Below are 56372 nucleotides of genomic sequence, written 5' to 3'. Positions count from 1 at the left end.
CATCCGGGCAATTTGTACCAGCCGGATATTGCAATTCTGCACATCAAAGAACGCGCGGCCCGGGCGAGCCGACTCCAGAGAGCTTGCCATAATAGCGTGCACGGCGCGAGACTGTCAACGACAGATCCGCTCGGGCGTACCGTGGCGGGCACACCGGCGGGCCGACTAGAATGGCGCGTCGCCACCAGCAGCCGGCCCGCTCCATGCCTCGAACCAAGAAAGACGCCCCCGCTCCGCGCGGCGCCGGCCGGCCGGTCGACAGCCAGTCGGTAGGCCGGGATCGTATCATCGACTGCACCGTGGACCTGCTCGGGCGCCGCACCCCGGAAGAACTCACCATCCTCGAGATCGCCGCCGAAGCGGGCGTGAACCGGGCGCTGGTGCGCTACTACTTCGGCGATCTGCGGGGTTTGCTGCACGAGGTGACCGAATTCCTGATGCGCCAGCTGCAGGACCGCATGGAGCGGGCGCTGCGGCAGCCGGGCTCCCTGCGGGAGCAACTCAAGGCGCGCCTGACGCTGCGTCTCGAGTTCATGCGGCAGCATCCCCATTTCGAGCGGCTGGCGCTGGCCGAGATCTACCATGCGCCCAGGACCGGGAACGAGGCCGGCGCGCCCACCCCCATCCAGCGCGTGACCGCGCGGGGGCTGGAGATCACCGCCATGCTCTTTCCGGAGGGCGTGCCGCCCGCCGTCGATCCGCGCTTCGTGCATCTAATATTGATAGGCGTGCCGGCCTTCGTCTCGACGGCGCAGCCGCTCATCGAGACGTTGTTCGGCACCGGCCCCCAGGCCGAGACGATGATGGACGCCTACGTCGACTTCGTCGCCCGCATGCTGGAGGACCAGATCCGGCCGGACGGCGGCGGACGCCTCCCCTCGCCCACCTAGGGATTCCCCTGTCCGGTCCGGCGTTGACGCGCCCTCCCGGCCGTCTTATCCTGACTTTAATTACCACTTATGGTAATTATTGCCGGGCCGAAGCGATGCATGCCCGGGGAGACAGCCTTGGAATATCTGCGCAATGCCTGGTATGCCGCCGCGGCCGAGGCCGAAATCACCCGGACGCCCCTGCGCCGGATGCTCCTGGACACGCCCGTCGTGCTGTTCCGCAGCCTGGACGGCAACCCCGTCGCCCTGCAGGATCGCTGCGCGCACCGCTTCGCGCCGCTGTCCCGGGGCACCCTGCTCGGCGACGAACTGCAGTGCGGCTACCACGGCCTGCGCTATGACCCCGGCGGCCGTTGCGTGCACAACCCGCACGGCCCCCGGATCCCCGCCCATGCCGACATACGCGCCTATCCTCTCGCATCGCGCTACGGCTTCATCTGGCTGTGGCCGGGCGATCCGGCGCTCGCCGACGCCGCGTTGCTGCCGGACCTTTCCCCGTTCGACCCGCGTCCGGGATATCGGACCCAATGGGGCTACCTGCGCATCGACGCGCATTACCAGCTCGTCATCGACAACCTGCTGGACCTCAGCCACGTCGAGTACCTGCACCCCGCCTTTGCCAGCGGCGGCGCCATCGGCAACACCCGCCACGAAGTCATCGAGGCGGACGGCGTGGTGCACGCGAATCGCTGGAAACCGGGCTGCACCGTGAGCCCGCTGCTGGGCCGGTGCTGGGGCAGGCCCGATGCCATCGGCGACGCGCGGTCGTGCATACGCTGGCACCCTCCCTGCACCCTGTTCCTGGACGTCGGCGCCACCGAGACCGGCGCCGACCCCGGCGACGGAGTGACCTTGTCGTTCCTGCATCTGCCGACACCGGAAAGCGGCACCCGGACACACTACTTCTGGGCGGCGACGCGCAGCCACTCCCCGGACGACGACGAACTGACCGGCTGGATACAGGCGACCACCGAGCGCGCCTTCATGCTGGAAGACGAGCCGATGATCGAAGCGCAGCAGGACAACCTCGGGCCGGGCGCCGACATGGCGTCGCTGCATCCCGTCTACCTTGCTCCCGACCTGGCGCCGGTCAAGGCGCGCCGGATTCTCGCGCGTCTGATCGAAGCCGAACGCGGCGCCCAGCCGGCAGGCATCCGGTAGCGCCGCGCCACCCCTGGTAACCATGTGAAGGAGTACCCGTCATGCTTCGTCCTCGCTCATCGATGCTGCGCGCCGCCGGGGCACTGGCCTGTTGCTGGGCGCTGGCCGGGACCGGCGCCCAGGCAGCGGCCACGCCCGAAGAGATCACGGTGCTGACGCCCGCTCCCCCCACCCTGCCCGGGTTCGCTCCCTGGATATTGGCGCAGGCCCGCGGCTACTACCGGGACCGGGGCCTGAAGGTCAACCTGATGGCGGCCAACGGCGGCGGGGTCCAGGTGGCCAAGCAGGTGGGCGCGGGCATCGCGCTGGCCGGCAGCTCGGTGGGCGACGCGCCGCTGTTTCTGCGGCCCAACGGCATTCCCATCAAGGTGGTGGCCGTGCTGGGCGGCCACTCCCTGATGCAGGTCGTGGTCCACGACGACGACGCCCGCATCAAGACGCCGGCGGACCTGCGCGGCAAGACGGTCACGGTCGGCTCGTATACCGACTCGATCTATTACAGCTTCCTGGGCATGCTCAAGCACTATGGCGTGGACAAGAAGGCCGTGAACATCCAGGCCGCCGGCCCGACCGGCGTCTGGAAACTGTTCGCCACCCGCGAGGCCGACGCCATGGTCGCCACGCCCGACTGGGCCCTGGCGGCGGTCAACGCGGGCGCCAAGGTGCGCGTGTTCTACGGCGACCAGGTATTCCCCGGCCTTCCCCAGGCCATCGTGGCCTCGGACGAAACGATACGCACCCGGCCCGACCTGGTCGAGAAAGTGGTCGGCGCCACCCTGCGCGCCATGCGCGAGATCATGCAGGACCCCGCCGCCGCCGTGGGCGACTTCGTCGCCGCCGTACCCGCCTACCAGGACAAGCGCGACTATGTCGCGCAGATCATCGGCGCCTATGCCCGCGACGTCTATCCCGGGCAGGCCGTGCCCGGCAAGATGGACCCCGCCCTGCTGCAGCGGCTGCAGGACTTCTATGTCAAGGAAGGCTTGCTGGCCAGGCGCGCACCGCTGGAAGACTTCTATACCGACCGCTTCGTCGGCAAGGCGCCCTAGCGCCGCATCGTCCGGAGACATCATGCTGATCCGCCCCCTTACGCCGGCCATAGGTTCGGAAGTGCTGGACATAGACCTTGCCGACGCGACCCAGGTCACCCGCCATGCCGACCGGCTGCGCGCCCTCCTGGCCGAGCGCCAGGTCATCTTCTTCCGCGAGCAGCGTCTCTCGCCCGATGCCCAGGTGTTCTTCTCGCAGGTGTTCGGCGACGTCGAACCGGTGTCATCGACCTTTCCGTCGCACCCCGCCAATCCCTACGTGGAAATGCTCGTCACCCGCGGCAAGGAGACCGGCACCGATATCTGGCACGCCGATCTGACCTGGCAGCCTCGCCCGCCGGTGGCCGCCTGCCTGTATGCGGTCGAGGTGCCCGAGGTGGGCGGAGACACCATGTGGGCCAGCATGACGGCCGCGCACGATTCCCTGGACGAAGGACTGCGGCGCTACCTGGCCGGCATGACCGCCGTCCACCATTGGGAAGCTCCCGCCCTGGTGAACAACCTCAAGCGCCAGCCCGACGGCGACGAGAAGTACCACGCCATGCGCCGCCGCTACCCCCCTGTGGACCAGCCCGTCTTCCTGCCCCATCCCGCCACGGGCAAGCGCGTGGTTTTCGTCAACAGCCTGTACACGACGCGAATCAACCAGATGGGGCACGACGACGGCGCGCACATGCTGTCCTTCCTGGCCGGCCTGGCCCGCGTGCCGGAATGGCAGGTGCGGTTCAACTGGCGCAAGGGCTCGGTGGCCGTGTGGGACAACCTGGCCACCCAGCACTATGCGATCAACGACTACTACCCCTCGCCGCGGACCATGCACCGCGTGTCCATCCGCTAGCATCCCGCGGCCCGGCATGCGCAGGCTCAGTTCCGACCCCGCACTTCCGGCGGCTCCTGCACCTCGGGAGTGGCCGCGGCCAGGATCTCCGAGCGGTTTCCGCTTCGGGGCGGATAGATGCGCTCGCGATTGATGGTCCGTTTGGTCGCCTTGGCCGCATCCTTCGTCGAGATGACCCGGCGGTCCCAGCCTCCGGTATAGACGGCGCCCCACTCGCCCAGGTCCAGCACGGTCACGTACCAGTCGATGTGCAAGGGCAACATGGGTTCGCCAAGCAGATCCGCCGCAACGTTGTAGCCCGCGTAGCGGCCCATCGGCCGGCCATGCTGGCAGGACATGACCGAGGCATGTTCGCCGTCCAGCACCGCCCGGGCCGCATCGCCTGCGGCGAAGACGTGCGGCATTCCCCGCACGCGCATGAACTCGTCCACCTCCAGGCGACCGAGCCTGTCCCTTGCCGCCGGCAAAGCGCCGCCCAGGTCGCTGGCGCGCATACCGGCGCACCAGACGACAGTCGACGCCTCGATCCGCTGCCCACCGGCCAGCGTCGCGCCATGCGCATCCAGCGAGGCGATGGATACGCTCGTGTGCATCTCCACGCCCAGGGAGGCCAGCGCCTCGACGATGACAGGCCGCGCCTCGTCGCCCATGTCCGGGCCGATGAGCGGGCTGGCATCGGCCAAGACGACCCGAGGTGCCGGCCGGTCGTGCGCCAGGGCCGACAGTTTCGCCAGCCTGGCCGGCAATTCGGATGCCAGTTCGATTCCGGTCAGCCCCGCCCCCACGACCAGCACATGCAGCCGGTCCGCGTCGCGGCCGTCCTGCGCCAGCGCGCGTAGGTGCGCATCGAGCCGCTTGGCGCCATGGTAGGTATCGATATCGAAGGAATGCTCAACCAGGCCGGGAATAGATGGCCGCTGCACGCTGCTGCCCAACGCGTAGACGAGGCGGTCGTAGCGAACCGTGAAGACACCTGCGCTCGTGCGCACATCGACCACACGGCGCTCGGTATCGACGCCTGTGACCACGCCCCGGAGGTGCTCCACGCCTATCGGATCCAGTACCAGGGAGAACGGCACGATGGTGGCATCGAGGTCCTCTTCGTAATTGCGGACGCGAATACTGTGAAAATCGTGCTGGTCGATCAGAGTCACGCGCACGGCATCCGGGCCGACGCCGTGCTCCTCCAGTTTCCTGGCGGCTCCAATCGCACTCCACAGGCCGGCGAAGCCGCCGCCCAATACCACGATGCGTTTCATCTAGACAGCTCCTTTGCTTCAAACATGACAGTCCGGCGCGCTACATGCCGATGTAGTCGCGCACCAGTTCGGGGCGGTCCCGCAAGGCTTGTGAGGAGCCTCGCCACACGACGGCGCCCTTCTCGAGGATGTAATGGCGGTCCGCCACCCGCATCAGCGGCCCCAGGTTCTTGTCGATCACCAGCAGCGCCAGCCCGCGCCGCTTGAGCAGTTCGATGCAGCGCCAGATGTCGCCTCGGACCAGCGGCGCCAGCCCTTCGGTGGCTTCGTCCAGGATCAGCAGTTCCGGGGCTGTCATCAACGCGCGGCCGATGGCGAGCATCTGCTGTTCGCCGCCGGAGAGGTGGCATCCCAGATGATGCTCCCGCTCGCGCAGGCGGGGAAACATGCCGTAGATATCGTCCAGGGACCAGCCGGCATCCCGCATCGCCGGCGCCCGGGCCGTGGCGAGCAGGTTCTCGCGTACCGTCAGGTTGGGAAAGATGCGCCGGCCCTCCGGTACCAGCCCCAGACCGACCCGTGCTCTCTGGTGCGCGGCCAGCGGCCGCAAGCTGCGGCCCCGCCATCGGACGTCGCCTCCCCGCAGGCGCAACAACCCCATGATGGACTTGACGGTAGTGGACTTGCCCATGCCATTGCGGCCTAGCAAGGCGACGCACTCACCGGCGTGGATCTCGAGGTCTATGCCGAACAAAACCTGGCTGGCCTCATAAGCCGCCTCGACACCGCGCAGGCTGAGCAACGGCGCCACACCCTCATTCGTCCCGGCGCGTTCAGTCATTCCCGTCTCCCAGGTACGCGGCACGCACCTCGTCGTTGCCGCGTATTTCCCGCGGCGTGCCGCAGGCGATCACACGGCCGTACGACAACACAGTGATACGGTCGGCCAGCGCGAAAACCGCATCCATGTCGTGCTCGACCAGGACGATGCTGTAGGCACCCTTGAGCTCGCGCAACATGTCGACCAGCCCGGCCGATTCCTGGCGGCTCATGCCCGCCATCGGCTCGTCCAGCAGCAGCACCTCGGGGCGCATCGCGAGTGCCATCGCGATCTCCAGCTGGCGCATCTCGCCGTGGGCCAGCGCACCAGCCGCCCGGCCAGCCGCGTACGCCAGCCCGACCCGGCCCAGCGCCACCCGGGCCGGCCCGACCAGGCCCGCATCCCGGCGCGCCGGCCGCCAGAAGCGGAAACTGTGTCCCTGCCCGGCCTGGACCGCCAGCATGACGTTTTCCAGCACGGAGAATTCCCGGAACACCGAGGTGATCTGATAGGAACGCCCGACGCCGCCCAGGGCCCGCTGATGGACCGGTGCCCGCGTGATGTCGCGCCCCTTCAGCGAGATCATGCCTGCGTCCGGCGCGATTTCGCCGGCCAGTTGATGGATGAACGTGGTCTTGCCCGCGCCGTTGGGGCCGATGATGGCATGCAGTTCTCCCCGCTCCAGGGTCATGCAAAGCTCGTCGGTCACCTTCAGCGCCCCGTAGCGCTTGACCAGCCGGTGCGCCGCCAGGATCTCAGCCATCGGTGTTCTCCCGGCCCGCCAGGGCGCCGTACAGCCCGCGCCGCGCGAACAGCACCACGGCCACCACGAATACGCCGAACACGCCCAGCCAGTGCGTACGGATCAGGTCTGCCGCGCCCGCCGGCAGGTCGAGCGGCATGCCCGAGAGAAACTCCTCCAGCAGCACGAAGGCCGCCGCCCCCACGATCGGCCCCAGCAGCGTTGCCATGCCGCCCAGCACGCACATCAGTACCAGATCTCCCGAAAGAGTCCAGCTCATGTACGAAGGCGATGCGAAGCGGGCCAGGTTGGCCAGCAGCACCCCGGCCATCACCACGATCATCGCCGACAGCACGTAGGCGGCAAGCCGGTAGCGCAGCAAGGGAAATCCCAGGGCTCGCATGCGGCGCGGATTCTGGCGGCTGCCGCGCAGCACCAAGCCGAAGCGCGAATCAGTCAGCCGCTTGCACAGGGCGCAGATGATCGCCAGCACGGCCAGCACCAGCAGGTAGAACTGGTAGGGATCGTCCAGCGACAGGCCAGGCACGCGGCTGTGCGACGCGATGGTCAACCCGTCGTCGCCGCCGTACTGCTTGAGGCTGATCGCCAGGAAATAGAACATCTGGGCGAAAGCCAGCGTGATCATGATGAACGCCATGCCGCTCGTCTTCAGGCAAACGAGTCCCACGATCAGCGCCACGGCCGCGCCGGCGGCCAACGCCACCGCCAGGTGGGCAAGACCCGAGTCAACGCCGTGGGCCGACAGGATGCCCACCGAGTAGGCACCAATGCCCAGATACATCGCATGGCCCAGGCTAACCATGCCGCCGTACCCGAGTACCAGGTTCAGGCCCACGGCCGCCAGGCCGAGGATCATGATGCGCGCGACCAGGCCGAGCCAGAACGGCTGGCCCAGCAGATGGGCGGCCGCCGGCACCGCGCACAGCGCCAGGAAGATCGCCGCGGCCGGAGCGGCACGGCGGAAGGCCTTCCCGCGGGCCCCGGCGCTCGCACCGTAGGGTGGCGTGTCCTTGGCGTACAGGGTCGAGTTCATGCATGCCTCACTGGGAAGAGTCCGTGCGGACGCATGGCCAGGACCAGCGCCATCAGCAGATAGATCAGCATGGAAGCGACCGCCGGTCCCGCAGCCTGGGCGAAGACCTTGCCCACCAAGGCATCGAAAACCGCCGGCAGGAAGGCGCGCCCCAGCGTGTCGATCAGGCCAACCAGCAGCGCACCGTAGAAGGCCCCGCGTATGGAGCCGATGCCACCGGTCACGATGACCACCAGCGTCAGCACCAGCACGGGCTCGCCCATGCCGGGCTGCACCGACAGGATGGGCCCGGCCATCACGCCAGCCAGCCCCGCAAGACCGGCTCCCAATCCAAAGATCAACGCATTGAGCAGGCGGATGTTGACTCCCATCGCGCCAACCATTTCCGCATCGGCCGCGCCGGCGCGTATCAGCATGCCCACGCGCGTCCGGTTGATCAGGACATAGAGCCCGAGACCCGCCACGAGCCCGACCGCGATGATGGCGAACCGGTATGCGGGATACGGGAAGCCGAACAGCTCGACTGTTCCGGACAGCGCCGGCGGCACGTTGATGTAGACCGGAGCCGGCCCCCAGAAGAAGCGCACGATCTCGTTGAACACCAGGATCAGGCCGAAGGTGGCCAGCACCTGGTCCAGATGGTCGCGCGTGTACAAGCCGGCCAGCACCATGCGGTCGACGGCCAGGCCGATCAGCATGGTAGCCGGCACGGCCAGCAGCAGCGCAAGCAGGAAGGAATCGGACGCGCCCAGCATGACCGCCGCCAGATAGGCGCCCATCATGTAGAGCGATCCATGCGCGAGGTTGACGAAGTTCATGATCCCGAACACCAGCGTCAGGCCGGCCGACATCAGAAACAGCAGGATCCCGAACTGCAGGCCATTCAGCACCTGGGTGGCGATGAGTTGAGCGTTCATGGCACGGGCTTCATTCCATCGGGCATTCGGCGTGATAGGCGTCGCGATGATTCTTCAGCGGGGTCGCGATGGTCTTGAGCGTGACGCGGCCGCGCGCATCCTTCACCACTTCGAACACGTGCATGTCTTGGACGGGAAAGTTGTTGTTGCCAAACTTGAACGGACCGCGCACCGACGGAAATTCGGCCTGCCTGAGCGCCGCCATGAAGGCGCTCTTGTCCTCGACGCGGCCGCCCACCTTCCTCAACGCCGAATCCAGCAATTGCGCGCCGTCGTAGCTCTGCGCCGCGTAGTGGGAAGGAATGCGGCCGTACTTCTTCTCGAATCCGGCAACGAAGACGCGATTGGCCTCGTTGTCCAGGTCCGGCCCCCAGGCGGTGCCGGTGATCACCCCCAGGGCGCTTTCGCGCTGGGCAGGAAGATTGATGGCGTCGGTGGTGGACGCGGACAGCACCGGTATCCGACCCAGCAGACCCGCCTGCTGGTACTGGCGCAGGAAGTTCACGCCCAGCCCGCCCGGATAAAAGACGAACACGGCATCGGGCTTCCTGGCCGCGATCTGCGTCAGCTCGGCCGAGAAATCTTGCTGGCTGAGCGGGGTATAGACCTCGTCCAGCAGCGGCTCCTTGTAGTAGCGCTTGAAGCCGGTCACGAAATCGAAGCCCGACTGGTAGTTGGGCACCATGGTGATGATCCGCTTGTAGCCCTTGGACGCGGCATAGTGGCCCACGACCTCGGCCTGCTGGTCGTTCTGCCAGGACGTGCTGAAGAAATAGGGCGAGCACGCCTTGCCTGCCAGTTGGCTAGGCCCGGCATTGGTGCCAATCAGGAAGACTTGTTTCTGGGTGATGCGCGGATGCACGGCCAGCATGACATTCGAGAATGTCACGCCGACGATGATGGGCACGTCGTTGCGGCCCGTCAGGCTTTCGGTCAGTTGCACGCCCACCTCGGGCTTGAGCTGACTGTCGGCCTTGATCACGCTGATATCCCGGCCGCCCAGCTTGCCGCCGTTGCGGTCCAGATAGAGCATGAAGCCGTCGTACATGTCCTGTCCCAGCGCCGCTTGCGGACCGGACAGTTCGGCCATGAAGCCGATCTTCAGCTTCTCCTGACCGGCCGCATGCGCGGCCGGCAGGGTCGCCAGGGTCACGCAGGTCCCCAGGCAGGCGCCCATCAGGCGATGATGCATTTTCATGATGTCTCCTTCCGCCCGCCTTGTCGCGAACGCTGTCGTTACCGGCCGCATCTCGTCGTTTCCGGCTTTATATCTAGATATTCAATGACCAGATTACGAAGCGGATTCTGGGCCCGTTCCAGAAGCTAGTCAATCACAATCTGGATGTGTATAGTCCGGATTATCCATTACGAGGCATAGCCATGAGGATGAGCGAAGGCGTGGAGTGGGGCCTGCATTGCTGCGTGGCCCTGGGCTGGATAGGACAGGACGAAGTGGTCTCCACCGCCAGGCTGGCGGCCAAGTTCGGCCTGCCCGCCGCCTATCTGAACAAGTCGCTGCAAGCGCTCGCGCGGGCCGGCATCCTGGCCTCCTCGGCGGGACCCAAGGGGGGCTTTCGCCTGGCGCGCCCGCCGGCCCGGATCACCCTGCTCGAAGTGGTCGATGCGATCGAGGGCCAGGAGGCGGCCTTCCGTTGCTCCGAGATCCGCCGCAACGGCGAAGGCGCAGCTCCCGCGGCCGAATGCCGCCGGCCCTGCGCGATCGCCTCGGCCATGCGCGATGCCGAGGCCGCCTGGCGCAAGGAACTGTCGCGCCAGACGATCGCCATGATCATGGACAAGGCACCCCGGACGGCGGCGGAACGCACGGTTCGCTGGCACGCGTACGCCTGATGTAACGTCTTGATACACAAGGTCGAGCTGGCTTTGCGCGCCCCGTCACGACTTCTTGGCTAGGATGGACCATCGTAGGGCAAAGACCGCAAGCGTCTTTGGACACGACACACCAACCCTGCCCCTCAGGAGCCCACGATGAGCGACAAGACTTCCCTCCCCGGCCACAGCACCACCGGCGCCGGGGCCCCCGCGCCCAGCGACCGCAACTCGCTGACTGTCGGCAGCGACGGCCCCCTGGTCCTGCACGATGTGCATTTCCTCGAACAGATGGCGCACTTCAACCGGGAAAAAGTCCCCGAGCGCCAGCCCCACGCCAAGGGCTCGGGCGCCTTCGGCGTGTTCGAGACCACCGAGGACGTCTCCCGCTACACCAAGGCGGCCTTGTTCCAGAAAGGCTGCAGGACGGAGATGCTGGCCCGGTTCTCGACGGTGGCCGGCGAGTCCGGCAGCCCCGACACCTGGCGCGACGTGCGCGGTTTCTCGCTGAAGTTCTACACCACCGAGGGCAACTACGACCTGGTCGGCAACAACACGCCCGTGTTCTTCGTGCGCGATCCGATGAAGTTCCCCCACTTCATCCGCAGCCAGAAGCGCCTGCCCGATTCCGGCCTGCGCGACGCCCACATGCAGTGGGACTTCTGGACGAACAATCCGGAAAGCGCGCACCAGGTCACCTACCTGATGGGCGACCGCGGCATCCCGCAGTCCTGGCGCCACATGAACGGCTTCGGGTCGCACACCTACATGTGGGTCAACGCGGCGGGCGAGAAATTCTGGGTGAAGTACCACTTCCACAACCAGCAGGGCGAGAAGAACCTGACCAACGAGGAAGCCGCCCGCATCGCCGGCATGGATGCCGACTACCACCGGCGCGACCTGTTCGAGGCGATCGCGCGCGGGGACCATCCCAAGTGGGTGATGTCGGTGCAGGTCATGCCGTACGCCCAGGCCAAGACCTACCGCTTCAATCCCTTCGACCTGACCAAGGTGTGGCCGCACAAGGACTACCCGCTGATCAAGGTCGGCGTGATGACCCTGAACCGCAACCCGGCCAATTTCTTCGCCGAGATCGAACAGGCCGCCTTCTCCCCCGGCAACACCGTGCCGGGCATCGGCCTGTCGCCCGACAAGATGCTGCTGGGCCGCGCCTTCGCCTACAACGATGCGCACCGCGCCCGCATCGGCACGAACTTCCACCAGTTGCCCGTGAACCGTCCGAAGGTGCCGGTCAACACCTACATGTTCGACGGCAACATGACCTATGAACATGCGGGCAATGCCGCCACCTACGCGCCCAACAGCCAGGGGCGCGCCTGGGCCGACGGCGGCGCGGCGCCGGAGGAAAGCTGGGAGGTCGACACCAGCCTGGTGCGCGAGGCCTACAAGCTGCGCAAGGACGACGACGACTTCGGCCAGGCCGGCACGCTGGTGCGCGACGTATTCGATGATGCCCAGCGCCAGCGACTGGTCGATACCGTGGTGGGCACGCTGAAGTCCGGCGTGCGCGCGCCGGTGCTCGAGCGGGTGTTCGACTACTGGAAGAAGGTCGACGCCGACATCGGCCGCCGCATCGAGGCCCAGTACAAGGCCTAGGTACCCGGGCCGGGCCCCGCCTCCCGGCCTGGTCCCGTCCGGCGGCGCTTTTCGCGCGCCGCCGGCCCCTCCCCCCTTTCCCGCCATCTGGCCCGGAACTTGCAAGCAGACAGGCCGATGACCGGCCGGCGCACTCATCCGGGGCACGCATTCCTCGCCATTAGGTGATTCCCCCAATGAGCGGCCGGCCAAATACTCAGTACAGTGAGCATATTGTTCAGCCTACTGAGTATTTTGGTGCATCACGGCACACATCCAGTGCGCCCTACTGATCCGATCAACCGACCCCTGCGAGTTCCCCATGCTGACCAAGATGCCCTTCCACCTGCTGTGCTCCCTGGCCCTCGCCGCCCTCCTGCCCGTGGCGAAGGCAGAGGTCAAGGCAGCTCCCACCTTCCCCGTCAAGACGGTCGAGATCACCGTGCCCTACGCCGTGGGCGGCGGGGTCGACATGCTGGCCCGGCTCATCGGCGACCAGCTCGGCAAGCTGGGCCAGCCCGTCATCGTCGACAACAAGGCCGGCGCCGGCAGCACCGTGGGTACCCGCATCGTCGCGGGCAAGCCCAAGGACGGCCACTCCCTGCTGATGATGAACGACGCCTATTCCCTGGCGCCCGCCATCTACAAGAACCTGGGCTACGACCCCAAGAAGGATCTGGCGGCGGTGATCAATGTCGCCTACGCTCCCATGCTGGTGGTCGTGCCGGCGTCTTCCCGCTTCAAGACCCTGGCCGACGTGGTGGCGGCGGGCCGCCAGCCGGGTTCCAAGCTATCGTACGGCTCCTGCGGCGCCGGCACCGACCCGCACCTGGCGGGCGAGATGATGAACATCGAATTCAAGATGAGCAACGTGCACGTTCCGTACAAAGGCTGTGGCCCCGCCCTGGTCGACGTCCTGGGCGGCCAGGTGGACCTGGCGGTGGTCACCATCTCCGGCGCGCTGACCTACATTTCCTCGGGCAAGCTGCGCGCGCTGGCCATCACCTCCAGCGAACGCTCGAAAGCGGTGCCCGACGTGCCCACCGTGGCCGAGAGCGGCGCGCCCGGCTTCAACCTCAGCCAGTGGCAGGGCCTGGCGGTGCCTGGCGGCACGCCGGACAACATCAAGATGGACATCTACAAGACGGTGTCGGCCATCATGAAGACCGACGCCATGCGCAAGCGGCTGGAGGACCTGGGCTACACCACCGCGGACGAAGGCCCCGCCGCGTTCCAGAAGATCGTCAACGACGACATCGACCGTTTCGCCGCGCTGGCCAGGAAGATCGGCCTGAGCGCGGATTGAGGCTTCCCGCATCCACGACAAGGAAAACCGATGAACAAACTGAACATCAGCCTCTCCGTAGGCAACTACGACCGCACCCAGGCCCTGTTCGACGGCCGCGTGGCCATCGAGGGCTGCAACGTGCGCGCCGTGCCGCTGGAGCCGGAAGAGGCCTTCCACCGCGCCTTCCGCTACGAGGAATTCGACGTGACGGAAATCTCGATGAGCAGCCACATGATGACCACGGCCCGCGGCGACAACAAGTACGTCGCGGTACCCGCCTTCCTGTCGCGGGTCTTCCGGCAGTCGGGCATCTACGTGCGCACTGACCGCGGCATCCAGCGTCCGCAGGACCTCAAGGGCAAGACCATAGGCGTGCCCGAGTACCAGATCACCGCGAACGTCTGGATCCGCGGCATCCTCGAGGATGAGTACGGCGTCAAGCCGGCCGACATCAAGTGGCGGCGCGGCGGCGTCGAGGAACCGGGCCGGGGCGAACGCGCGCCCATCGAACTGGATCCGTCCATCGACCTGAAGCAGATTCCCGACGACAAGACGCTGTCGGGCATGCTGGAGTCCGGCGAGATCGACGGCTACATCGGCGCCCGCGCGCCGTCCTGCTTCCTGCGCGGCGCGCCCAACGTGGGCCGCCTGTTCGGCGACTACATCGAGGCCGAGAAGGACTACTTCCGCCGCACCCGTATCTTCCCCATCATGCACATGGTCGGCATACGCAAGTCGCTGGTGGAAGAGAACCCCTGGCTGCCCGTCAGCGTCTACAAGGCCTTCCTGAAGGCCAAGGCCCTGGCCGTCAAGGAGCTGGACGAGATCTGCCACCTGGCCGTCACCCTGCCCTGGATGGTCCACCACCACAACGAGGCCAAGGCGCTGATGGGCGAGGACTACTGGCCTTACGGCCTGCCCGCCAACCACCACGTCATCGAGACCTTCGCTCGCTATCACCACGAGCAGGGCCTGTCGCGCCGGCGGGTCGCGCCCGAGGAGCTGTTCGCCGCCTCGTCCCTCGACCTGTCCAAGATCTGAAGGCGCCATGAAAGCTCCCGCTGTCGACTACGTGGCGCCGCGCAGCCTTGACGAAGCGCTGCAATGCCTGGCCGGCGTTGACAACGCGCGGGTGCTGGCGGGCGGCCAGTCGCTGATGGCCATGCTGAACATGCGGTTCGCGTTCCCGGACTGCCTGGTGGATATCAACCGCATCCCGGAACTGGCCTACCTGCGGGACGAGGGCGACACGATCCGGATCGGCGCCATGACACGACAGCGGGACGTCGAGTTCTCGGACCTGGTCCGCGACCGGCTGCCCATCCTGCGCGAGGCGATCCTGAACGTCGGCCACCGGCAGACGCGCAATCGCGGCACCGTCGGCGGCAGCTTGTGCCAGCTCGACCCCTCGGCCGAGATCCCCACCATCGCCATGGCCCTGGACGCGCAATTGCACGTGGCCAGCGCCGCCGGCACGCGCAGCCTGGCGATGGCGGACTTTCCCGCCGGCTACATGACGCCGGCGCTGGAGGCCGACGAGATGCTGGTGGGCGTGTCGATGCAGCCCTGGGAGCCGGGACACGGCTGGAGCTTCCTGGAGTTCTCCCGGCGGCACGGCGACTTCGCCATCGCATCGGCCGCCGTGCTGCTGCGCTTCGGCCCGGACGCGCGGGTGGACCGCTGCTCCATCACCCTGGGCGGCGTATCGACGGCGCCCGTGCGCATGGGGCAGGCCGAACAGGCGCTGCTGGGCACCAAGGCCGAGGCGGCCGACATCGAACGCGCCGCCGCGCTGTGCGGCGCGGTGGATGCCAGTTCCGACGCCTACGTGCCCGGCTGGTACCGCCAGCGGCTGGCGCGCGTCCTGTCCAGCCGCGCGATCACCCGCGCGCTCGAGCGCGCAACGAGATGAGATTCCCCATGGCAACGACGCAAGATCCCCGCCCCGTGCACCTGTCCGTCAACGGCAAGCCCTGCCAGGGCATGGCCGCGCCGCGCCTGCACCTGGCCGATTTCCTGCGCGGCGAACTGAAGCTGACCGGCACTCACGTCGGCTGCGAGCACGGCGTTTGCGGCGCCTGTACGGTGCTGGTGGACGGTGTCTCGGCGCGCAGTTGCCTGATGCTCGCGGTCCAGGGCGAGGGCTGCGCCATCACCACCGTCGAAGGCCTGGCTGCCGACGAGCACGAGCTCCATCCGCTGCAGCAGGCCTTCCATGAACTGCACGCGCTGCAATGCGGCTTCTGCACGCCCGGCATCCTGATGTCGCTGTCCGAGCTGCTGGCTGCGAACCCCGATCCGGACGAGGACACCGTGCGCGACGTGCTGTCGGGCCACCTGTGCCGTTGCACGGGCTACCAGAACATCGTGGCCGCGGCGCTGCGCGCCGCCCGGCTCCTGCGCGAACGAGACGGCCATGCACGCTGAGCGCCAACTGACCGCCATCCCCGGCATGGGTGCGAGCCCGGGCCGCATCGAGGACGAGACGCTGCTGCGGGGCAAGGCCTGCTTCCTGGACGACGTGCCCGTCCCCGATGCGCTGCATGCCTGCTTCGTGCGCAGTCCGCATGCCCACGCGCGGCTGCGCGGCATCGACGCGGGCCAGGCGCGCGCCCTGCCCGGCGTCGTCGCGGTCTATACCCGCCAGGACCTGTTCGGGCACATCACCTCGTGGCGCATGCCGCTGGGCTTTCCGCTGGCGGCCCTGCCCGAGGACACCACTCCCTTCGCGCTGGCCGGCGACGAGGTCGCCTTCGTGGGCGAGGCCTATGCGGTGGTGGTGGCCCGGACGCGGCACGAGGCCGAGGACGCCGCGGCCGCCGTGCAGGCGGAGTTCGAGGTCCTGCCCGCCGTCGCGGACTGCCGCCAGGCCGTGCGCGGCGATGCTCCCCGGGTGCGTACCGAGCTGGCCAGCAACGTGCTGCAGGACTACACCCTGGCCTACGGCGACTGCGACGCCGCCTTCGCCCGCGCCGACATCGTGCTGGACGACGAATTCCAAGTCCATCGGGGCTGCGGCCATCCCATGGAGGGCCGCGGCGTGGTGGCCGCGCTCGATCCCGCCACCGGCATGCTGACCGTCTGGTCCTCGACCCAGATGGCGCACGAACTGCACTACACCATCGCCCACATGCTGGACCAGCCCGAGGACCAGCTGCGGGTGATCACCCCCGACGTGGGCGGCGGCTTCGGCGCCAAGTTCATGATCTACCCCGAGGAAATCGTGGTGCCCGCCGTCGCCCGCGCGCTGGGCCGACCGGTCAAGTGGGTGGAGGATCGCCGCGAGAACTTCCTGACCACCATCCAGGAACGCGACCAGTTCTGGCGCATCTCGGTGGCCGCCGACCGCGATGGACGCGTGCTGGGCGTGCGCGGCGGCTTCGTCCACGACCACGGCGCCTACACGCCCCAGGGCACCAACGTCCCGTACAACGCCGCCTCGTCCATGACCGGGCCCTACGTCGTGCCCGCCTTCTCGCTGCACGTACAGGTGGCCTACACCAACAAGGTACCGGTCGCCACCATACGCGGCGCCGGCTATCCGCAGGCGGCCTTCGTCATGGAACGCATGATGGACCGCCTGGCATCCGCCGCGGGAATCGACCGGCTCGAATGCCGCCGGCGCAATCTCATCCCCCCGGAAAAAATTCCCTACACCAAGCCGCTCAAGTCGCGCGCCGGCGTGCCGCTGGTCATCGACAGCGGCGACTTCCCGGCCCTGCAAGCCACGGCCGCCCGGGCCATCGACTACGAGGGCTTCGCGCGGCGGCAGGAGGAATCGGCCCGCGCCGGCCTGCTGCGCGGCATCGCGATCGCCAACAGCGTCAAGCCCACCGGGCGCGGCCCCTACGAGAGCGCGCGCGTCCGCGTCCATCCGTCCGGCCGCATCGTCGTCCACACCGGCGCCCTCGCCATGGGCCAGGGCATCAAGACCACGCTGGCGCAATTGTGCGCCGCGCACCTGGGCGTGGAGCCGCAGGCGGTGGAGGTCTCGGCGGGCGATACGGGCCTCTCCGGCTACGGCATGGGCGGCTTCGCCAGCCGCCAGGCCATGATGGCCGGCTCGGCCGTCTCCGAGGCCGCGGCCAAGGTCAGGGACAAGGCGCTGGCCACGGCCGCCGCCGTGCTCGGTGTGAGCGCGGATGAACTGATGCTGAGCCAGGGCGAGGTCCATACGCCGGACTTCGCCAGGCGCGTCCCGCTGGCCCGGCTGGCCATGCTGCTCAAGGGCGTGCCCGGTTATGCGCTGCCGGTCCCCGGCGATCCGGGCCTGGATGCGACCGTGCATTTCCACTGCGATGCGCAGGCCTACGCCGGCTCTTCCCACGCCTGCGAGGTCGAAGTCGATCCGTTGACGGGCGCCATCCACGTGCGGCGCTACGTGGCCGTGCAGGACAGCGGCAATCTGATCAATCCGCAGATCGCGCACGGCCAGGTGCATGGCGGCGTGGTGCACGGCATCGGCAACGCGCTGTTCGAATGGATGGGCTACGACGACAACGCCCAGCCCCTGACCACGACTTTCGCGGAATACCTGTTGCCCACCGCGCCGGAGGTGCCTCCCATCGAGGTCATCTTCCAGCCCTCGCCCACGCGCTTGAACCCGCTGGGAGTCAAGGGCATAGGCGAATGCGCGACGCTGGCGGTTGCCGCCGCCGTGATAGGCGCCGTCGAGCACGCGCTGGACGGCCACGGCGTGCGCATCACCGAATTCCCGCTGACCCCGGTGCGCCTGGCCGAGCTGCTCGATCCGCCGGCCCGGGACACGACGGCACCCAGCGCCAACCCCTGACTCCGATCGCAGACGCCATGGAATTCACCAATCACTTTCACGTCCCGCTGCCGCTGGAAGAAACCTGGAAACTGATGCTGGACGTTCCCCGCATCCTGCCGTGCCTGCCCGGGGCCCGGCTCAAGGAAGCGCTGGGCGACGACAAGTACCTGGGCTCGGTATCGGTCAAGCTGGGCCCCATCAAGCTGGCCTTCGACGGCCAGGCCGAGCTGGTGCGCAAGGACGACGAGCGGCACATCGCCTGGCTGCGCGGTTCCGGCCTCGACCCCAAGGGCCGCGGCTCGGCCCAGTCGGAATTCAGCTTCGCGCTGGTGCCGGCCGCGGGTGGCGGCACCGACGTCACCGTCACCACCCAGCTGCAACTGTCCGGCGCGGTAGCGCAGTACGGACGCGGCAGCGGCATGATCGCCGAAGTGGCGGGCCACATCCTCAAGCAGTTCGAGCACAACCTGGCTGCATCGCTGCAGGACGACGCCAATGCGGCCGAACCGGCGGCACCCATGCCCGGCGCTCCCGCCCAGCCCGCCGCCACGGTGCCGGGCGAAGCGGCCGCGCCCCGGCTGGCCGCGGTTCCGGGCAGCGCGCCCGCTTCGCCCGAAGCCCAGGCCCTGCTGCTGCAGGCGCAGGCCGTGCTGGCCCAGGCGCAGGCCGTGCTGGCGGCCACGCAGCAGGCCCTGAACCAGAACCGGCGCGGCGCGGGCCGAACCGCGCCTCCGCCCCAGGAGCTGAACATGCTCAGCATAGGCATGAAGGCCTTCTGGTCCCAGTTCAAGCAAGGCGTGGGAGGGCTGTTCGGCCGCCGCTAGCCGCGGGCCCCGTGCGCGGGGCCGCACGATGAAGATCAGCATACTGACCAATGGAAACATCATGAACTGGACACGAATCGCCGCGGTGGACGAGGTCGAAGACGACGCCGGCATGCCGTTCAAGCTGGACGGCCGCGAACTCGCCCTGTTCCGCAGCGGCGGCGAATTCTTCGCCGCCGACAACGTCTGCACCCATCAATATGCGCTGCTGACCGACGGCTATGTCGAGGACGGCTGCGTGGAATGCCCGCTGCACCAGGCGCAGTTCGACCTGCGCACCGGCAAGCCGCGCTGTGCGCCGGCCACGCAGCCGATCCGCATCTATCCCGTCAAGGTCGAGGACGAGGCCGTCTATGTCGCCGTCGAATGACGCCTCCGCGCCCCTGGTCATCGTCGGCGCGGGCCAGGCCGGCGCCATGGCGGCGCGTGCCCTGCGCGAGTTCGGCCATGCCGGGAAGGTGGTCCTGATCGGCGACGAGCCCCATGCGCCCTACGAGCGCCCGCCCCTTTCCAAGGCCGTGCTGGCCGACGAACAGCCGCCGGACATCAACCTGTTGCCCGAGCCCTTCCTGGCCCAGTCCGGCATCGTGCTGCAACCGGGCCGGCGTGTCGTCCGCCTCGATGCCGCGCGGCGCGAACTGCACCTGGACGACGGCGCGGTCCAGGCTTATCGCGCCTGCCTGCTTGCCACCGGCGGCGACGTCCGCGTCTTGCCGGCCCTGCCTCCCGGTACGCCGGGCGTCCACTACCTGCGCACGCTGGACGACGCGCAGCGCCTGCGCGCGGCCCTGCGCACCGCGCGCAGCCTGCTGGTGACAGGCGGCGGCTTCCTGGGACTGGAGATCGCCTCCACCGCCCGTGCGCTGGGCCTGGACGTCACCGTGATGGAACTGGGGCCGGCGCTGCTGGGCCGGGCGATGCCGCCCGAGGTCTCCCGCTGGCTGGCCGCGCGCGCCCGGGCCCACGGCGTACGCCTGCATCTGGGCGCGCAGCCGTCGGGCCTCGTGCCCGTCGCCGGCGGGATCGCCGCCACGCTGGCGGACGCGGGCGTGTTGCGGGCGGACCTGGCGGTGGTCGCCGTGGGCCAGGTACCCAACGTGGCGCTGGCGCGCGAAGCCGGATTGCTGATCGATGCCGGCAACGGCGGCATCCGGGTCGACGAGCGCTGCCGCACCAGCGCCGAAGGGGTCTACGCCGCGGGCGATTGCGCCAGCGGCCGGGATGCCGCCACCGGCACGCACCGCCGCCTGGAATCCTGGCAGAACGCCAACGAACAGGCGCGCATCGCCGCCGCGGCGATGCTGGGCCAGGACGCCGAGCCGCCCCCGCCTCCCTGGTTCTGGACCGATCAGTTCGGCTGCAACATCCAGATGCTGGGCCATGGCGCGCCCGGCCTGGCCTATCGCCTGCGCGGCCAGCTCCCGGAAGGCCGGGACCCGGGCAAGGCCATGCTTTTCGGCATCGAGGGCGGGCGCCTGGTCCATGTCATCGCCATCAACGCCGGCGGCGACCTGCGCGCCTTCCGAAGCGTGCTGGGACGCCCCCTGGCCTGCGCGCCGGAAGCGCTGGCCGATCCCGGCATCCCCGCCAAACAGCTCGCGCGCCTGGCCCTGGGCCCGGCGTCCGCCTAGGGACCAACGAAAGGAAGCACCATGTACAAGAACCAGGAAATCCTCGACTACACGGTCGGCGCGAAGAACCGTCCCGCCGACGACTATGCCTGGCCGGCGGACGACCACCTGATCCCCGACTGGGTCTACACCAGCCAATCGGTGTACGAGCGCGAGATGGAGCGCATCTTCAAGGGCCGTTCGTGGAACTTCGTCGCCCTGGAGGCCGAGATCCCCAATCCGGGCGACTACAAGCGCTCCTACGTCGGTCCCGTGCCGGTCGTGGTCTCGCGCGCCGACGACGGCAGCATCCACGTCTTCGAGAACCGTTGCGCGCACCGGGGCGCGGAATTCTGCCGCAGCAGCCGGGGCCACGCGAAGGAGTTCGTCTGCCCCTACCACCAGTGGTCCTACGACCTCAAGGGCAACCTGCAAGGCATTCCCTTCAAGCGTGGCGTGAACAAGCAAGGCGGCATGCCGCGCGAGTTCCGCAACGAGGACCATGGCCTGCTCAAGCTGCGCATCACGACCCGGCACGGCGTGGTCTTCGCCTCGTACTCGGCCGACGTGGAGCCGCTGGAGGAATACCTGACGCCCGAGATCCTGAAGGACTTCGACGTCGTCTTCCCCGGCAAGCCGCTCAGGATCCTGGGCTATTACAAGAACGAGCTGCCCTGCAACTGGAAGATGTATCACGAGAACCTGAAGGATCCGTACCACGCCACGCTGCTGCACTCGTTCCTGGTGGTGTTCGGCCTGCTGGTGGCAGGCAACGACTCGGCCATGATCGCCGACCCCGTGCACCACCGGCACGGCACCATGGCCTCGGCCAAGAAGGAAGACAAGTACGCCGCCGTCAGCGAGGAAAACAAGAAGGAGATGCGCTCCTTCCACGACGGCATGCGGCTGCAGGACGACCGCTTCCTGGAGTTCGTGAAGGAATTCGACTCGCCCTGGTCGGTGACCATGCAGACCATCTGGCCCAACCTGGTCGTGCAGCGCGAGATGAACACGCTGGGCGTGCGCCAGATCGTGCCCAACGGCCCCCACAGCATGCTGATGATCTGGACCATGTTCGGCTACGAGGACGACACGCCCGAGATGACCCGGCATCGCCTGCGCCAGGGCAACCTGATGGGGCCGGCGGGCTTCCTGGGCCTGGAGGACAACGAGGCCATGAAGTTCGTGCAGGAGGGCGTGCGCCGCAGCAGCCTGGACACGAACGTCGTGAAACTGGACGCGGGCAACGTCGGCACGGCCACGTCGCTGATATCGGAAGCCGCCATACGCGGCATGTATCGCTACTACCGCGAAGTCATGGGATGGGAAAAGGCATGATGATATTGCAGCTTTCAGGATATGCGCCCTCGCGGGTGGACGCACGGCGGGCGGCGGAGCTGCGGCCGCTGGTCGAGCATTTCAACATCGAGTATTGCGCGGTGCTGGACAGCGGCCACATCGAGGAATGGCCACGCTTCTTCGCCGAGGACTGCATCTACCGGATCACCGCGCGCGAGAACGCCGAGCTGGACATGCCGGTAGGGCTGGTCTATGCCGAGGGGCGCCCCATGCTGCACGACCGGGCGGTAGCGATCTCGCGCACGCAGATGTTCGCGCCCCGCACCATGACCCACCTGCTGTCCGCCCCCCGCATCGTCGGCGAGGAAGGACAGGAAATCTGGGCCCAATGCAATTACGTGCTGCTGCAGACCCTGGTGGAGGGGCCCACCACGCTGCACCTGGCCGGCACCTACCACGACCGGTTCGTCCGCGACGGCGACGAACTGCTGCTGCGGGAGAGGCAGGTGATCCACGAATCGTCGGTGATCGCCAACGACCTGGTCTATCCCGTCTAGGAGGAATGGAATTGACTACCCTACGCAAGATCGCGCTGGAAGAACACTTCATGATGCCCGGCTTCGAGACCTACTCGAAGGCATTCCTGAACTTCATCGACCCGGCCACCATGAAGGAACTGGGCCAGCGTCTGGCCGACTTCGACACGCTCAGACTCGATGAAATGGACCGGGCGGGCATCGAGCTGGTCGTGCTGTCCCAGTCCGGACCGAGCGTGCAGGCCGAACCCGACACCACGCTCGCACTGCGCCGGGCGCGCGAGAACAACGACTTCCTGGCCGAGCGGATCGCGCGGCGGCCGGACCGCTATGCGGGCTTCGCCATGCTGCCCATGCACGATCCGCTCGAAGCAGCGCGCGAACTGGAACGCTGCGTGAAGCAGCTGGGATTCAAGGGCTCGCTGGTGAACGGCCACACACTGGGACGCTACTACGAAGGCCGCGAATACGATCCGTTCTGGGAACGGATGCAGGAGCTGGACGTGCCCATGTACCTGCACCCCATCGACCCGTGGAAGCCGCTGCACGCCCTGGACGGCGCGCCGGTGCTGGCCGGCGCCAGCTGGGGCTGGGGCGTCGAGACCGCCAGCCACGCGCTGCGCATGGTGTTCGGCGGCGTGTTCGACCGCTTCCCCCGGCTCAAGGTCATCCTGGGCCACATGGGCGAGGGCCTGCCCTTCCAGCGCTGGCGCTTCGACAGCCGCTTCGCCGCCTACCCCTATGGTGTCAGCCTGCAGCGGCGGCCGTCGGAATACATCGGCACCAACCTGCTCATCACCACCTCGGGCGTGTGCTCGCATCCGACGCTGGTCGGCGCGGTGGGCGAGATGGGCGTGGACGCCGTGATGTTCTCGGTCGACTACCCCTACGAATCGACCGAAGCCGCCGCCCGCTTCATCGACACCGCGCCCCTGGAACCCGCCCAGCTCGAAGCCATCTGCCATGGCAACGCGGCGCGGATCCTGGGCCTGTGAACCGCATCCGACGGAGACTCCCATGACCAAGCCGCTGTTTCGCATCGGGCAGATTGTGCCCAGTTCCAACACCACCATGGAAACGGAGATCCCGGCCATGCTGGCCGCGCGCCAGCAGATCCGGCCGGAGCGCTTCACCTTCCACTCCAGCCGCATGCGCATGAAGCACGTGGTCAAGGAAGAGCTGGCCGCCATGGACGCCGAGTCCGACCGCTGCGCCGTCGAACTGAGCGACGCCCGCGTCGACGTGCTGGGCTATGCCTGCCTGGTCGCCATCATGGCGATGGGGCGCGGCTATCACCGGCAGTCCGAGGCCCGCCTGAAGAACCATACCGCCGCCAACGGCGGCGACGCGCCCGTCATCACCAGCGCGGGCGCGCTGATCGAAGGACTCAAGGTGATCGGCGCCCGGCGCATCGTGGTGGTGGCTCCCTACATGAAGCCGCTGACCGAGCTGGTGGTCGACTACATCCACCACGAGGGCTTCGAAGTCGCCGACTACCGTGCCCTGGAAATCCCCGACAACCTCGAGGTCGGACGCCACGACCCCGAGAACCTGCCGGCCATCGTCGCGCAGATGGACACCAGCCAGGTCGATGCCATCGTGCTGTCGGCCTGCGTCCAGATGCCGTCCCTGCCCGTGGTGGCCAAGGTCGAGGCGCAGACCGGCAAGCCGGTCCTCACGGCCGCCATCGCCACGACCTATGCCATGCTCAAGGCCCTGGACCTCGAACGCGTCGTGCCGGGGGCCGGCGCGCTGCTGTCCGGCGCCTACTGACACGGCCTCTTCCTTCCAGCGAGCCTCTCATGCCCGACAGCCAATTCCTCTACGGCGCCAACGTGCGCGCCAACGGCATCCGCCAGCATTACCTGCGCTACGGCGGCGCCGACGGCGAGCGCGCCTCGCGCGATCCCGTCATCGTCGTCCCCGGCATCACCAGCCCCGCCATCACCTGGGGCTTCGTGGGCGAGCGCCTGGGCCGGCACTTCGACACCTATGTTCTCGATGTGCGCGGCCGCGGCCTGTCCACCGCCGCGCCCGGCCTGGACTATAGCCTCGATGCCCAGGCCGAGGACCTGATCGCGCTGGCCGAGGCGCTGGGCCTGGCGCGCGCCAGCGTGGTGGGCCATTCCATGGGCGCCCGCATCGGCCTGCGCGCCGCGCGCATCGGCATGCCCGCCATGGCCAGGCTGGTGGCGGTCGATCCGCCGGTATCCGGCCCCGGACGCCGCCCCTACCCCGCCAAGCTTCCCTGGTACGTCGATTCGATGAAGGCGGCGCGCGCCGGCATGGACTGGACCGCCATGCGCGAGTTCTGCCCCACCTGGACCGAGGAGCAGCTGCGGCTGCGCGCCGAATGGCTGCACACCTGCGACGAGGAGGCGGTGCTGGCCAGCTTCGAAGGCTTTCACACCGACGACATCCACGCCGATCTTCCCGCGATCCGGCAGCCCGTGCTGCTGATGACCGCCGAGCGTGGCGGCGTGGTCGAGGATGCCGACGTCGCGGAATTCGGGCAGCTGCTGGCCTCGATGCGGGCCGTGCGCGTGCCCGGCGCCGGCCACATGATCCCGTGGGACAACGAGGAAGGCTTCTACCAGGCCTTCGGCACGTTCCTCGGCGTTTCAATCTGAGATCCCTCTCCACCTCCAGACCACAGGCAAGACCATGGCCATCAGCGACTATCCGTTCATCGAAGCCTGGCGCCAGGTGCTGACGCTGTCCCGCCTGGAGGCGGGGCAGACCGTGACCATCCTGACCAGCGCGTCCACCCATCCGCAGACCCTGTCGTGCGCCACCATCGCCGCCCAGTCCCTGGGGGCCATCGTCAACCGGCTGGACCTGCCGCCGGTCAACGGCGAGAAGGCCCTGAGCCGGGACGCGCTGGCCTACCTGGGCACGACGCCCCTGACCGGCAACCACGCCGCCATCGCCGCCCTGAAGGCCAGCGACCTCGTCCTGGACCTGATGACCCTGCTCTTCTCGCCGGAACAGCACGAGATCCTGCAGACCGGCACCAAGATCCTGCTGGCGGTCGAACCGCCCGAAGTCCTGATGCGCATGGTCCCCACCCAGGAGGACAAGACCCGCGTCACCGCGGCGGCCGCGCACATCCAGGCCGCCCGCGAGATGCGCGTGCGCTCGGCCGCCGGCACGGACCTGCGCTGCCCCCTGGGCGAATTCCCCGCCATCAGCGAATACGGTTTCGTCGACGAACCCGGCCGCTGGGACCACTGGCCCAGCGGATTCGCGCTGACCTGGCCCAACGAAGGCGGCGCCAGCGGCCGCATCGTCATCGACCGGGGCGACATCCTGCTGCCCCAGAAATGCTACGTGGACGACCCCATCACGCTCACGGTGGAGAACGGCTACGCGGTGCGCATCGAGGGCGGCCTGTCGGCCAGCCTGCTCGACGACTACATGGCGTCCTTCGACGACCCAGAGGCCTACGCGATCTCGCACATAGGCTGGGGTTTGCAACCGCGCGCCCGCTGGTCCACACTGGGGCTGTACGACCGCGAAGCCACCATAGGCATGGATGCCCGTGCCTTCGAAGGCAACTTCCTGTTCTCTCTCGGCCCCAACAACGAAGCCGGCGGAAGCCGCACCACCGCCTGCCACATCGACATCCCGCTGCGCCGCTGCACCGTCAGCCTGGACGGGCGGGACATGGTCGCGGACGGCAAGGTCCTCGACCAGGCCTAGACACGGAGCCATCATGCACAAGGAAATCTCGACCTACCAGCGCCAGGGATTCGGCGCCGATCTCGAACTGCGCGGACCGGCCGCGCTGCTCATCGTCGATTTCGTCAACGGTTTCGCCGACCCGGCCATGTTCGGCGGCGGCAACATCCGCGAAGCCATCGAGCGCACGACGGTGCTGCTGGCCGAGGCCCGCAGGCTCGGGTGGCCCGTGGCGCACACACGCATCGTGTTCGCCGACGACGACGCCGATGGCAACGTATTCACCGAAAAGGTCCCCGGCCTGCTGAAACTGAAGGAACACGCCCCCGCCAGCGCCATCGTCCCCGAGCTGGCCCCGGCTCCGGGCGAACTCGTGGTGCGCAAGACGCTGCCCTCGGCCTTCTTCGGCACCACGCTGGCCGCATGGCTCGCGCAGCGCGGCGTGCGCACGCTGATCGTGGCCGGCGCGGTCACCAGCGGCTGCGTGCGCGCCAGCGTCGTGGACGCCATGTGCCATGGCCTGCGCCCCGTCGTCGCCTCGGACTGCGTGGGCGATCGGGCGCTCGGCCCGCACGAGGCCAACCTGTTCGACATGCAGCAGAAATACGCCGCCGTCATGCCGCGCGACGAGGTGCTGCAGGCGCTGGGGGCGGCCGCCAGCCGTTGATTCCTGGGCCCGATGGGTGGTCCGCAGTATACTGAGTAAAAATGCGCCGGCCCCGCGCCGGCGCCGGTATACCTGTGAAGCACCCCACAATGACCCAATCCCCCCCCTCGCACCCTTTCGATCCCGCCGAGCAGGTGCTCTGGTCGCGCGCGGGATACCTGGTCCGCCGCCTGAACCAGATCCACTATGCGATGTTCTTCGAGGAATGCAGCAACGAGATCACCCCGGTCCAGTACGGCATCCTGACCGCCCTGTCCCTGCAGCCGGGCAGCGACCAGAAGACGATCGGCCACGAACTCGGGCTGGACCGCACCACGACGGCCGACGTCGTCAAGCGGCTCGAACGCAAGGGCTACCTGACGCGCCGCGTGGATCCCGACGACCGCCGCTCGCGGCAATCCTTCATCACCGAGGAAGGACTGCGCGTCATGGGCCAGTTGCAGGACGGCATGACACGCGCCCAGCAGCGGCTGATCGCCCCGCTCAGCAAGAAAGACCAGGAAACCTTCATGCGCCTGCTTTCCAAGCTGGTGCAGGCCAACAACCACTACGGCCGCGCGGCCGCCGACCTCTGATCCTTTTCCCCTGATTCGTCGCGGCACACCTGACGGATCGCCTCGATCAGCAATTGCGCCCCCGGCGACGAATGCTCCTGCGTGCGACGCAGGATGCCCATGGAACGCTCGGTGCCCACCAGCACCACCGGCAACTCCACCAGGATGCCCGCCCGCAGTTCGTGCGGGAACAACTGGCGCGAAGCCGCCGACAGCATGTCGGTCTCCAGCAGCAGCCCCCGGATCAGGGAAATGTCCGACGACTCCACCGCCACCTGCGGTTCCGGCAACCCATGCTGCGCCAGGCATGCACCCAGCGCCTCGCGCGTAGGCGTGCCCTGCCGGGGCAGCACCCATGCGGCTTCCATCAGGTCGGCCAGGTCCAGGGCCGCCGCGCCGGCCAGCGGATGATCGCGGCGCGCCAGCACCACCATGGGCTCGCGCATCAACTGCTCGACCACCAGCGCGCTTTCCAGCGGTTCCACCGGCAGCGCGCCCACCAGGAAATCCACGTCGCCCAGCCGCAGGCCCGCCACCAGCGTGTCCATGGGCGCCTCCAGCGTGCGCACCTGGAGGCGCGGATGCCGGGCCAGCACACTGCCGATGGCCACCGGCAACACATACGGACGGCTGAACGGCAGCGCCCCGACCACCACCTGTCCTTCGATCACGCCCTTCAGCGCCGAGATCTCGGTGCCGGCCAGGCGCAACTGCGCCAATGCCCGCTTCACATGCGCCAGCAGCAGCTCGCCGCATTCGTTCAATGCGACGCCGGCATGCGCGCGGTCGAACAGAGGCACGCCGACGCTGGCCTCCAGGTCGTACAGCGCCATGCTGGCGGCCGGCTGGGAAACGCCCACCGCCGCCGCCGCCGTGCTGATGTGCTTGCGCTCGGTAAAGGCGAACAACAGTTCCAGGCGCCGCTCGTGCACGGCCAATGAAAAGAACGGCGCGGTGCGCAGACGCGGCGCCGACTCGGGGTAGCGCTCGCACAACGTGTCGCAGGCTTGCTGCAGTTCGGCGAACGCCAACTCGGTCCGTCGGTGCAGCGCCTGGCCGAAGTCGGTCAACAGCCACTGGCGCGCGCTGCGCTCGAACAGCGCGACGCCGAACCAGCCTTCCAGCTCCTGCACCGAACGCGACACGGCCGACTGGGCGCGGCGTAGTTCCTCGCTCGCACGGGCCAGGTTGCCGTGGCGCACGACGGCCAGGAAGGGGCGCAGGTGCTTGGTGTGGAGCATCAAAGGGCCGAAAGGGCGTCGGCAGGGGCGTGCTTGCCGAACAAACGCAGGAGCTCGACCGAGGTCGTGACCTCGCCAAAATTCACCCGGACCGTCGATAACGTGCCCTCGTGGCCAGCCGCGTTACCGCTGCCCACGCAATCCTCCGCCACGACGATGTGATAGCCGAGGAAGAATCCGTGCCTGAGGGTCGAATCGACGCAGACATTGGTGGCCACGCCCGCCATCACCAGCGTCCTGATACCCCGCTCCTGCAACTGCGCGTGCAGCCCGGTCTCGTGGAAACCGCTGAACGTGTGCTTGTCCACGACGATGTCCCCCTCCCGGGGTTGAATGCGGAAGAAGTCGGCGCCCCAGGTTCCCTCCATGCAGCAGCCCTCGGCATCCCGCATGGCGACGTGGGCCTCCGCCAGGTACTTGAAATCGTAGACCGAGCGCAACCATGCGACCGCAGCCCCCGATCGCCTGGCCCCGTCCGCCAATGCGCCGATCCGGTCGGCGATGGCGGCATTCTCGTCCACCCGGATGGGATGGCGGCCGCTTTCAGCCCGGGTGCGCTGCAGGTAGCCGCCCTGGGCGCAGAAATCGTTCTGCATATCGACGATCACTAACGCCGTGTGTCGCGGCTGCGCTTTCTCCGCCAGGGTGCGTAGGATATTGCTCATGGCCCCCCCCCCTTCAACGGTCCGGCATGATGGTGCCGCACTTCTTGCAGGTGCGGAAATCGAGCGAACCCCAGAAATTGTCGTAGGCCCGCGATACCGGATCGGTACCGTAATCACTGACGATGAAGCGTTCCTCGTGCAGCAGATTGTCGCAAGAAGGGCAGAACCAATGGAAGCGGTCCACTTCGCCAGGCCGGCGCTTGCGCTCGACCACGAGCTGGAACGCATCGGGCGGGAAACGCGGCGAATGCGGCACCATGGGCGGCTGGTAAAGACAATGTCCTTCGGGAACCACCGCGACTTTCTCCACCCCCTCGGGCGTACGATAGTGCAGGTGCAGGTCCCCCTTCAGCGAATACTGCATCTCGTGGCTGGGATTCAGGTGGAACTCGCTGCGGTATTCACGGCCGCGCGCAATGAAGCACAGGCAGTCGTCCTCCTGCCACAACGGATAGGTCCGCCGCTCCTCGTTGTGCCGCAAGTGCTCCATGATTTCCTGCAAATCGATTTGCGGCATGTGCAATTGCAGGCTGGGAAATAGTTTCATCGCTATGTCCTGGTAGTGAATCCCCCCATTCTCGGCTCCCCGCGGGGCTGGCGCCAGCCGGCAATGCTTCTGCCTGGGGCGAAAAAACTTATGCCCGCCCGCCGGCCATCAAAATGCTTCTGCCGGTCCCGAAAGCGCTTATGCCCCATCCCCTCCGGCCTGCGGCAATGGCACAGTGGCGGGGCCACCCGCTGGTGGGGTGGCTTGCTCAACCTTCGGGAATCCGGACCATGAAAACGCCAATCATCCATTCCGTGCTCGCGGCGATCACGCTGGCCCTGTGCGGCGCCGCGCCGACGCACGCCCAGGACTACCCCGCCAAACCCGTGCGGGTGGTCTCCACCTTCCCCGTGGGCAGCGGCCCCGACGTCGCGCTGCGGCTGGTGGCCGACCGGCTGTCGCAGAAATGGGGACAGCCCGTCATGGTCGAGAACAAGCCGGGCGGCAACGGCTTCATCGCCATCGACGCCGCCAAGCGCAGTCCCGCCGACGGCTACACCCTGCTCCAGATGGACAACGCGCAGACCAGCGCCCATCCCTACCTGTTCAAGAAACTGCCCTACGACCTGATGCGCGACTTCGAGCCCATCACGCCCATGCTGCGCAACTACTTCTTCGTAGTGGTACCGGTGGACAGCCCCTTCCGCGGCACCGGCGACCTGCTCCAGGCGGCGCGCGCCAAACCCGGCTCGGTCACCTACGGTTCGTGGTTCGGCGGCAGCGCCGGCCCCCTGCAGCGCGCCGGCAAGGTCCGCTACCTGGCCGTCTCGGCGCCCCGGCGGCTGGCGGGCTTCCCGGACGTCCCCACCATCGCGGAATCCGGCGGACCGGCGGACTTCGACCTGGCGGGATCGGTCGCGCTGCTGGCGCCCAAGGGCACGCCCGCGGCGGTCGCCGACAAGATCCAGCGCGACGTGGCGCAGGTATTGCGCGACCCGGAGGTCCTCAAGCGCTACGACGCGATGTTCTACGAGCCCTACGTGCTGGAACGCGCCGAGTACGTGAAGGAGCTGGCCGACGAGACCCGGCGGTTCGGGCAGGTGCTCAAGCGCTTGAATATCGCGCTGGATTGAAACGCCCGGTCAGGCCGACGCGCCGAAGTGCCCCAGGATGTCCGCCGTATCCAGCACGTCGGCATACTTCGCATGCATGTCCAGCAGGCTCATCGCATGGCTGGATTGCAGGCGGTCGAAGCAGGCGTCGGCAGCCACGGCGATGCGGTAGTTGGCGCTGAAGCCATCCACCACGGTGGCACGCACGCAGCCCGAGGTGCTGCCGCCCGCCACCACCAGCGAATCCGCACCCAGCAGGGTCAGGTAGGACTGCAGCGGCGTCGAGAAGAACGCCGACGGCTTCTGCTTGCCGATGACGAGGTCGCTGGGCTGCGGAGCGATTTCCTCGACGATCTCGTCATGATGCCGATCGGATTGGGACACCGGAGCCTCTTGCGGCCGCGATCGTGCATGCTTCCACAGCCACGAACCCATGTCCCATTTGTCGTCCCGGTACGCGCCCCGCGTGTAGATGACGGGCCGCTGCTGCGCGCGAAAGGCGGCCAGCAGTTCGCGGATGCGGTCGATGGCGTCCCAGCTTGCCTCGCCGCAAGAGTTGGGCCAGCGGCGAACGGAGTCAGTGATGGGCTCGCGCCGGTCGCCGCAAAAACCATAGGTGGCGTCGACGATCACCAGGGCCGGGCACGCGCCGAATCCCATGCGGGCGCCGTAGCCGGACAGCTCGATGATCTCACGGTCGCGCGGCGTCAGGTACGAATACAGCGATTCGAGCGTGGCCATGTCCAGGGCCTCCTCAGGCGAACAGCGCGGCATCGCCGCGGGCCTTTTCCTGCCACGCGAGCTTGCGGACGAAGTAGTTCCAGGAATGCTCGACGTGGACGGGCGTCATGATCTGTTCGCGCCGGCGCCGCCGCACGGGCGGCATGGGGAAGGTCGCTTCGGCGCGCATCTGCGAACCCAGCACGTGGATGCGCGCGGCGCGCTCCAGGAAGACCCCCACGCAGACGGCATGGGCGATGGACGTGCCGCAAAAGGTGACGCCGTGATTGGCCATCAGCACGGCGAAATGCGGTCCCAGGGTGCGGGCCAGCGCGGCGCCCTCTTCCTCGGTCTTGAGCAGCGCGGCCTCGTCCCGGTGGCAGGGCAGTTCGTCGAAGTAGTCGGCATCCAGCGTGAACGGCGCCAGCGCGGTGCCGAACGACGACAGGATGCTGGCGTGGAAGGGATGGGTATGGGCGACGACGTTGACGTCGGGCCGCGCCTTCAGGATCTCGGAATGGATGGGCCACTCAGAATGGCGCCCCCCTTCCCCTTCCAGCTTGGCGCCATCGTGGCCGACCAGCACGAAGTCGGCGGCGGACAGGATCTCGCCCAGGCCGCGCGCGTTGCGCTTGAGCCAGAAGCCGCGCCCTTGCGGATCGCGCAGCGACAGGTGGCCCAGGGTCATGTCGCCATGGCCTTCCATTTCCAGGACGCGGCAGGCCGTCGCCAGTTGTTCCAGTTGTTCGTCGATAGACATCGTGGGAGCCTCAATGGGAAGGACGGGAACTCCGGGCCGCGCCGTCGGGCTCCCAGAAGATGATCCTGCCGCGCACGGCGACGAGCAGGCGGTCGAGGGTGAAGCCGATCAGCGCCACGGCGATCACGCCGGCGTAGGACTCGGCATACATGAAGGAAGCCGACGCGTAGGCGATGTAGTAGCCCAGCCCGGTGCTGTCGCCGATCATTTCGGTGATGATCACGACCACCATGGACAGGGGCAGCGCGACCCGTATGCCCGACATGATGGCGGGCAGCGCCGCCGGCAGCAGCACGCGCAGGAAGATGCGCACGGACCCGGCCCCCATGTTGCGGGCGCTCCAGACCAGGCGCGGCGCCACGGCGCGGATGCCGAAATAGGTGTTGACCGCGATGGGGAAGGTGCACTCCAAGGCGATCAGCGCGATCTTCGACGGCGAGCCGAAGCCCAGCAGCAGGATGAAGACCGGGTACAACGCGATCTTGGGAACCGGGTAGCCGAACGAGAAGATGGGTTCCACCATCCATTCGAACCAGCGGCTGCGGGCCATGAGCACCCCCAGCAGCACGCCGATGACGATGGCCAGGCCGAAGCCGCTCAGGGCGCGCGAGAACGAGATGGAGGCGTGATAGACCAGGTCGCCGTTGGCCAGCCCTTCCACGAAGGCCCGGCCCACCTTCACGATGGAAGGCATCAGCCGCGGCGACACCCATCCCGAACGGGACAACAGCTCCCAGGCCGCGGCCAGGACCGCCAGCGGATACAGCGGCGCCATGGCTTGCCGGGCGAAAGCGCGCAGACGCTCAACCATCGCGGGCCTCCCCGGGATACTTGTCCGCCAGCAGGCGGCGGCGGATGGCCAGCAGGATGCGGTCGCTGGCGAAGCCCATCAGGCCGATGGCCAGGATGGCCGTGTACATCCAGTCATAGCGCATGGCTTCCTCGGCGCGCACGACCATGTCGCCCAGGCCGTCGTGCGACCCCACCATCTCGGCGGCGAACAGCACGATGAACGAAAGCGCGAGCCCGGAGCGCAGGCCGGTGAAGATCTGCGGCAGCGCGGCCGGGAAGATGACGCGCCTGAAGATGTAGGCAGGTCCCGCCCCCATGTTGCGCGCCGCCCAGATCAGGGATACGGGGGTGGCGCGCGCGCCGTACAAGGTGTTGATGAAAGTCGGAAAGAAGACCGCCAGCGTGATGAGGGCGATTTTCGAGACATCGCCGAAGCCCAGCCAGGTGATGATGACCGGCAGCAGCGCCACCTTGGGCACCGGATACAGCGTGGAGACGAGCGGATCGAAGAAGGCGCGCGCCTGCCGCCACACCGCGCTCAGGAGTCCGATCGCAACCCCCAGCGCGGCCCCCATGAAAAAGCCGCTGTAGGAGCGCACGCCGGACGCCATCGCGTCGCGGATGAGCTCGCCGCTTGCCAGCAATTCCCAGGTCGTGGCGGCAATGTCGGTCGGCGCCACGACGTAGCGGGGCGCTCCCGGCTGGCCGGCCGCCAGTTGCATGGCTACCAGCAGCGCCACCGGCAGGGTCCAGCCCGCGAGCCAGCGCAGCGCGCGGTTCGAACCGCCCGCCGCGGCGGGGCGTATCGCGCTCATGAGCCTTCCCGGGCGCGCAGGACCTCATCGCGCAGCATGTCCCAGATCCTGGCGTGGTAGTCCATGAACTCGGGCGACTTGCGGATGGCCGCGCCGCGCGGACGAGGCAGGTCCACGCGCAGGTCGGCCTTGATGCGTCCCGGGCGCGCCGTGAAGACGATGATCCGGTCGCTCAGGTAGATGGCCTCTTCGATGTCGTGCGTGACGAACAGCACGGTGCGGCGGTCCTGCTGCCAGATGTCGGTCAGCTCTTCCTGCATGAGTTCGCGCGTCTGCGCGTCCAGGGCGCCGAACGGCTCGTCCATCAGCAGCATCTTGGGTTCGTAGGCCAGCGTGCGCGCCAGCGCCACGCGCTGCCGCATGCCGCCGGACAGCTCGCCCGGATAGGCATTCTCGAACCTGGCGAGCCCGACCATGGCGATGTACTTGCGCGCGATCTCCAGGCGCCGCGCCTTGGGCAGGCCCTGCACTTCCAGCGACCAGGCCACGTTGCCCAGCACGGTGCGCCAGGGAAAGAGCGCATAGTCCTGGAACAGCATGCCCCGGTCGGGCCCCGGCTCCGAGACCGGGCGCCCGGCCAGGCTGATCGTGCCGCTGGTGCGCGGCTCGAACCCGCCCACCATGTGCAGGAAGGTGCTCTTGCCGCAGCCCGAGGGCCCGACGATGCTGACGAATTCGCCCTCGGCGATGGACAGGTCGAAATCCTCCAGCGCGGTCACGGCCTGGCCGTTGCGCAGGAAGCGCTTGCCGACGCCCCTGGCCTGCAGGTAGGCGGTAGTGCTGGCGCTGGCGTTCATTTCGGCAGGTAGCTCATGTCCACGACCTTGGCGGGGTCCAGATTGTCCAGATAACCGAAGGTCTTCAGTTCGGCCACCATCCTGCGCATGGAGTCCATGTCGACCTTGCCGTCGAGCGGATGCAGGTACTTGCGCATGCCCAGCGACACGTCCAGCGGAATGTTGACGAACTTCGCGTCGATCAATTGCTGGTGGCTTTCGCGCGGGCGATTCACGTAGAAGTCGGCGGCCTTGACCAGGTCGGCCAGGAAGGCGCGCAGGGCAGCGGGATGCTTGGCGGCGAATTCCTCCTTGACCAGGAGCAGCATCAGGTCTTCCTGCTGCCCGATGCCGTCAGTGGAGGTGAAGACGGTGCGCAGTCCGCCTCGCTTTTCCTCGAAGGCAGCGAAAGGCTGCGGGAAGGCGCCGATGTCCAGCTTGCCGGCCCGTACGGCCTCCCCTTGGCTGGGAAACGGCATGGCCACCCACTTGACGTCCCGCTGCGGGTTCAGTCCGTGCTTCTTGAGCGCCAGCCGGGCCCAGATCTCCGCCGACGAGCGCGCGCCGTTGATGCCCACGGTCTTGCCCTTGAGATCGGCGATGGTCTTGATGGGCGAGCTGTCGAGCACCATGTACTGGGTGGCGAAGCCTTGCGCGCCGCCCTCGCGGGACAGCGACGCGACGATCTTGAACTTGATGCCCTGGGCCGCGGCCATCATGACGCTGTGAGCCGATCCGGTGGCGACGTCCAGCTCGCCGGCTTCGAATGCTTGAAAACGTTTATCGGTGCCCCGGAACAAGGTGTACTCGAGCTTGTAGTCGCGGTTCTGTCCGGGAGTGACGGCGGGCGATGCCTTCATCGTCCACAGCGGTTCCTCGGCGGATGAGCCATGGCCCACGCGGATGGGGACGACCTCCGCCTGGCTGGCTGGAGAAGCCAGAAAAAACAAGGATAAAGCGGCACAGCAGAGCGTCTTCACCATGGAATTCATGATGCGGTCCTCCCTAGGATGGTCACGGCTTCGTCATGCCGGATTGTAGGTTCTTGCCTCGGGCGAAACGATCGAGTTATTCTTGCTCAGCCAGCAATTTTTCTTATCGGATGGGTTTTTAGGCGATGCTGGAACGGAACCGCATGCGGCACCTTCGGGCGCTCATCGCCGTGGTCGAGGCGGGCAGCATCGCGCATGCCGCCCAGCGATTGCTGCGCACGCCCTCGGCGGTGGCGAGCTCCATCCGCCAGCTCGAAACGAGCTTCGAGGCCACGCTGTTCGAACGCCAGGCCTCGGGCATGGCGCCCACGCCGTTCGGCGACGCCGCCTACCGCCGCGCCCTGCGCATCGACGCCGAACTGCGCCAGGCCTGCGCCGAACTTTCTCCCTACGGCGTCTCCGCTGGCGCGCCGCTGTTTGCCATGCTGGTGGGTGAGCGTCAGTTGACGGCGCTGGTCCGCCTGCGCGAAATGGGGCACATGCCCAGCGTCGCGGCGGTCATGGGCTTGACCCAGCCCGCGGTCAGCGCCCTGCTCAGGCAGGCGGAGGCGTCGCTGGACCTGCCCCTGTTCCGCCGCACGGCCAAGGGCATGGCCGTGACCGAGGCCGGCGAGCTGCTGCTGTTTCGCGTGCGGCGGGTGCTGGCGGAGCTGCGCCACCTCGAAGCAGACATCGCGCAGCAGCGAGGCGAGATCAGCGGCCGCGTCATGTTCGCCGCCCTCCCCTCGCTGCGCACGCGTGTGCTGCCCCAGGCCATCGCGGCGCTGGTGGGGCGGCATCCCAACGTGCAGATCTCCATGGTGGACGGTCCGTTCGAGATCCTCTTCGCCGGCGTGCACTCGGGCGAGATCGATTTCATCCTGACCGGTCTCAATGCCAACTACTCGCATCGGGACTTCCTCATCCGGGTGATCGGCAGCGACCGCCTGGTCGCCGTGGTCAGGGCCGGACATCCCCTGTGCGCCAGGAAGCGGGTCGAGATCACCGATCTCGTCCGCCATCCGTGGATACTGCGCGACCGGGGAGCACCCACGCGCGAACTCCTGAACGACCTGTTTCGCGACCTGGGCATCGCGCCTCCGCACGTCGCCGTGCAGGCGGGCGACCTGGGCTTGCTGCGCGGCCTGCTCCAGCACAGCGACATGGTCTCGGTGGTGTCGCCCGAGTACCTCTCCTACGAGATCGCCTCGGGCGCCGTCAAGGTCCTGGAGGTAGAACTGCCCCCCACCGGCCGGGACATCGGGTTCCTCCTGCGGCGCGACGCCCAGCCCTCGCTGCTGTGCGAGAAACTGATGCAATACATCGAGAAGGCCGCGGCGGGTACCCTGGCGCCCACGCTCGCCGCGGCCTGACCGCCGCGTCCATCAGTACCGGTTCGAGAAATTCGCCGATATCCGCTGCTTCAGGTATTCCGCCGCGGTGATCGCCGGATACTTGCGCCCGGGCCCCTCGATCACCACGTCCTCGTTGGCCTGGCAGAAGAACGCGAGGCTGTAGCGGGCCCCCTGGTACTCGTGCGGCTGCGGATTGCGCACGCGGTGGAAGTTCGACGGCAGCGCATCGTCGCTCCAGCGCATCAGCATGTCGCCGATATTGCAGGTGATGACCCCCTCGACCGCCTCGACCGGTGTCCAGGCGCGGCTCTCGGCGTCCTTGCCCGGCAGCACTTGCAAGCCCGCCTGGCCCGCGCGCTGGAACAACAGCGTCAGGCAGTCGTAGTCGGTGTGGGCGCCGGCGCGCCACAGGCCCAGCTCGTCCTTGAGCGCGGGGTCGATGGCGAAGTAGTGCAGCATGCGCAAGGTGCTCTGGTAGGTTGCGGGAGCCGGATCGTGGGCGCGGGTGAAGAAGTCGGGCGCAAAGCCCAGCTTCAGCGCAAAGCAGGACAGCAGCCGCATCCCGACCTCCCAGCACTGGCGCTCGAACCGCAAGGTGGCCTCCTTGAAGCCGGGCAGCTCGTCCTCGGTCGGCCACAATCCGTCCATGCGCGGACGCGTCACCTGGTAGGACTCCTTCTGGTCCGGCGTACGGGTGGACGGCCGGATCTGGGCCTTGTGCTCCCAGCCGGCGTTGCGGGTCAGCGGCCATTGCGCCTTGGTCTCGCGCGGCAGGGCGAAGAAGCGCTCGGCGCGCACGAACGCGGCCTCGATATCGGACAGCGGGATGCCATGGTTCTTGACCTGGAAGAAACCGATCTCGGTCGCGGCGCGCCAGATCTCGTCGGCGATCTCGGCGTGCCGGCGATCGAAATCGGCCACGTCGATGATGCGGATCTCGCGCTGGGTTTCCTGCCCCATGCCCCCCATGCGGGATTCCTTTTCGAGCTCTCCCAGCCCATAGCCGGAGGGAACCTGGAGGGACGGCGTGGCACTCGTGGTTTTCATGATGACATCCTCGTCGAAGAACAAGGGACATCGACCACTACCGGGCATCGAGCGGGGCGGTCGTGTCGCGCTTGAAGGTTGACATGGCCGCCCCGCGGGAGCGTACCCCGCGGCGCGGCCTCTTCAAGAGCAATGACCCGCCAATCGGGCCGGACGGCGCCGGGCGATTGCGCTGAACGCTTCTACTCTTTCGGCCCGCAGTCATGCAAGAACCGCTCCAGGCGCATCGGCTCGTGCCCTCCTGGCGTGCCGTGCCGCTCCGCCGCCGCGTTCACCAACTTTGTGCAGCAGGCGCCGCACCGGCGGGCCTTTTGCACCAATCGAAGACACCGGCACGGGGACGGCGCGGCGAAGCGCCGCGCGCCGGAAGCATTGTCGCTTGCCGGCCTTCCCCGGGGAAAGGCGCACGGGTGTTCCGGAGCCCGAAACGCCGGCAAACTCCGATGGCACACCCCTTGCTTGGTCGATCGCAGAGTAGAAGCGTTCAGCGTCGGCCATGCGCCGGCGCCCGGAAATTGCTCGAGTCGCGCCGGACAGGCTTGCCGCAGGCATGTCCGGGAATTCTCCATTCCACGACACGGGACCTCCATCAGATGAACCGCCGCCAGTTCCTCGCCACGCTGTCCGCTTCCGCCCTCGCCGGAGCACATGTCCGCCCGGTTCTCGCCCAGCCGCGCGCCCTCACTCCGATCAAGTTCACCCTCGACTTCCGCGTCACCAGCCAGACCTCGCCCTTCTTCCTGGCGCTGGCCAAGGGCTATTACAAGGAGGCCGGGCTGGACGTGAGCATCGACGTCGGGTCCGGCTCGGTCGCCTCGATCACGCGCGTCGCCAGCGGGGCCTACGACCTCGGCCTGGGGGACATCAGCTCGCTGGTCGAGTTTCACGCGCAAAGCGTCGGCGCGCCCGTCCAGGCGGTGTACCAGTATTACAACCGGGCGCCCTTCGTCATCATCGGCCGCAAGGACCGCGGCATCACGACCGATTTCGCCAGCCTGCGCGGCAAGCGCGTCGCGGCCGCGGCCGTGGAGGCGACGCGCCGCTGCTGGCCGATGGCGGCGCGTCAGCTCGGCGTCTCCCCGGATCTGTTCCAGTGGATCACGACCGACTTCAGTACCCGCGACAATGTCATGGTCCGCGGCGATGTCGACGCGGCCACCTACTTCCACGATTCGGCGGTCTCGCTGTTCGCCCGCATGCCGCCCCAGGAACTCGCGGTGCTCGAGTATGCGCGCACCGGCCTTGCCCTGTACGGCAACGCGGTACTGGCCAGCCGCCGGCTCATCGCCGAGAAACCGGCGGCGGTCAAGGCCTTCCTGGCGGCCACCAACCGGGCCCTGGTCGAGACCCTGGCCGATCCGGAACCCGCGCTGGCCGCGATCAAGGCGCGCGAGGCTATCATCGACCTGAAGGTCGAACGCGCACGCTGGCACATCACTCGCCGCTATCTCGCCACCGACGACACCCGCGCCGACGGCCTGGGCAGCGTCCGGGCCGACATCCTGCAGCGCCAGATCGACGAAGTCGCCGCCGTTTTCGATCTGCCCGCCCGGCCCCCCATCGGCCAGATCTTCGACGACAGCCTCCTGCCTCCCGCCGCCCAGCGCAAGGTGCCCGCATGACGGCGCAGCCCCTTCCCGGCGAGCAGCCCGTGGACGAAGGCGACGGACGATACCTGCGCCGGGCCATCGAGCTCGCCAACCTGGCCCGCTCGCGCGGCAACCGCCCCTTCGGGTCGGTCATCGTCGGCGCGGACGGCACCGTGCTGGCCGAGGCCTGGAACCGCAACGGCGAGACGGGCGACTGCACCGCCCATGCGGAAACCGAGGCCATCCGCCTCGCCAGCCCCCGCCACACGCGCGAGGAACTGGCGGGCGCCACCCTGTATGCCTCGGGCGAACCCTGCGTGATGTGCGCCGGAGCGATCTACTGGTCCAACATTCGCCGGGTGGTCTTCGGCATCGACGCCGTGCGTCTGCGCGCGTTCCGGGGCGCGCGCCTGGACCAGCGGGACGCGGAGCTGTCCTGCCGCGACGTGTTCGACGCCTCGCCGGTGCCGATCGCGTGCATCGGCCCGGCGCTGCTGGACGAGGCGGCCGCCTCGCACGAAGGAGGCTGGAAAACCTGAGCCGCACGGGCGTTTGCCCATGATAGAAAGCCTGGATACTCATCCAGGCTGCGTCTATCGGCGCAGCAAACCTTGGTCCACGCCCGCACGGACGACCGCCTGCAATTGCCTACCGACTTCCCGTGCAGCGCTGCTGATCGGCCCATGCCTGGCATAGGCGAGATCCAGGTGTTGAACGATGGCGGGCTCGATGAGCCTGCTGGCCTGGATACGGCCGCTTCGAACATCCTGGGCTACCGCGTTGTAGCTGAGCAGTGCATATACCCCGCTATTGGCGACGACGTCCCGCTGTATGCTCAGGGAATTCGCTTCGAGCGCGACGTTCAGCGACATGCCTCGATCCCGAAAAAGAGGCTCGAGGTAGCGATGCAGCACGCCTCCAAAATTATGGATGACCAGGGGCACGCCATCCAGACGAGGAAAGGGAACGGTCGGCTCACTTGTCAGCGAGGCGCCGGCCGCGCTGCACAGGTAGACATCGAAGTCCACAAGTGGAATGCCCACGCCCTTCTGCAGCCCGTCGTATCGCAACGAGACGCCCAGGTCGACATGGCCGCTTTCAAGCCAGCCCTCGATCTGCTCCGCGTAGCCCTCGACGATCCCGATCTTGATACGCGGAAACCAGGAATGGACAGCGGAAAATAGCATACCCATGATCGGAGAACTCAGCGAGGGCAAGGTCGCCAGGCGGACATTTCCCGCCGTCGTGTTCGCCAGTTCCTTGAATTCGTCCACCATGGCCTGCGACGCGTCGAGCCATGCCTGGATGCGGGGCAATACGCTGCGGCCGAAATCGGTGAGAACCATGCCCCGTCCGGTCCTGAGGAACAGTTTGCCTCCCCACTCCGCTTCGCATTGAGCCAAGGCCTTACTGACGGCGGACTGCGACAGTCCCTCTTCGTTCGCGACGCGCGAAAGGCTGCCCTGCCTTCCGATCGCGACCACGAGCCTCAGCTTTTGCGGGTCGATCTGAGGTGTTCTCAACGAGCTCTCCTCTACCTGCTCCGAGGTAGAGTAGCACTCTCGCTTCAGGCGTTCATATATAGCCGCGCCCCGGTATCGTGCAGGAACGCCGCGCGCTCGGCCGGCGACAATTCGCTCGCAGCCATCCGCGCCGCGTCGACCTTGGGCCCGTAAAGACCGCGCGTCTGCCCGACGTCAGACCCCCACATCAGGCGATCCGCGCCGAAGACATCTGCCAGGTGCCGCACGAACGAGGCCGTCGGGATGCCCGCGCCGATCAACCGGCGAAAGTTGATCGAGGTCACCTTGAAGAACGTGTTTCGAAGCTCCGCCAATCCCCTTACCAGCTCGTCCAGGTCGAAGCCCGGCGCCCCTCCTGGAGGATAATCCGACTCCGGAACCCCGGCGTACTTGCCATCGTAGATAGTGCCGTGCGGCACGCCTACGTGATCGATGACGACAGGCACGCCAGGGAAACGACGCGCAATCCGCGCCAGCGCGGGAATCGCCCGTCCGCGATGGGTTCGGAAGAAAATCACCGCAACCGGCAACTCCAGTTCCTCGGCAGCCCGCCAGGTTTCCATCGCGGCCGGAGACTCGAGCCAATCCAGGCTGAACGGATCGGCGCGGGGGGCCGATAATCGTATGCCCCCCAACCGCTGGCCATCGGCCAGACGCCGCAGCAAGGAAGGGGTCGAAGCATCGGTGGCGTCCACCACCAGGACCGGCGTGATCCTGTCGGGGTAGGCCCGCGCGGCATCCAGGATATAGCTATTGTCGTACCCGTAAATGAAGGCGCGCTGAACCGCGCAGACCTGCCCGACCTCGTGGGCATCCATGAGCGCGATGAGGGCTTCGGTACTGGTATCCACATCCGGCTGCGCCTCCTGGGGTTTGGCGCCTCCCATAGCCTCCCTCGGGTAGCGCTGGACATCGGGCGAAATCAGATGGGCGTGAGAATCGAAAAGCATGGGCTGCGGCATCGCGAAGAAATGAGCTTGCAGGCGGATCATCCGTTATTGCGGTTTGATGCCGGCCTTCTCGGCAACCATGCGCCAATGGGTGCTCTCACTCACCATCAACGCGCGCATCTGTTCGAGTGACTGGGCAAATGGCTCGATATGGACATTGCCCAATCTTTCCAGCGAGAGCGGTGTCCCCATGGCCTTCGCCGCCAGGCGATGAATCTTCTCCACCAGTGCGGCCGGCATCCTGGCGGGCCCCCACAACCCGTACCACTGCACCCCCTGAAGAGCCGGGAAACCGGACTCGGCCACCGTAGGCACGCCCGGGAGCTCTGCCGCGCGGTGGCTGGACGTGACCGCCAACCCGACCGCATTGCCTGCCTTGATCTGTTCGACCGCCGGTCCCGCCGCATCGCCCACCATCATGTCGATACGTCCGCCGATCAGATCGTTCACAGCCGCGGGACCTCCCTTGTAGGGAACGAGCAGCAGGTCCACGCCGGCTTCCTGGGTAAGCTGGACCGCCATCATTTGATTGAACGCGCCCACGTAGCCTATGCTCAGCTTGCCGCCACGCTTCTTGTACACTTCCCGCAGGTCGCCCAGCCGCCGCAAGCCCGAATCAGGCCGCGTGGCGAACAGCAAGGGGGACTGTCCCAACGTGGCCAGAGGAGTCAGATCCGACAAGGGCTCGTAAGGCAGCCGGGATACGAATGGCGCCACGGCCATCGCACCCTTGAGCGAAACGATCAATGTGTATCCGTCGGCGTCGGCCCTCACGCCCGCGTTCACCGCGATCGCCCCGTCGGCGCCGGCTCGATTCTCCACCACGAACTGCTGGCCGGCTTCCTTGCCCAAGGCCTCGGCGAGCACGCGGGCAACCGAGTCCGTCGGTCCACCCGCCGGATATCCCACGAGCACCCGCACCGGCCGCATCGGCCACCCGGCATCCGGCGCCGCCGCGTATGCCTGCAGGCAACCAACGATCATGCCCATTGCGACGCACCGCTTTCCGCAATTCATCACGGTAGTCTCCATTCGTTCTCAAAACAGTGCATGGATACGACCATCTCGTTCGCCCATGCGCAGGCCCTACATTGCCCGCACTATCCTGCCCGCACACTCTCCGAAACCTATTCTGGGGCCCTGTTCGCGCTGGCAGTAAGCGCCTAGCCGGAGTTCGTCGCCATCCTCCAGAAAGACCCGCTGCTCGCCATTGGGAAGCACCAACGGCTGTTTGCCGCCGCGCGTCAACTCCAGCAGGCTGCCCTCGGTTCCCGGAGTCGGGCCGGACAAGGTCCCGGTTCCCAACAGATCGCCCGTGCGCAGATTGCAGCCGTTCACGGTGTGATGCGCAATCATCTGCGCAAACGTCCAATAGCTGTCCCGGTTCAGCAGCGACTGCGAAATGACGACGGACGGCAGGCCTTCCCGCGCCATGGCGGCGGTAAGCAGCCGGACCTGCGCGTGGATTTCGAAAGCGCCGTTGGCTGCATCGGCAGGGGAAGACAAGTAGTCGAAGGCGGGCGGAGCGGCGGAGTCCCTACCCAACGCTACTCGATAAGGCGCCAGCGCTTCCATCGTGACTACCCACGGCGAAATCGTCGTGCAGAAATTCTTCCCCAGGAACGGCCCTAGCGGCTGGGTTTCCCAAGCCTGGATGTCACGTGCGGACCAGTCATTCAGCAGGCAGACCCCGGCGATATGCGTCTGGGCCTCGTCCACGCCGATGGCGGTGCCACGCGCATTGCCTTTGCCGATGAACACGCCGAACTCCATCTCGTAGTCCAGCTTTCTGGTATGGCCGAATATCGGCAGCACATCACCGTACGAGGCTTTGAACAAACCCTCAGGCCGAAAAACCGGCTCCCCGCTCGCTACCACCGTCGATGCCCGCCCATGGTAGGCAATAGGCATGGAGGTGAAATTGGGCAATACCGGATTATCCGGCCGGTACAGGCTGCCGACATTAAAGGCGTGATGATACGAAGCCAGAAAATCGGTGTAGTCGCCCACGGCAAAGGGCACGCGCAAACTGATTCTGGTGAGGGACCGCAGACAAGGCTCGACCGCGCGACGCTGTGCCGCGCCCTCTTCCAGCAGGCCGATGGCTTGCGCGCGCAAGTGCGCGGCCACTTCGTTTCCCTGCGCGAACAAAGCGTTCAACGATTTTTCCGCGACGCATTGCTGCAACGCCCCATGATCGACGATCAAGCCCTGCTGGCTGGCTTGCACCAGGTCCAGCACCTGGTTGCCAATGGCCACGCCAATAGCGCAGCCAGCGCCATCTTCGTCCCGAAACAGGCCAAAGGGCAGGTTATCCAGCGGAAAGTCGCAATCAAGATAGTTCGCTTCGACGACCCAACTGTGCTTGCCCGTATGCAGGGGCCTCGTCTGTGCGTTCATGGCTACGGCCTACAGCGGCTGCGCGTCGATGAGGACAAACGCAATACGCACGGGAGAGTCCGACCGGTTGGACCAGGCATGATTGGTTCCGCGCTGAATCAGAACATCGCCGGCCTTCATAAGTGTTTCGCCGATGTCCATCAACGCCCACACTTCTCCCTCGAGCACGATCGCATAGTCGATGGTGTTGGTCTTGTGGAAAGCCGGATGACGGTTTTTTCCCGTCAGGACGTGACCTTCGCCCCAGTGCGCGAACTGATCGGCAACCTTCGAAAAGTCTCGCTCGCTTTCGGGTGGCAACACCAATATCCGAAAGATGCTGCCTCCAGGCGGTGGCGACAACGGGGTCGGCCGATCCGCCGCATCGGCGGCTCCCGCGTTCGATGCAGGGGTACAGCTGGTTTCCCAAAGATCGATCATCGCCAGATTGGGCACCGCATCCGGTTGCTTGACATTGGGAGCCAAGCCGTCGCAAAGGAAAATCGATCGGCCTTGCGCATCGTGCCCCGTCACGATGCGACGATGGGAACGGATGGACGGCCTAGCGCCAGCCGGCTGATTTCCGGAGATCTGCGTCATGCGGTGTCTTTCGCCTCGTACTGGTCATGGTCGATCTGCCGATGCCTGATGCATCGCGCAGTACGGGCGTCATTCTAGGTAGGGCACCACGGCCCGGAAAGGCAGGCGGAGGAAAACCAGCTATTCCCTACGGTAAAGTCCGCGCACCAGCCCTTCGCCAATACGGTCTGTTAGGCAGGGCCCCCACGGCTTCCGCCGCGCACGAACGTCATCGAGAGGTCAGCAACAGGATGCGGAGCCCCAAAAAAAAGAGGCCCCCGAAGGGGCCTCTTGTCGTGACCTGCTACGTCACACTTGCTGGTCGTCGCCCGACTGCGGCTCGTCGCCCGAAGGCTCCGAGGTCGTCACGCTTTCGGCCGGCGTATTGAAGATCTCGCTCTCGTCGAAGGTGTTGCCCACGTCGGCGAATACCACTTCGCGCTCGGCGGCCTCCTGGGCTTCCTTCTCCTTGCGGGCGGCATGGTAGGCCATGCCGGTACCCGCGGGGATCAGGCGACCCACGATGACGTTTTCCTTCAAGCCGCGCAGGTCGTCGCGCTTGCCCATGATGGCGGCTTCGGTCAGGACACGCGTGGTTTCCTGGAACGAAGCGGCCGAGATGAACGAGTCGGTCGACAGCGAGGCCTTCGTGATACCCAGCAGCACGTTCTCGTACGTGGCCGGACGCTGGTTGTCGGCGTTGACGCGATCGTTCTCGTTCAGCATCTCGGCGCGCTCGACCTGCTCGCCCGGGATGAACGAGGTATCGCCCGGATCGACGATGTTCACGCGGCGCAGCATCTGGCGCACGATCACTTCGATGTGCTTGTCGTTGATCTTCACGCCTTGCAGGCGGTAGACGTCCTGCACTTCGTCGACGATGTAGATCGCCAGCTTCTCGATGCCTTGCAGGCGCAGGATGTCGTGGGGATCGGCCGGGCCGTCCACGATCATTTCGCCCTTGTTCACCACCTGGCCGTCGTGCACCAGCACCTGCTTTTCCTTCGGAATCAGGAACTCGTGGCTGACGCCGTCCAGGTCGGTGATGACCAGGCGCTGCTTGCCCTTGGTGTCCTTGCCGAACGAAACCGTGCCGGTGACGTCGGCGAGCATGCCGGCGTCCTTGGGCGAACGGGCTTCGAACAGCTCGGCCACGCGCGGCAGACCCCCGGTAATGTCGCGGGTCTTCTGCGATTCCTGCGGAATACGCGCCAGCACTTCGCCCACGCCGACCTGCTGGCCGTCGCGCACGGTGATCAGCGCGCCCACCGGGAAGGAGATGCTGACCGAGTGGTCGGTACCGGCAATCTTGACTTCCTCGTTGGAGGCATCGAGCAGCTTGACCTGCGGACGAACGGTCTGCTTGGCGCTGCCCCGCGTCTTGGGCGTGATCGCGACCAGGGTCGACAGGCCGGTGACTTCGTCGAGCTGACGGGCCACCGTGACGCCTTCTTCCACGTTCTCGAACTTGATCGTGCCACCGTACTCGGTGATGATCGGACGAGTCAGCGGATCCCACGTGGCCAGCTGCGCGCCGGCCTTGACCGTCACGCCGTCGCCGTGCAGCAGGATGGCGCCGTACGGCACCTTGTGGCGCTCGCGCTCGCGGCCGTTGTCGTCGACGATCAGGATTTCGCCCGAACGCGAGATGGCGACCTGCTCGCCCTTGCCGTTGGTCACATAGCGCATGGCGCTGGTGAAGCGCACCGTGCCGTTGGACTTGGTTTCCACGCCGGAGGCCAGCGCCGCGCGCGAGGCCGCGCCACCGATGTGGAACGTACGCATCGTCAGCTGCGTACCGGGTTCGCCGATGGACTGGGCGGCGATCACGCCGACCGCCTCGCCGACGTTGACCAGCGAACCGCGGCCCAGGTCGCGGCCGTAGCACGCGGCGCACAGGCCGTGACGGGTTTCGCAGGTCAGGGCCGAGCGGACCTTCACTTCGTCGATGCCCAGGCGCTCGATCGCGTCCACCGCGTCTTCGTCCAGCAGCGTGCCGGCCTCGAACACGGTTTCCTGCGTGTCGGGATCGACCACGTCGGCGGCCGCGGTACGGCCGAGGATACGGTCGCGCAGCGGCTCGATCACTTCACCGCCCTCGACCAGCGCCTTCATGGCGAAGCCGAAGGTCGTGCCGCAATCGTCCTCGGTGATGACCAGGTCCTGCGTCACGTCCACCAGGCGGCGGGTCAGGTAACCCGAGTTCGCCGTCTTCAGCGCCGTGTCGGCCAGGCCTTTACGCGCGCCGTGGGTCGAGATGAAGTACTGCAGAACGTTCAGGCCTTCGCGGAAGTTCGCGGTAATGGGCGTCTCGATGATGGAGCCGTCGGGCTTGGCCATCAGGCCCCGCATGCCGGCCAGCTGGCGGATCTGGGCCGCGGAACCGCGGGCGCCGGAGTCGGCCATCATGTAGATCGAGTTGAACGACTCCTGGCGGGTGGCGTTGCCGTGGCGGTCGACGACGGGCTCGGTCGAGAGCTGTTCCATCATCGCCTTGCCCACGCGGTCGCCGGCCTTGCCCCAGATGTCCACCACGTTGTTGTAGCGTTCCTGGGAGGTCACCAGACCCGACGAGTACTGCTTGTCGATTTCCTTGACCTCCTTGCTGGCCTCGGCAAGGATGCCTTCCTTGGCGGACGGGATCAGCATGTCGTCCATGCAGATCGAGATGCCGCCGCGGGTGGCCAGGCGGAAGCCCGACTGCATCAGCTGGTCGGCGAAGATCACCGTGTCGCGCAGGCCGCAGCGGCGGAACGACTGGTTGATCAGGCGCGAGATCTCCTTCTTCTTCAGGGGCTTGTTCAGCACCGAGAAGGGCAGGCCCTTGGGCAGGATTTCCGACAGGATGGCGCGGCCGACGGTCGTCTCGAAACGGCGCAGCACGGGCTGGAATTCGCCGTTCTCGTCACGCTCGTATTCGTTCAGGCGCACGGTGATGCGCGACTGGAGCTCGACCACCTTGTTTTCGTAGGCGCGCATCACTTCGGACACGTCCATGAAATGCAGGCCTTCGCCGGCGCCGTTCACGCGCTCGCGGGTGGCGTAGTACAGGCCCAGCACGATGTCCTGCGAAGGGACGATCGAGGGCTCGCCGTTGGCCGGGAACAGCACGTTGTTGGAGGCCAGCATCAGCGTGCGGGCTTCCAGCTGGGCTTCCAGCGACAGCGGAACGTGGACGGCCATCTGGTCGCCGTCGAAGTCGGCGTTGAACGCCGCGCAGACCAGCGGGTGCAGCTGGATGGCCTTGCCTTCGATCAGCACCGGCTCGAACGCCTGGATGCCCAGGCGGTGCAGCGTCGGGGCGCGGTTCAGCATGACCGGGTGCTCGCGGATTACCTCTTCGAGGATGTCCCACACCACCGGTTCCTGCGTTTCCACCAGCTTCTTGGCCGCCTTGATGGTCGTGGCCAGGCCCATCATTTCCAGGCGGTTGAAGATGAAGGGCTTGAACAGCTCCAGCGCCATCAGCTTCGGCAGGCCGCACTGGTGCAGCTTGAGCTGCGGACCCACCACGATCACCGAACGGCCCGAGTAGTCGACGCGCTTGCCCAGCAGGTTCTGGCGGAAGCGGCCGCTCTTGCCCTTGATCATGTCGGCCAGCGACTTGAGCGGACGCTTGTTGGCGCCAGTCATGGCCTTGCCGCGGCGGCCGTTGTCCAGCAGCGAGTCGACGGCTTCCTGCAGCATGCGCTTTTCGTTGCGCACGATGATTTCGGGGGCTTTCAGCTCGAGCAGGCGCTTCAGGCGGTTGTTGCGGTTGATGACCCGGCGGTACAGGTCGTTCAGGTCGGACGTGGCGAAGCGGCCGCCGTCCAGCGGCACCAGCGGGCGCAGCTCGGGCGGCAGCACGGGCAGCACTTCCAGGATCATCCAGTCGGGCTTGATGCCGGACTTCTGGAAGCCTTCCAGCACCTTCAGGCGCTTGGAGATCTTCTTGATCTTGGCATCCGAGCTGGTGGCCTGGAGGTCGGCGCGCAGCGTCTCGATCTCGCGGTTGATGTCGATCGTGCGCAGCAGTTCGCGCACGGCCTCGGCACCCATCACCGCACGGAAATCGTCACCGTACTCTTCGGTCTTGGCCAGGAAGTCGTCTTCCGACATGATCTGGGCGCGCTTGAGCGGCGTCATGCCCGGATCGATGACGCAGTAGGCTTCGAAGTACAGGACGCGCTCGATGTCGCGCAGCGTCATGTCCAGCACCATGCCCAGGCGCGACGGCAGCGACTTCAGGAACCAGATGTGAGCGACCGGGCTGGCCAGCTCGATATGGCCCATGCGCTCGCGGCGAACCTTGGCCAGCGTGACTTCCACGCCGCACTTCTCGCAGATCACGCCACGGTGCTTGAGGCGCTTGTACTTGCCGCACAGGCACTCGTAGTCCTTGATCGGCCCGAAGATCTTGGCGCAGAACAGCCCGTCGCGTTCGGGCTTGAACGTGCGATAGTTGATCGTCTCCGGCTTCTTGACTTCGCCGAACGACCACGACCGGATCTTCTCCGGCGACGCGATGCCAATGCGAATGGCGTCGAACTGTTCTTCCTGCGTAACCTGCTTGAACAGATCCAATAGCGCTTTCATGGCGACTCCTATCAGTTACGCTCGAGATCCATGTCGATCCCGAGCGACCGGATTTCCTTGACCAGCACGTTGAACGACTCGGGCATGCCGGCGTCGATCACGTGGTCGCCCTTGACGATGTTCTCGTACACCTTGGTACGGCCGTTCACGTCGTCGGACTTCACGGTCAGCATTTCTTGCAGCACATACGAGGCGCCGTAGGCTTCCAGCGCCCACACTTCCATTTCCCCGAAACGCTGGCCGCCGAACTGGGCCTTGCCGCCCAGCGGCTGCTGGGTCACCAGCGAGTACGGGCCGGTCGAACGGGCGTGCATCTTGTCGTCGACCAGGTGGTGCAGCTTCAGCATGTGCATGTAGCCGACCGTGACCGGACGCTCGAACATCTCGCCGGTGCGGCCGTCGTACAGGTAGGCCTGGGTCTTGGAGTTGGTCAGCTTGAGGCTCTCGGCCAGCTCGTCCGGATAGGCCAGGTCGAGCATCGCGCGGATGTCGCTTTCCGAGGCGCCGTCGAACACCGGCGTGGCGAACGGCACGCCGTTGCGCAGGTTCTGCGCCAGCTCGATCACCGCGTCGTCATCCAGCTCTTCCAGGCGGGCGGCCGTGCCGGTGGTGTTGTAGACCTTGCCGATGAACTCGCGCACCTTGGCCACTTCGACCTTGCGCGCTTCGGACAGCATCTCGTTGAAGCGCTGGCCCAGGCCCTTGGCGGCCCAGCCCAGGTGCACTTCCAGAACCTGGCCCACGTTCATCCGCGAAGGCACGCCCAGCGGGTTCAGCACGATGTCGACGGGGGTGCCGTCGGCCATGTGCGGCATGTCTTCCACCGGAGTGATCTTCGAGACCACGCCCTTGTTGCCGTGGCGGCCGGCCATCTTGTCGCCGGGCTGCAGGCGGCGCTTGACGGCCAGGTACACCTTGACCATCTTGAGCACGCCCGGGGGCAGCTCGTCGCCCTGGGTCAGCTTCTTGCGCTTCTCTTCGAAGGCGAGATCGAACTGGTGGCGCTTCTGCTCGATCGACTCCTTGGCCTGCTCGAGCGCGGTGGCCGCGGCTTCGTCGGCCAGGCGGATGTCGAACCACTGCCAGCGGTCCAGCTCGGCCAGGTAGGACTTGGCGATGGCCGCGCCCTTGGCCAGCTTGCGCGGGCCGCCGTTGACGACCTTGCCGACCAGCGACTTCTCGATACGGTCGAAGGTATCGTTTTCCACGATACGCAGCTGGTCGTTCAGGTCCTGGCGATAGCGCTTGAGCTCATCGTCGATGATGGACTGGGCACGCTTGTCGCGCACGATGCCTTCGCGCGTGAACACCTGCACGTCGATGACGGTGCCGACCATGCCCGAGGGCACGCGCAGCGAGGTGTCCTTCACGTCCGAGGCCTTCTCGCCGAAGATCGCGCGCAGCAGCTTCTCTTCCGGGGTCAGCTGGGTTTCGCCCTTGGGCGTGACCTTGCCGACCAGCACGTCGCCCGCCTCGACCTCGGCGCCGATGTAGACGATGCCCGATTCGTCCAGGCGGTTCAGCTGGCCTTCCGAGAGGTTGCTGATGTCGCGCGTGATTTCTTCCGAACCCAGCTTGGTGTCGCGGGCGACGACCGTCAGTTCCTCGATGTGGATGGAGGTGTAGCGGTCATTGGCCACCACGCGCTCCGACATCAGGATCGAGTCCTCGAAGTTGTAGCCGTTCCAGGGCATGAACGCGACCAGCATGTTCTGGCCCAGGGCCAGCTCGCCCAGGTCGCTGGAAGCGCCATCGGCCAGCACGTCGCCCTTGGCGATGATGTCGCCACGGCGCACGATGGGGCGCTGGTTGATGTTGGTGTTCTGGTTGGAACGGGTGTACTTGATCAGGTTGTAGATGTCGACGCCTACTTCGCCGGCGACGTTTTCCTCGTCGTTGACGCGGATCACGATGCGCTCGGCGTCGACGTAGTCGACCAGGCCGCCGCGCAGCGCCTGCACGGTGGTGCCGGAGTCGACCGCCACGGTGCGCTCGATGCCGGTGCCCACCACGGGCTTCTCGGGACGCAGGCAGGGCACGGCCTGGCGCTGCATGTTCGAGCCCATCAGCGCGCGGTTCGCGTCGTCATGCTCGAGGAACGGGATCAGCGAGGCGGCCACGGACACGATCTGCGACGGCGCCACGTCCATGTAGTGGACGTTCTCGGCGGCGGTCAGCATCGTTTCGCCGGCTTGGCGGCAGGCCACCAGATCGTCCACGAAGTGGCCTTCGTCGTCCAGCGTGGCGTTCGCCTGGGCGATCACGTAGCGGCTTTCCTCGATGGCCGACAGGTACTCGATCTGGTCGCTGACCTTGCCGTCCACGACCTTGCGGTACGGCGTCTCCAGGAAGCCGTACTCGTTCAGGCGGGCATACAGGGCCATCGAGTTGATCAGGCCGATGTTCGGACCTTCGGGCGTCTCGATCGGGCAGACGCGGCCGTAGTGGGTCGGGTGCACGTCGCGCACCTCGAAGCCGGCGCGCTCGCGCGTCAGGCCGCCGGGGCCCAGGGCCGAGACGCGGCGCTTGTGCGTGATCTCGGACAGCGGGTTGGTCTGGTCCATGAACTGCGACAGCTGGCTCGAACCGAAGAACTCCTTGATGGCGGCCGAGATCGGCTTGGAGTTGATCAGGTCGTGCGGCATCAGGTTCTCGGCCTCGGCCTGGCCCAGGCGCTCCTTGACGGCGCGCTCGACGCGCACCAGGCCGGCGCGGAACTGGTTCTCGGCCAGTTCGCCCACGCAGCGCACGCGGCGGTTGCCCAGGTGATCGATGTCGTCGATCTCGCCGCGGCCGTTGCGCAGCTCGACCAGCACCTTGATGGTGTCGAGGATGTCCTCGTTGCTGAGCGTCATCGCGCCCGTGATGTCGTTGCCGCGCCCCAGGCGGCTGTTGACCTTCATGCGGCCCACGCGCGACAGATCGTAGGTTTCCTCGCTGAAGAACAGGCGCTGGAACAGGGCTTCGACGGCTTCCTCGGTGGGAGGCTCGCCGGGGCGCATCATGCGATAGATCGCCACGCGCGCGGCGGTCTGGTCGGTGGTCTCGTCCACGCGCAGCGTCTGCGAGATGTACGGGCCCTGGTCCAGGTCGTTCGTGTAGAGCGTCTGGATCTCGCGCACGTTGTTCTCGCGCAGCTTGTTCAGCAGCGACTCGGTCAGCTCTTCGTTGGCGTGCGCCACGATCTCGCCGGTTTCCGGATCGACGACGTTGCGGGCCAGCGCGCGGCCCAGCAGGAAGTCTTCCGGCACCGAGATGCGCTTCGTGTCCGCGGCCACCAGGTCGCGGATGTGCTTGGCGTTGATGCGCTTGTCCTTGGCGACGATGACGTTGCCGGACTTGTCATTGATGTCGAAGCGCGCGACCTCGCCCTTCCAGCGCTCGGGCACGAACTCCATCAGCCCGCCCTCGCTCGCCAGCTCGAAGCTGTCGAACGAGAAGAAGTGCGCCAGGATGCTCTCGGGTGTCATGCCGATGGCCTTGAGCAGGATGGTCACGGGCATCTTGCGGCGGCGGTCGACGCGGAAGAACAGGATGTCCTTGGGGTCGAACTCGAAGTCCAGCCACGAGCCACGGTAGGGAATCACGCGGGCCGAGAACAACAGCTTGCCGGAACTGTGGGTCTTGCCGCGGTCGTGCTCGAAGAACACGCCGGGCGAACGGTGCAGCTGCGAGACGATGACCCGCTCGGTACCGTTGATGACGAACGATCCGGTGGAAGTCATGAGCGGGATCTCGCCCATGTAGACTTCCTGTTCCTTCACTTCCTTGACGGTGGGTTTGCTGGCCTCGCGATCGAGCAGGACCAGGCGCACCTTGGCGCGCAGGGGCGATGCGAAAGTCAGCCCACGCTGCTGGCATTCGCGCACGTCGAAGGCGGGTTCGCCCAGCACGTAGCTGACGAATTCCAGCCTGGCCATCTGGTTATGGCTGACGATGGGGAAGATCGAGGAGAATGCGGCTTGCAGGCCTTCTTCCTTGCGCTGCAGAGGTGCGGTATCCGACTGCAGGAAGGTACGATAGGACTCGAGCTGAGTTGCCAGCAGGAAAGGAACGGTTTGCACGTCCTCGCGCTTGGCGAAGCTCTTGCGGATGCGCTTCTTTTCGGTGAACGAGTAGGGCATGAGCACTCCGACTCAGGTTGCACGAACCACGGGTAATGGTCCTAAAATACGACTTCGAAATCTCAACGGGGCTACCCGCCGGCTGGGCCGGTACCCCTCTTCCGGGCTCCCCCGGTACGGGTTTCGGGTCCGCGGGCGGCATCATCCCCACCCACGCACCGGAAATCCGTTCGACGATCCGTGCGCGCAAAGCCACGCGAACCGGCGTTACTGCCACGGAAAACAGGCTTTAAAAGCCCATTTCCAAAAACGCAAAAACCCGGAGGCCGTTTTTCAGCGGCCACCGGGTACCGGCAAGGATCGAATTACTTGACTTCGACCTTGGCACCGGCTTCTTCGAGCTTCTTCTTGGCGGCTTCGGCATCGGCCTTGGCAACGCCTTCCTTGACGGGCTTCGGAGCGCCGTCGACCAGGTCCTTGGCTTCCTTCAGGCCCAGGCCGGTCAGCTCGCGCACGGCCTTGATGACGTTGACCTTGTTGGCGCCGACTTCGGCCAGGATCACGTTGAACTCGGTCTGCTCTTCAGCAGCGGCGGCAGCGCCACCGGCAGCGGCGGGAGCGGCGACAGCCACAGCGGCGGCAGCAGCCGACACGCCGAACTTCTCTTCCAGGTCCTTGATCAGTTCCGACAGTTCCAGGACGGTCAGGCCGGCGATGGCGTCGATGATTTCAGCTTTGCTAAGTGCCATTTTGTTTAAAACTCCAATGAATTTGATACCAGGTATTGGGTGTCGCTTCGTGTCACGAAATTCCGGGGGACGTTGACCAGAGCTATCTCAAGCCATACATCCCGTTGTGGTTCCGGCCGGCCCTTCGGGCCTTAACTTGCCGCTGCGCGTCAAGTTAGCCTTCACCGCAAGCAAGCGGCTACGCCGCTTGCTTGTCGCGCACGGCCGCGAGGCCACGCACGAACTTGGTCGGAACTTCGTTGAGCGTACGCACAAACTGTGCAACGGGCGCCTGGATGGTGCCCAGCAGCTTCGCCAGCAACTCTTCGCGCGAGGGCAGCGAGGCCAGAGCCTTGACGCCTTCGACGGACATGACGCCGTTCGGCAGGGCACCGCCCTTCAGAACGAGCTTGTCGTTGGTTTTGGCAAAGTCGGACAGGACCTTGGCGGCCGCGACCGGATCGGCGCTGATGGCGTACATCAGCGGACCGGTCAACTGCGACGACAGTCCCTCGAAGGGGGTGCCGGTCACAGCGCGGCGAGCCAGCGTGTTCTTCAGAACACGCAGGTAAACGCCCGATTCACGTGCTTGCTTGCGCAGTACGGTGACGGAAGCGACGTCCAGACCACGATACTCGGCGATAACGATCGATTGAGCCTTGGCGACTTGGGCCGAGATCTCTTCGACGACCACCGTTTTCTCTTGACGATTGAGACTCACGGTTTGAACACTCCATCATAAGACGCTCGGGATACCACCCCTTGCGTCAACCGAATGCGGCGAACCTGGTCGACTTCTTTGGATAAAGAATTCTTCCTGGGAGCGCCGTCTGCGCTGGATCCGTGCTTGGGCGGACAGCATTCCATGCCTGCCCGCGAGTCGCGGTTTTAAGATCCCCCGGGTACCTGGCAAGCCAGGGATTCCGGTTTCACTCCAGCGGTCTTTGACAGCAGCACCGCGCGTCCGGCTTGCGCCTCGCGCACGATGCAGCCCAAAGTCTGTTGCCCTGCGATTACTGCTGGCTGGCCGTCAGAGAGGCCTGGTCCACGCGGACACCGCCACCCATGGTGGACGACACCGCCAGCTTGCGCAGGTAAATACCCTTGGCCGTCGTCGGACGGGCCTTGTTCAGTGCATCGACCAGCGCCAGCAGGTTGCTCTGCAGCTGTTCGACGTTGAACGAGGCACGGCCGATGGTGGCGTGAATGATCCCGGCCTTGTCGGTACGGTACTGGACCTGACCGGCCTTGGCGTTCTTGACGGCGGTGGCGACGTCGGGCGTCACGGTGCCGACCTTGGGGTTCGGCATCAGGCCGCGCGGACCCAGGATCTGGCCCAGCGCGCCGACGACACGCATCGTGTCGGGCGAGGCGATGACCACGTCGAAGTCGATCTGGCCGCCCTTGATGCGCTCGGCCAAGTCTTCCATGCCGACGATGTCGGCGCCAGCGGCCTTGGCGGCCTCGGCCTTGTCGCCCTGGGCGAACACGGCCACGCGCACCGACTTGCCGGTACCGGCGGGCAGGACCACCGAGCCACGAACCAGCTGGTCGGACTTCTTGGCGTCGATGCCCAGTTGCACGGCCAGGTCGATGGACTCATCGAACTTGGCGGTCGCGGTTTCCTTCACCAGCGCCAGCGCTTCGGCGACGGGATACAGCTTGCTGCGATCGATCTTGGCGCGCAGCGCGGCTACACGTTTGGACAAGCGTGCCATGATTACAGACCCTCCACCGTGATGCCCATGCTACGGGCGCTGCCAGCGATCGTACGAACCGCGGCGTCCATGTCGGCAGCCGTCAGATCGGCTTGCTTGGTCTTGACGATTTCCTCGACCTGGGCGCGCGTCAGCGTGCCGACCTTGTCGGTATGGGGCTTGGGCGAACCCTTCTGGATGCCGGCAGCCTTCTT

53 protein-coding genes (1 of these 53 only partly in view) are annotated in these 56372 nt (G+C 66.7%); 26 read left to right on the top strand and 27 right to left on the bottom strand.

Annotated features, from left to right (window positions below):
• Positions 1-203: 203 nt before the first annotated feature.
• The 4 genes from N5K27_RS02740 to N5K27_RS02725 all read left to right on the top strand — a co-directional run bounded on the left by N5K27_RS02740 (position 204) and on the right by N5K27_RS02725 (position 3938).
• Positions 204-890 (top strand): TetR/AcrR family transcriptional regulator, encoded by a 687-nt coding sequence (locus tag N5K27_RS02740; RefSeq protein WP_132980722.1) that lies wholly within the window; start codon positions 204-206, stop codon positions 888-890.
• A gap of 117 nt (positions 891-1007) precedes the next feature.
• On the top strand, positions 1008-2051 hold the full coding sequence (locus N5K27_RS02735) for an aromatic ring-hydroxylating dioxygenase subunit alpha (RefSeq protein ID WP_176400693.1): 1044 nt from the start codon (positions 1008-1010) through the stop codon (positions 2049-2051).
• A 41-nt stretch (positions 2052-2092) separates the two neighbouring features.
• Positions 2093-3100: an ABC transporter substrate-binding protein gene (locus N5K27_RS02730; protein WP_279814541.1), complete on the top strand. Its 1008-nt coding sequence runs from the start codon at positions 2093-2095 to the stop codon at positions 3098-3100.
• A gap of 22 nt (positions 3101-3122) precedes the next feature.
• Complete coding sequence (locus tag N5K27_RS02725) at positions 3123-3938, top strand: TauD/TfdA family dioxygenase (RefSeq protein ID WP_132980724.1); 816 nt, start codon at positions 3123-3125, stop codon at positions 3936-3938.
• A gap of 26 nt (positions 3939-3964) precedes the next feature.
• Here the strand turns inward: N5K27_RS02725 and N5K27_RS02720 are convergent, their stop codons facing one another.
• The 6 genes from N5K27_RS02720 to N5K27_RS02695 are packed head-to-tail and all read right to left on the bottom strand — an operon-like array spanning position 3965 to position 9868.
• Positions 3965-5197, bottom strand: coding sequence for an FAD-dependent oxidoreductase (locus tag N5K27_RS02720; RefSeq protein WP_087838331.1), 1233 nt, complete (start codon positions 5195-5197; stop codon positions 3965-3967).
• 40 nt (positions 5198-5237) lie between these two features.
• Positions 5238-5948, bottom strand: a complete 711-nt coding sequence (locus N5K27_RS02715) for an ABC transporter ATP-binding protein (RefSeq protein ID WP_087838332.1) — start codon at positions 5946-5948, stop codon at positions 5238-5240.
• A gap of 22 nt (positions 5949-5970) precedes the next feature.
• Entirely contained in the window at positions 5971-6720 is a 750-nt protein-coding gene (locus N5K27_RS02710) for an ABC transporter ATP-binding protein (RefSeq protein ID WP_279814539.1), read from the bottom strand.
• Positions 6713-7753: a branched-chain amino acid ABC transporter permease gene (locus tag N5K27_RS02705; protein WP_279814538.1), complete on the bottom strand. Its 1041-nt coding sequence runs from the start codon at positions 7751-7753 to the stop codon at positions 6713-6715. The genes N5K27_RS02710 and N5K27_RS02705 overlap by 8 nt, the downstream gene beginning before the upstream one ends.
• Positions 7750-8670 carry a branched-chain amino acid ABC transporter permease gene (locus N5K27_RS02700; protein ID WP_087838335.1) on the bottom strand — a complete coding sequence of 307 codons (921 nt, stop codon included), beginning with the start codon at positions 8668-8670 and terminating at the stop codon, positions 7750-7752. The genes N5K27_RS02705 and N5K27_RS02700 overlap by 4 nt, the downstream gene beginning before the upstream one ends.
• A 10-nt stretch (positions 8671-8680) precedes the next feature.
• Entirely contained in the window at positions 8681-9868 is a 1188-nt protein-coding gene (locus N5K27_RS02695; RefSeq protein ID WP_087838336.1) for an ABC transporter substrate-binding protein, read from the bottom strand.
• 182 nt (positions 9869-10050) lie between these two features.
• Between N5K27_RS02695 and N5K27_RS02690 the strand changes: the two genes are divergently transcribed.
• The 18 genes from N5K27_RS02690 to N5K27_RS02605 all read left to right on the top strand — a co-directional run bounded on the left by N5K27_RS02690 (position 10051) and on the right by N5K27_RS02605 (position 27350).
• Complete coding sequence (locus tag N5K27_RS02690) at positions 10051-10521, top strand: Rrf2 family transcriptional regulator (RefSeq protein WP_087838337.1); 471 nt, start codon at positions 10051-10053, stop codon at positions 10519-10521.
• A 138-nt stretch (positions 10522-10659) separates the two neighbouring features.
• Entirely contained in the window at positions 10660-12117 is a 1458-nt protein-coding gene (locus tag N5K27_RS02685) for a catalase (RefSeq protein ID WP_087838338.1), read from the top strand.
• A 301-nt stretch (positions 12118-12418) separates the two neighbouring features.
• Complete coding sequence (locus tag N5K27_RS02680; RefSeq protein ID WP_087838339.1) at positions 12419-13402, top strand: tripartite tricarboxylate transporter substrate binding protein; 984 nt, start codon at positions 12419-12421, stop codon at positions 13400-13402.
• Positions 13403-13432: 30 nt separating this feature from the next.
• Positions 13433-14425 (top strand): ABC transporter substrate-binding protein, encoded by a 993-nt coding sequence (locus tag N5K27_RS02675; RefSeq protein WP_087838340.1) that lies wholly within the window; start codon positions 13433-13435, stop codon positions 14423-14425.
• Positions 14426-14432: 7 nt separating this feature from the next.
• Complete coding sequence (locus N5K27_RS02670) at positions 14433-15296, top strand: xanthine dehydrogenase family protein subunit M (RefSeq protein WP_087838341.1); 864 nt, start codon at positions 14433-14435, stop codon at positions 15294-15296.
• An 8-nt stretch (positions 15297-15304) separates the two neighbouring features.
• Positions 15305-15811, top strand: a complete 507-nt coding sequence (locus N5K27_RS02665; RefSeq protein WP_087838342.1) for a (2Fe-2S)-binding protein — start codon at positions 15305-15307, stop codon at positions 15809-15811.
• Positions 15801-18176, top strand: coding sequence for a xanthine dehydrogenase family protein molybdopterin-binding subunit (locus tag N5K27_RS02660; protein WP_132980725.1), 2376 nt, complete (start codon positions 15801-15803; stop codon positions 18174-18176). The genes N5K27_RS02665 and N5K27_RS02660 overlap by 11 nt, the downstream gene beginning before the upstream one ends.
• 17 nt (positions 18177-18193) lie before the next feature.
• Positions 18194-18982: an SRPBCC family protein gene (locus tag N5K27_RS02655; RefSeq protein ID WP_279814532.1), complete on the top strand. Its 789-nt coding sequence runs from the start codon at positions 18194-18196 to the stop codon at positions 18980-18982.
• 61 nt (positions 18983-19043) lie between these two features.
• Positions 19044-19352 carry a non-heme iron oxygenase ferredoxin subunit gene (locus tag N5K27_RS02650; RefSeq protein ID WP_279814530.1) on the top strand — a complete coding sequence of 103 codons (309 nt, stop codon included), beginning with the start codon at positions 19044-19046 and terminating at the stop codon, positions 19350-19352.
• Positions 19336-20613 carry an FAD-dependent oxidoreductase gene (locus tag N5K27_RS02645; protein ID WP_279814528.1) on the top strand — a complete coding sequence of 426 codons (1278 nt, stop codon included), beginning with the start codon at positions 19336-19338 and terminating at the stop codon, positions 20611-20613. The genes N5K27_RS02650 and N5K27_RS02645 overlap by 17 nt, the downstream gene beginning before the upstream one ends.
• Before the next feature lie 21 nt (positions 20614-20634).
• Positions 20635-21930, top strand: a complete 1296-nt coding sequence (locus tag N5K27_RS02640; protein WP_279814526.1) for an aromatic ring-hydroxylating dioxygenase subunit alpha — start codon at positions 20635-20637, stop codon at positions 21928-21930.
• Entirely contained in the window at positions 21930-22448 is a 519-nt protein-coding gene (locus N5K27_RS02635; RefSeq protein ID WP_279814763.1) for a nuclear transport factor 2 family protein, read from the top strand. Before N5K27_RS02640 ends, N5K27_RS02635 begins: the two co-directional genes overlap by 1 nt.
• A gap of 11 nt (positions 22449-22459) precedes the next feature.
• Positions 22460-23422, top strand: a complete 963-nt coding sequence (locus tag N5K27_RS02630) for an amidohydrolase family protein (protein WP_132980728.1) — start codon at positions 22460-22462, stop codon at positions 23420-23422.
• Between the two features lie 22 nt (positions 23423-23444).
• A complete protein-coding gene (locus N5K27_RS02625; RefSeq protein WP_279814523.1) occupies positions 23445-24200 on the top strand; it encodes an Asp/Glu racemase in 756 nt (251 codons plus the stop codon).
• Between the two features lie 29 nt (positions 24201-24229).
• On the top strand, positions 24230-25057 hold the full coding sequence (locus tag N5K27_RS02620) for an alpha/beta hydrolase (RefSeq protein WP_132980729.1): 828 nt from the start codon (positions 24230-24232) through the stop codon (positions 25055-25057).
• A 34-nt stretch (positions 25058-25091) separates the two neighbouring features.
• Positions 25092-26129: a 2,5-dihydroxypyridine 5,6-dioxygenase gene (locus N5K27_RS02615; protein ID WP_132980730.1), complete on the top strand. Its 1038-nt coding sequence runs from the start codon at positions 25092-25094 to the stop codon at positions 26127-26129.
• A 13-nt stretch (positions 26130-26142) separates the two neighbouring features.
• Complete coding sequence (locus N5K27_RS02610) at positions 26143-26775, top strand: isochorismatase family protein (protein ID WP_087838351.1); 633 nt, start codon at positions 26143-26145, stop codon at positions 26773-26775.
• A gap of 89 nt (positions 26776-26864) precedes the next feature.
• Positions 26865-27350: a MarR family winged helix-turn-helix transcriptional regulator gene (locus N5K27_RS02605; protein ID WP_087838352.1), complete on the top strand. Its 486-nt coding sequence runs from the start codon at positions 26865-26867 to the stop codon at positions 27348-27350.
• Here N5K27_RS02605 and N5K27_RS02600 read toward each other — a convergent pair.
• The 3 genes from N5K27_RS02600 to N5K27_RS02590 are packed head-to-tail and all read right to left on the bottom strand — an operon-like array spanning position 27323 to position 29782.
• Positions 27323-28570 (bottom strand): LysR substrate-binding domain-containing protein, encoded by a 1248-nt coding sequence (locus N5K27_RS02600; RefSeq protein ID WP_132980731.1) that lies wholly within the window; start codon positions 28568-28570, stop codon positions 27323-27325. The genes N5K27_RS02605 and N5K27_RS02600 overlap by 28 nt on opposite strands.
• Positions 28570-29235: a cysteine hydrolase gene (locus N5K27_RS02595; protein ID WP_087838354.1), complete on the bottom strand. Its 666-nt coding sequence runs from the start codon at positions 29233-29235 to the stop codon at positions 28570-28572. Before N5K27_RS02595 ends, N5K27_RS02600 begins: the two co-directional genes overlap by 1 nt.
• 13 nt (positions 29236-29248) lie before the next feature.
• Complete coding sequence (locus N5K27_RS02590; protein ID WP_176400694.1) at positions 29249-29782, bottom strand: 3-hydroxybutyryl-CoA dehydratase; 534 nt, start codon at positions 29780-29782, stop codon at positions 29249-29251.
• A 230-nt stretch (positions 29783-30012) separates the two neighbouring features.
• On the opposite strand from N5K27_RS02590, the gene N5K27_RS02585 reads away from it, so the two are divergent.
• Complete coding sequence (locus N5K27_RS02585) at positions 30013-30855, top strand: tripartite tricarboxylate transporter substrate binding protein (RefSeq protein WP_279814514.1); 843 nt, start codon at positions 30013-30015, stop codon at positions 30853-30855.
• 9 nt (positions 30856-30864) lie between these two features.
• Here the strand turns inward: N5K27_RS02585 and N5K27_RS02580 are convergent, their stop codons facing one another.
• The 6 genes from N5K27_RS02580 to N5K27_RS02555 are packed head-to-tail and all read right to left on the bottom strand — an operon-like array spanning position 30865 to position 35557.
• Positions 30865-31575 (bottom strand): isochorismatase family protein, encoded by a 711-nt coding sequence (locus N5K27_RS02580; RefSeq protein WP_176400695.1) that lies wholly within the window; start codon positions 31573-31575, stop codon positions 30865-30867.
• Positions 31576-31588: 13 nt separating this feature from the next.
• Entirely contained in the window at positions 31589-32314 is a 726-nt protein-coding gene (locus tag N5K27_RS02575; RefSeq protein ID WP_279814511.1) for a class II aldolase/adducin family protein, read from the bottom strand.
• Between the two features lie 10 nt (positions 32315-32324).
• On the bottom strand, positions 32325-33125 hold the full coding sequence (locus N5K27_RS02570; RefSeq protein ID WP_279814509.1) for an ABC transporter permease: 801 nt from the start codon (positions 33123-33125) through the stop codon (positions 32325-32327).
• Positions 33118-33921, bottom strand: coding sequence for an ABC transporter permease (locus N5K27_RS02565; protein WP_279814507.1), 804 nt, complete (start codon positions 33919-33921; stop codon positions 33118-33120). Before N5K27_RS02565 ends, N5K27_RS02570 begins: the two co-directional genes overlap by 8 nt.
• Positions 33918-34718: an ABC transporter ATP-binding protein gene (locus tag N5K27_RS02560; RefSeq protein ID WP_279814505.1), complete on the bottom strand. Its 801-nt coding sequence runs from the start codon at positions 34716-34718 to the stop codon at positions 33918-33920. The genes N5K27_RS02565 and N5K27_RS02560 overlap by 4 nt, the downstream gene beginning before the upstream one ends.
• Complete coding sequence (locus N5K27_RS02555; protein WP_279814503.1) at positions 34715-35557, bottom strand: NrtA/SsuA/CpmA family ABC transporter substrate-binding protein; 843 nt, start codon at positions 35555-35557, stop codon at positions 34715-34717. Before N5K27_RS02555 ends, N5K27_RS02560 begins: the two co-directional genes overlap by 4 nt.
• Positions 35558-35832: 275 nt before the next feature.
• On the opposite strand from N5K27_RS02555, the gene N5K27_RS02550 reads away from it, so the two are divergent.
• Positions 35833-37041, top strand: coding sequence for a LysR substrate-binding domain-containing protein (locus N5K27_RS02550; RefSeq protein ID WP_279814502.1), 1209 nt, complete (start codon positions 35833-35835; stop codon positions 37039-37041).
• A gap of 12 nt (positions 37042-37053) precedes the next feature.
• Here N5K27_RS02550 and N5K27_RS02545 read toward each other — a convergent pair whose 3' ends face one another.
• Positions 37054-38070 carry a 2OG-Fe(II) oxygenase family protein gene (locus N5K27_RS02545; protein ID WP_279814500.1) on the bottom strand — a complete coding sequence of 339 codons (1017 nt, stop codon included), beginning with the start codon at positions 38068-38070 and terminating at the stop codon, positions 37054-37056.
• Positions 38071-38663: 593 nt separating this feature from the next.
• On the opposite strand from N5K27_RS02545, the gene N5K27_RS02540 reads away from it, so the two are divergent.
• Together N5K27_RS02540 and N5K27_RS02535 are read left to right on the top strand one after the other, a co-directional pair.
• Complete coding sequence (locus N5K27_RS02540; RefSeq protein ID WP_279814499.1) at positions 38664-39692, top strand: ABC transporter substrate-binding protein; 1029 nt, start codon at positions 38664-38666, stop codon at positions 39690-39692.
• The gene (locus N5K27_RS02535) at positions 39689-40198 is read left to right on the top strand and encodes a nucleoside deaminase (protein ID WP_279814498.1); all 510 of its coding nucleotides are present in this window, start codon (positions 39689-39691) and stop codon (positions 40196-40198) included. Before N5K27_RS02540 ends, N5K27_RS02535 begins: the two co-directional genes overlap by 4 nt.
• Before the next feature lie 54 nt (positions 40199-40252).
• On the opposite strand, the gene N5K27_RS02530 is transcribed toward N5K27_RS02535, so the two are convergent.
• The 11 genes from N5K27_RS02530 to rplK form a co-directional block, all read right to left on the bottom strand.
• On the bottom strand, positions 40253-41182 hold the full coding sequence (locus N5K27_RS02530; RefSeq protein WP_279814496.1) for a LysR family transcriptional regulator: 930 nt from the start codon (positions 41180-41182) through the stop codon (positions 40253-40255).
• Positions 41183-41226: 44 nt separating this feature from the next.
• Positions 41227-42174, bottom strand: coding sequence for an amidohydrolase family protein (locus N5K27_RS02525; RefSeq protein ID WP_279814494.1), 948 nt, complete (start codon positions 42172-42174; stop codon positions 41227-41229).
• Between the two features lie 3 nt (positions 42175-42177).
• Positions 42178-43164 (bottom strand): tripartite tricarboxylate transporter substrate binding protein, encoded by a 987-nt coding sequence (locus N5K27_RS02520; RefSeq protein WP_279814493.1) that lies wholly within the window; start codon positions 43162-43164, stop codon positions 42178-42180.
• A gap of 54 nt (positions 43165-43218) precedes the next feature.
• Complete coding sequence (gene fahA, locus N5K27_RS02515) at positions 43219-44532, bottom strand: fumarylacetoacetase (protein WP_279814491.1); 1314 nt, start codon at positions 44530-44532, stop codon at positions 43219-43221.
• Positions 44533-44541: 9 nt separating this feature from the next.
• Positions 44542-45111: a cupin domain-containing protein gene (locus N5K27_RS02510; protein ID WP_279814489.1), complete on the bottom strand. Its 570-nt coding sequence runs from the start codon at positions 45109-45111 to the stop codon at positions 44542-44544.
• A 288-nt stretch (positions 45112-45399) separates the two neighbouring features.
• A complete protein-coding gene (gene rpoC / locus N5K27_RS02505) occupies positions 45400-49668 on the bottom strand; it encodes a DNA-directed RNA polymerase subunit beta' (protein WP_279814487.1) in 4269 nt (1422 codons plus the stop codon).
• An 11-nt stretch (positions 49669-49679) separates the two neighbouring features.
• Positions 49680-53792 carry a DNA-directed RNA polymerase subunit beta gene (rpoB, locus tag N5K27_RS02500; RefSeq protein ID WP_087838383.1) on the bottom strand — a complete coding sequence of 1371 codons (4113 nt, stop codon included), beginning with the start codon at positions 53790-53792 and terminating at the stop codon, positions 49680-49682.
• 305 nt (positions 53793-54097) lie between these two features.
• Positions 54098-54481, bottom strand: a complete 384-nt coding sequence (gene rplL / locus N5K27_RS02495) for a 50S ribosomal protein L7/L12 (RefSeq protein ID WP_087838384.1) — start codon at positions 54479-54481, stop codon at positions 54098-54100.
• A 178-nt stretch (positions 54482-54659) separates the two neighbouring features.
• Positions 54660-55181 (bottom strand): 50S ribosomal protein L10, encoded by a 522-nt coding sequence (rplJ, locus tag N5K27_RS02490; RefSeq protein ID WP_087838385.1) that lies wholly within the window; start codon positions 55179-55181, stop codon positions 54660-54662.
• A gap of 292 nt (positions 55182-55473) precedes the next feature.
• On the bottom strand, positions 55474-56178 hold the full coding sequence (rplA, locus tag N5K27_RS02485) for a 50S ribosomal protein L1 (protein ID WP_087838386.1): 705 nt from the start codon (positions 56176-56178) through the stop codon (positions 55474-55476).
• 2 nt (positions 56179-56180) lie between these two features.
• Positions 56181-56372 carry the 3' end of a 50S ribosomal protein L11 gene (gene rplK, locus N5K27_RS02480; RefSeq protein WP_087838387.1) on the bottom strand. Its footprint extends 240 nt past the window's final position, so 192 of the gene's 432 nt are visible here — the last part of the coding sequence; its start codon lies beyond the right edge, outside the window; its stop codon occupies positions 56181-56183.

The organism is Pigmentiphaga sp. GD03639 (assembly GCF_029845405.1).
Lineage (GTDB): Bacteria > Pseudomonadota > Gammaproteobacteria > Burkholderiales > Burkholderiaceae_B > Pigmentiphaga > Pigmentiphaga daeguensis.
Note: the sequence above shows the minus strand (reverse complement) of the source record. Positions and strands in the feature narration are given on the sequence as shown.

Bases quoted from the DNA above. Each gene is read 5' to 3' on its own strand.
- rpoB (WP_087838383.1), bottom strand. From the start codon at position 53,792: ATGCCCTACTCGTTCACCGAAAAGAAGCGCATCCGCAAGAGCTTCGCC.
- N5K27_RS02685 (WP_087838338.1), top strand. From the start codon at position 10,660: ATGAGCGACAAGACTTCCCTCCCCGGCCACAGCACCACCGGCGCCGGG.
- N5K27_RS02520 (WP_279814493.1), bottom strand. From the start codon at position 43,164: ATGGAGACTACCGTGATGAATTGCGGAAAGCGGTGCGTCGCAATGGGC.
- N5K27_RS02605 (WP_087838352.1), top strand. From the start codon at position 26,865: ATGACCCAATCCCCCCCCTCGCACCCTTTCGATCCCGCCGAGCAGGTG.
- fahA (WP_279814491.1), bottom strand. From the start codon at position 44,532: ATGAACGCACAGACGAGGCCCCTGCATACGGGCAAGCACAGTTGGGTC.
- N5K27_RS02695 (WP_087838336.1), bottom strand. From the start codon at position 9,868: ATGAAAATGCATCATCGCCTGATGGGCGCCTGCCTGGGGACCTGCGTG.
- N5K27_RS02590 (WP_176400694.1), bottom strand. From the start codon at position 29,782: ATGAAACTATTTCCCAGCCTGCAATTGCACATGCCGCAAATCGATTTG.
- N5K27_RS02730 (WP_279814541.1), top strand. From the start codon at position 2,093: ATGCTTCGTCCTCGCTCATCGATGCTGCGCGCCGCCGGGGCACTGGCC.
- N5K27_RS02570 (WP_279814509.1), bottom strand. From the start codon at position 33,125: ATGGTTGAGCGTCTGCGCGCTTTCGCCCGGCAAGCCATGGCGCCGCTG.
- rpoC (WP_279814487.1), bottom strand. From the start codon at position 49,668: ATGAAAGCGCTATTGGATCTGTTCAAGCAGGTTACGCAGGAAGAACAG.
- N5K27_RS02700 (WP_087838335.1), bottom strand. From the start codon at position 8,670: ATGAACGCTCAACTCATCGCCACCCAGGTGCTGAATGGCCTGCAGTTC.
- N5K27_RS02635 (WP_279814763.1), top strand. From the start codon at position 21,930: ATGATATTGCAGCTTTCAGGATATGCGCCCTCGCGGGTGGACGCACGG.
- N5K27_RS02680 (WP_087838339.1), top strand. From the start codon at position 12,419: ATGCTGACCAAGATGCCCTTCCACCTGCTGTGCTCCCTGGCCCTCGCC.
- N5K27_RS02655 (WP_279814532.1), top strand. From the start codon at position 18,194: ATGGAATTCACCAATCACTTTCACGTCCCGCTGCCGCTGGAAGAAACC.
- N5K27_RS02535 (WP_279814498.1), top strand. From the start codon at position 39,689: ATGACGGCGCAGCCCCTTCCCGGCGAGCAGCCCGTGGACGAAGGCGAC.
- N5K27_RS02705 (WP_279814538.1), bottom strand. From the start codon at position 7,753: ATGAACTCGACCCTGTACGCCAAGGACACGCCACCCTACGGTGCGAGC.
- N5K27_RS02725 (WP_132980724.1), top strand. From the start codon at position 3,123: ATGCTGATCCGCCCCCTTACGCCGGCCATAGGTTCGGAAGTGCTGGAC.
- N5K27_RS02525 (WP_279814494.1), bottom strand. From the start codon at position 42,174: ATGATCCGCCTGCAAGCTCATTTCTTCGCGATGCCGCAGCCCATGCTT.
- N5K27_RS02540 (WP_279814499.1), top strand. From the start codon at position 38,664: ATGAACCGCCGCCAGTTCCTCGCCACGCTGTCCGCTTCCGCCCTCGCC.
- N5K27_RS02625 (WP_279814523.1), top strand. From the start codon at position 23,445: ATGACCAAGCCGCTGTTTCGCATCGGGCAGATTGTGCCCAGTTCCAAC.
- N5K27_RS02665 (WP_087838342.1), top strand. From the start codon at position 15,305: ATGGCAACGACGCAAGATCCCCGCCCCGTGCACCTGTCCGTCAACGGC.
- N5K27_RS02740 (WP_132980722.1), top strand. From the start codon at position 204: ATGCCTCGAACCAAGAAAGACGCCCCCGCTCCGCGCGGCGCCGGCCGG.
- rplA (WP_087838386.1), bottom strand. From the start codon at position 56,178: ATGGCACGCTTGTCCAAACGTGTAGCCGCGCTGCGCGCCAAGATCGAT.
- N5K27_RS02565 (WP_279814507.1), bottom strand. From the start codon at position 33,921: ATGAGCGCGATACGCCCCGCCGCGGCGGGCGGTTCGAACCGCGCGCTG.
- N5K27_RS02585 (WP_279814514.1), top strand. From the start codon at position 30,013: ATGAAAACGCCAATCATCCATTCCGTGCTCGCGGCGATCACGCTGGCC.
- N5K27_RS02615 (WP_132980730.1), top strand. From the start codon at position 25,092: ATGGCCATCAGCGACTATCCGTTCATCGAAGCCTGGCGCCAGGTGCTG.
- N5K27_RS02660 (WP_132980725.1), top strand. From the start codon at position 15,801: ATGCACGCTGAGCGCCAACTGACCGCCATCCCCGGCATGGGTGCGAGC.
- N5K27_RS02640 (WP_279814526.1), top strand. From the start codon at position 20,635: ATGTACAAGAACCAGGAAATCCTCGACTACACGGTCGGCGCGAAGAAC.
- N5K27_RS02620 (WP_132980729.1), top strand. From the start codon at position 24,230: ATGCCCGACAGCCAATTCCTCTACGGCGCCAACGTGCGCGCCAACGGC.
- N5K27_RS02650 (WP_279814530.1), top strand. From the start codon at position 19,044: ATGAACTGGACACGAATCGCCGCGGTGGACGAGGTCGAAGACGACGCC.
- N5K27_RS02600 (WP_132980731.1), bottom strand. From the start codon at position 28,570: ATGCTCCACACCAAGCACCTGCGCCCCTTCCTGGCCGTCGTGCGCCAC.
- rplL (WP_087838384.1), bottom strand. From the start codon at position 54,481: ATGGCACTTAGCAAAGCTGAAATCATCGACGCCATCGCCGGCCTGACC.
- N5K27_RS02545 (WP_279814500.1), bottom strand. From the start codon at position 38,070: ATGAAAACCACGAGTGCCACGCCGTCCCTCCAGGTTCCCTCCGGCTAT.
- N5K27_RS02675 (WP_087838340.1), top strand. From the start codon at position 13,433: ATGAACAAACTGAACATCAGCCTCTCCGTAGGCAACTACGACCGCACC.
- N5K27_RS02575 (WP_279814511.1), bottom strand. From the start codon at position 32,314: ATGTCTATCGACGAACAACTGGAACAACTGGCGACGGCCTGCCGCGTC.
- N5K27_RS02670 (WP_087838341.1), top strand. From the start codon at position 14,433: ATGAAAGCTCCCGCTGTCGACTACGTGGCGCCGCGCAGCCTTGACGAA.
- N5K27_RS02690 (WP_087838337.1), top strand. From the start codon at position 10,051: ATGAGGATGAGCGAAGGCGTGGAGTGGGGCCTGCATTGCTGCGTGGCC.
- N5K27_RS02610 (WP_087838351.1), top strand. From the start codon at position 26,143: ATGCACAAGGAAATCTCGACCTACCAGCGCCAGGGATTCGGCGCCGAT.
- N5K27_RS02645 (WP_279814528.1), top strand. From the start codon at position 19,336: ATGTCGCCGTCGAATGACGCCTCCGCGCCCCTGGTCATCGTCGGCGCG.
- N5K27_RS02595 (WP_087838354.1), bottom strand. From the start codon at position 29,235: ATGAGCAATATCCTACGCACCCTGGCGGAGAAAGCGCAGCCGCGACAC.
- N5K27_RS02510 (WP_279814489.1), bottom strand. From the start codon at position 45,111: ATGACGCAGATCTCCGGAAATCAGCCGGCTGGCGCTAGGCCGTCCATC.
- N5K27_RS02550 (WP_279814502.1), top strand. From the start codon at position 35,833: ATGCGGCACCTTCGGGCGCTCATCGCCGTGGTCGAGGCGGGCAGCATC.
- N5K27_RS02710 (WP_279814539.1), bottom strand. From the start codon at position 6,720: ATGGCTGAGATCCTGGCGGCGCACCGGCTGGTCAAGCGCTACGGGGCG.
- N5K27_RS02720 (WP_087838331.1), bottom strand. From the start codon at position 5,197: ATGAAACGCATCGTGGTATTGGGCGGCGGCTTCGCCGGCCTGTGGAGT.
- N5K27_RS02555 (WP_279814503.1), bottom strand. From the start codon at position 35,557: ATGAAGGCATCGCCCGCCGTCACTCCCGGACAGAACCGCGACTACAAG.
- N5K27_RS02580 (WP_176400695.1), bottom strand. From the start codon at position 31,575: ATGGCCACGCTCGAATCGCTGTATTCGTACCTGACGCCGCGCGACCGT.
- N5K27_RS02560 (WP_279814505.1), bottom strand. From the start codon at position 34,718: ATGAACGCCAGCGCCAGCACTACCGCCTACCTGCAGGCCAGGGGCGTC.